The organism is Martelella mangrovi (assembly GCF_040545495.1).
Lineage (GTDB): Bacteria > Pseudomonadota > Alphaproteobacteria > Rhizobiales > Rhizobiaceae > Martelella > Martelella mangrovi.
The window spans coordinates 1-56,632 of the sequence record NZ_JBEPLY010000019.1 but is presented as its reverse complement, the minus strand read 5'-3'; the positions used below and the strand labels follow the sequence as shown (position 1 = coordinate 56,632).

Below are 56,632 nucleotides of genomic sequence, written 5' to 3'. Positions count from 1 at the left end.
CAACAGGGGCGCAAGCTGCCGGGCCGGCAGGTCATCCAGAGTGCCTGCACCCATACCTACCGGCGCTTTGATCCGGAGACCGGCACGTTCGATTATTCGAAAGCAACATGCCCTTATGCCGGTTCGGCCTGTTTCGATGCAAAGGGCAACAGCGTGGCGCGGTCGGAGGACCGTTGCAGCAAGCTTTTGCAATCGGGCTGTGTGAAGCGTTTCGGCCATGGCGATCTGCCGACGCGGGCGTTTCCCGGTGTCGGGCGAGCCAATACCTGAGAAGGCAGCAATCATGTTTGACGATGATGTCGTGCGGGATGCCCGTGCGCATGCGCTCGAGGTCTGGCCGCAAGAAGCCTGCGGCGTGGTGTCCGGTGGCCAGTATAAACGGATACCGAACATTGCCGGGGATCCGGAAAACAGCTTTGAAATGCCTGCCGAGACCTGGCTGAACTATCAGCCGGAGGCGGTGATCCACAGCCACAATGCAAAGCTTCACCCGCATTGCCCTTCAAGGGCTGATATGGAAATCCAGATTGTTGCCGGCATTCCGTTCGGTATCGTCAGCTGTGACGGTGAGGTGACCACGCCGGTTTTGTGGTGGGGCGATCATTGCCTTGACGCGCCGCTTCTGGGACGGTCATTCGTGCCGGGTGTCTTTGACTGTTACGGGCTTGTGCGCAGCTGGTATTGGCAGGAACGCGGTATCCGTCTGCCGGACTTTGCGCGCTCGAAGGTCTGGTGGGAAGAGGGTGAAAGCCTTCTGGCCGATCATTTTGAAGAGGCGGGCTTTCGGCAGATCGATGTCGGTGAAGCCCGCCCCGGTGATGTGTTCTTCATGCAGCTTGTTTCAAAGGTGCCGTGTCATTCCGGTATTCTGCTGGAAAACAGCCTTTGCCTGCATCACCTCGACGGCAGGCTGTCACGGCGTGAGCCGGTCGGGCCGTGGCTGAAGCGGGTTACGCATTGGCTACGGTATCGAAGTGCAGTCAACCAGCGATTTCACGACGCGCCAGATCGGCCAGAAATGCCGAGCGGGTCAGGCCATGAGACTTGGCATACTGATCCACGGCAGCCAAAAGGCCGGCATCCATGGTGATGTTGGCTTTCGTGGTCCGGCCACTCAACTGAACCAAAGGAACGGCCAGAAGAAACGCGCCCTCGGCAAGGTCATGGGCGACTTCATCATCGGCGCGAACAGCATCGAGCGAACGTGCATCTGGAAGGGCTTCCCCTTCCAGATGGAGCGTCAGTGCCTCACTGGCATTGGCCAGAAGGTCGTCCATATGGTCGGCGGCTGAAAAGCAACCGGGAACATCCGGGAAGTGTACGCCAAAAGCGCTGTCACCTTCCTGATGAACAACTGCAATGTAGTAACGCATGGCGCTTTCCTTTCCTTACAGCCAACCGGCCTGTTTATAGATGTTCCGCACAGTACCGATTGGCAAGTCCTTCTTGGGGTGAGGCACCGTAACGGTCTTGTCACCCTTTTTGAACTTGTGGTGGGAACCTGTGACTTTCACCAGTTCGAAGCCATCGTTTTCCAAGTGCTTAATGATCTTGCGGCTGTTGGTGTCCATCAATTCAATCCCTTTTATGCGTATATATATACGCCTATGCGAACTAACTTGCAAGGCTTTATGCGCATAAAAATACGTATTGGGTAGATAATGAAAAGAACCATCCACCTTCACGGTGCACTCGCGCGGGAATTTGCCCCGACCTATCGCCTTGATGTTTCCAGCGCGGGCGAGGCCGGTGAGGCACTGGCCGCTGTGGTGCCGGGGTTTCGGGACTATGTCACCGACCGGAACTTTCGTGTCCTGCGTGGCGATCCGGAAACGGGCATGGCGCTCGGCCCGGATGAGCTGGGCTTTCAGCTGGGCAGCGCAGATCTGCATATCGTGCCGGTGGTGGCTGGCGCCGGCAATCGCGGGCTGGGCAAGGTCATTGCCGGCGTTTTCCTGATCGGGGCGGCATTCTTCATGCCTGCCTCGCTGACAGGGGTGGGCGTTCTCGGCACGACGGTCGGCGGTGCAATGAAGGGGCTGGGCATTGCCATGGCAATGGGCGGCCTCGGCCAGATGCTGTCACCGGCTCCGAAGATGGCCGGGAACGCGGAAGACCAGTCGTCCTACCTGTTCAACGGCGGTGCCAACGTGACCACGGAAGGCGGTCCCGTGCCGCTTGTCTACGGCCAAAAATTCCGGGTTTCGCCGGTGTTGATCGCCGCCGGGCTTTCCACCGAAGACGTGGCACTCTGATCTATCGGGAATACATCATGCAACATATGCGAATTTCCGGCCAGGGCGGCGGGAAGGGCGGCAAAGGTGGCGGCTCGGGCGGTTATAACGAGGCCCCGAACACACTGCGCTCGAAACAGACCATGCGGCTTTTGTTTCTGGTCAGCGAGGGCGTGACCGGCGGGCTGAAGGATGGCGCAAAGTCGATCTATTTCGATGATGTGCCGGTGCAAAACAGCGATGACACCTTCAACTTCGAAGGCGGTACGTTCGAGACCCGCAATGGCTTTCCCGATCAGGCGGCCCTGTCCGGATTTCCGGCTGTCGAGAACGAGCAGGGCGTCGGCGTCGAGATCAAACAGGATCTTTCGGCAACGCGTGCGATCACCAATCTGTCGGCAACGGCCGTGCGTGTCTCCATTCAGGTGCCGCAGCTGATCTATACCGATCCCGATAACGGCAATGTCAAAGAGAATTCGGTCGATATTGCCATCGATCGGCGCACAGAGGATGGCACTTGGCAGGAGGCGCGCACCGATACGATCTCGGGCAAGTGCACCTCGCCCTATGTCCGGGCCTACCGGGTCCCGCTGGACGGGGCAGGGCCGTGGTATATCCGCGTGCGCCGGCTTTCCGAGGACGCCAACGGCACCACGTCGAACAACCAGACCTACTGGTCGTCCTATACGGTCATCGAAGACTACCGGCTGACCTATCCCGATAGCGCCATTCTCGGCGTCACGCTGGATGCGGCCGAATTCGGCGGCAGCGCGATCCCGACCGTCTCGGTGGATTGGTCCGGTATCGAAATCGCCGTGCCATCGAACTACGACCCGGAAACGCGGTCCTATGCCGGTGTCTGGGATGGCACCTTCAAACGCGCTGTCTCGGATAACCCGGCATGGATCTTCTATGACCTCGTGGTCAATGACCGCTATGGCCTTGGCCAGTATGTCGATGTCGGGCAGGTGTCGAAGTGGGCGCTCTACGAGATTGCGCAATATTGCGACCAGCCGGTCGATGATGGCTTTGGCGGGCAGGAACCGCGCTACACTTTCAATGGTGCGATCACCTCGCGCGATGAGGCGATCAATGTCCTGACGGCCTTTGCCGGTGTGTTCCGGGGCATGGTCTATTGGGGCACCGGTGCGGTGACGGCCGTCTGCGACAAGCCGGCCGATCCGGTCAAGCTGGTATCGCAGGCCAATGTGGTGGACGGCACATTCAGTTATCAGGGATCGGCGCTTTCGGCTCGCCACACGCAGGTGCTGGTCCGCTGGTTCGATCCTGAGAACAACTACAAGCCGGCGATCGAAGTGGTCGAGGATCCGGATGCGGTTGCACGCTATGGATCGCGGCAGACAGAGATCCAGGCCATCGGCTGTTGCTCGCGCGGGCAGGCACATCGCTATGGCGCATGGCTGCTGGATACAGAGCAAAACTCGACCGAAGTGGTGACCTATCGCGCCGGACTGGATCATGCCGACGTTGCGCCCGGCGATATCGTGCTGGTGGCCGATCCGTCCTATGCCGGCGTGCGCTATGGCGGGCGGATCAAGGCCGTCTCCGATGATCTGACGGCGATAACGGTCGATGCCCCGGTGATGCTGAATGATGGCGAGGCCTACACGCTGACGGCCGTCATGCCGGATGGTTCGCTGGCTGACAGGGCGGTTACGACCGGGGAAGGGGAAAGCGATGTTCTGGCGCTGGCGGCAGCTCTGCCGGATAGACCGGTCGCCGGTGCGATGTGGATCCTGACCGGCTCGGATGCGGCACCACGGCCATTCCGGGTTCTGTCGATCACGGAAAACGACAAGCACCAGTTCGATGTCTCGGCCCTGATCTATGACGAAACCAAATGGGATCGCGTCGAGAAAGGACTGCAGCTCGAACCGCCATCGTTCTCGACCTATCCGACCGGGCCGCTTCTGGCGCCGTCGCATATCAATGTTGCGGAATATCTTTACCTGGCTGGCGGCGTTTCCGTGCGCGGGGCCGTCACCATCGGCTGGTCGGCGCCGGATGATACGCGGGCCACGCTCTATGAGGTCGAATATCGTGAGCAGGGCGGGATCTGGCTGCCGGTCGGTTCAACGACCAGTGTCTCGATCGATCTGCAGGACCTCGACCCCGGTGTTTACAGCTTCCGGGTTCGTTCCGTCTTTTCCTCGCTCAATCAGCGATCAAAATGGACGGTGCTTGAAGCGATCTATCTGTCGAGTGTTCTGTCGCCACCGGGCAATGTCGCGCGCTTCAACATTGCTGTGATCGGGGATATGGCGACACTGACATGGTCGCCGGTCGATGCACTCAACCTGTCGCATTATGTGATCCGCTATTCGCCGGAGATGACGGGCGTGACGTGGCGCTCGTCCGGTGCCCAGCTTGGTCATGTCGACGCCACCAGTGTGCAGATCCCGACACGGCCGGGAACCTACCTGATCAAGGCGGTAACCCGGCAGGGGATCGAAAGCCCGTCTGCCACCTTCATTCAGACCACGGTCGGGGCAACGCCGACGAATGCGATTGAGCGCTTTGTCGAGCAACCGACATGGTCCGGGACACTGGATAATTGCTTTGCCGGTGAACCGGGCCTGCGGCTGGCAAATGCCGGAGATGATATCTACGCCGTGGTCCAGGCCGGAACCTATGTCTCGGCCCGCACCATTGATCTTGGCTCTGTCTATACATCGCGGATCACGCCGGTTCTGTCTGTCTATGGGCAGGAACTGGATGAGACGATGGATAAATGGCCGCTGCTGATCAACCTCGATGGCATGGTCGGGGCGGATCCGTCGAAGTGGAATGCCGTAATGGAGATCCGCACCACGGATGATGATCCGGACGCCTCTGATGCAGTCTGGACAGACTGGCATGAGGCGGCGACCGGCGATGTGGCCGCACGGGCCTATCAGATGCGGCTTCAGCTATCATCGGCGGATGAGAACATCACGCCAATTGTTGCGCGGGCTGCACTGACGGTCGATATGCCCGACCGGATACTGAGCGGCAACAATATCATCGTGCCTGTTGCCGGAAAGCGGATTGATTTTGATCCGCCTTATTACGGGCTGACCGGTGTTTCGATCTCGGCGCAGGGCCTTCGCTTCGGCGACTTTTACGAAATCGCAAACAAGGATGAGAGCGGGTTTGACCTCGTGTTCAAGGATCAGTCCGGCGCGTCGGTTCAACGCTCGTTTGACTATGTGGCCGTTGGCTACGGAAAGGTGCATTCATGACGCAATATGAGAATGTGACGATTGATCCGACCGTCACCAACGGTTCGCAGTTGGCGGCCAATATCAACAGCTGGCGCAAGGCCGCATTGACATTGCACAGTGGTGTCGAGCGGCCATCCTATGCCAGTGCCGGAACCATGTGGATCAGCACAGCGTCCAGCCCGTGGAAGCTTTGCGTCTATGACGGCACGGATGATGTCGTGATCGGGGAGCTGAAGCCTGACGCCCATGATTTCGTCAGTGCCGGTGGCACAGACTACACCAATGATCTGATGACCGCAGGCGATGCAGCAGAGGCCCGCAACAAGCTGGAGGCGGTGGCAAAGTCGGGTGACACCGTGACCGGTGAGATCAAGGCCAGTAACGATCGAAACTTCCGAATGATGAACGGTGACCGGGGTGTGTTCTGGCACCTGAATTCAACTGACATTTATCTGATGATCACAAATTCTGGCGATCAGAATGGGGCATGGAATGACACGCGAGCGATCCGGGTGCGCCTTTCGGACGGTTTTGTCTGGTTCAACAGAGCGAGATGTAACACGAACTTTGAAGTCGGTGCTGCGCGTTTCGAGACAAACGGCAATGCAGTGGGTTCGGTTTGGAATAATTGGGGTGCTGGAGATGCCTACACCGCTATCGGTAAACGCATCGAAGACCGGGTAAACGGCCGGGCCACCGCCGGTGCCCGTGTCCAGCATGATAGTGGCACCTATGAAATCGGTACAGTGACGACCTCCGGTAACACAGTTGACTGTTCGGGAGGGATGTTCGTTACAGGGCTACGTTGTCAGAACTGGGACTGGGCTGTCAGAGAAATTTATGTTCGTGCCAAATATGCGAGGAATCAATAATGGCGACAACAATCACGCCCGACAGCGCCAATGCGCTCAATCCGGACCTTGATCACGATACGCTCGGCTTTCTACTGACACTTGCCTATCCTGGCTCTGAGCCAGGTCGGGATTTCCGCACCGGTCATATCGTTGATGATGATACCGGCGGGCGTCTCGGCTCGGCAGTGATCCTCGAATGGAACGTTGATGCGGATTTCCCATCGCCGGATGATCTGCATGCCATGCTTAATCAGCACCGGGATGCCGTCGCGGCGTTTGTTGAACGCCGAGAAAATCGCATGTTGCGCAACGCCGTGGATGCCGAACGTGACCGGCGCATTGCAGATGGCTTCCGGTTCGGCGGTGTCGTCTACCAATCCCGCCCCGGCGATATCGACAAGATCTCGCGTTGGGCAGCATCTGCCCGATCTGCAACAGAGGCAGGCGCGGTTGCCGGTGACTATCGCTGGCACGGTCAGGACTATGACTTTGCATGGATCGCGGCAGACAACACCACACACAAGCTTGATGCACCTGCCATGGTCGCGCTCGGTGAGGCCGTTCTGGCACATGAACAGGCGCATGTGCTGGCAGCCCGGCAGATCAAGGATATGGATCCGGTCCCTGCCGATTACGAAAACGACAGCTACTGGCCGGACTGACCGGCACTAACTCTTCTCAAAGGACAATCGAACATGGAAATCACCACGGTATCCAGCCGTGGGCGCGCTTTCGTGCGCCTTCATGAAGGCAATCCGCTGACCGCCTATCTCGATCCGACCGGCACGCCGACGATCGGGACCGGATTCACCATGAATTCTGCCTATTGCAGACGCGAATTCGCAAAGCTCGGGATTACAAAACTCATTCCCGGCAGGACGAAAATCACCGCCGAACAGTCCGACCGGATCCTGCGCACGGTCATCGACAACGGCTATGGCAAAGAGGTTGTTGCCAACTCGCCTGCCGATCGGACGCAATACCAGATGGATGCTGCGACCTCGGCCGCTTTCAATCTCGGTGGCCGCATTGTCAGCAAATGGCGCTTCGGAAAGCTTTGGCGTGCTGGCAGGCTGAAGGCAGCGGCCGACTATCTTGGCAGCCACTACAACACCTCCAAGGGCAAGCGCCTGCCCGGCCTCGTGCGCCGGCGCAAGGAAGAGGCGCTGCTGTTTGAACAGGGCATCTATACCGGCGTCGACACCGTTGTGAGCGCACCGGAAGGCGTGCCGCGTCAGGCAACCGACACAGCACCGGAAACGGGCGATCCTGTGGTGCGCGATGTGCAGGGAATGCTGAAGAAACGCGGCTTCGATCCCGGCACGATTGACGGCTGGTTCGGTGAAAACACCCGCAAAGCTGTTCTGTCTTACCAGATGGCCCACCCGCATCTGATCAATGACGGCATCATCGGCCCGGCCACCATCGCCCAGCTGCGCCGCGATATGAAGGCGCTGAGGGATGCGGCACAGAAATCCGGTGCCTCGGCCGCCGCCTCCGGCGCCATCGCATGGGCTTCCGGTCTGCCGGTGGGCTGGATCGTCACCAGTGTTGTCATCATCGCGGTTGGCTGGTTTGCCTGGCGCTACCGCGATGTGATCACGCGCCGGATCAATACGCTGACGGGCCATGAGGTGGAGGTATGATTCCGACCATAATCACATGGCTGGTCAAGCTTGGCGCGGGCGGCATTGTCGAGCGCGCCATCACGCTCATCGACAAGCGGGCCGAACGTGAAAACGACCGTGAGAGGATCCAGGCCGAACTGACGGCGGAATATCTGCGGCAGGTGGTCGAGGAAACCCGCATCATGGCGGATTACAACAAGGCCAAGCTGTCATTTCCGCTCTTCTGGGTTCTGGTGTTCGCCGTCGCCGGCCCGCTGATCCTTTGGGAAATGGCTGTTGTCATCGACAGTATCCCGTATCTCAGGGGGGTATTCGGGGATCAGCAGGTCTTTGACCTGCCGACCGGTGCATTGCAGGACGCCTATGCCGCGATGGTCAAGTGGGTGTTCTACATCGGCTCGGGCGTCGCCGGCTTCAAAGCAGTTATCAAGTAAACGGGGCAGGGTATGACGGTCGAGATCGCGCGTCAGCTGGGAGAGGTTCAGGGCAAGCTCGATGCCCTGATCCGCAAGGTGGACGAAAACCGCAGCGGCCACGAGGAAATCCACGACCGGCTGAACCATGTTGAGTATCAGAACGAACGCCTGCTCGAACAAAACAAGGCGCTGTCAGAGCGCCTCGGAGAAACCGAGGCGTTCGTTGCCGAATACCAGAAGATCAAGCAGATCGGCCGGGGCTATATCCTCGGCGCGGCCATGGCCGGGACCGGGTTCGGCGTGTGGCTTTCCGATGGGCTGATGCAGGTGCTGAAGGCATTGAAGGGCGGGTGAAGCATATTGGGTTCAACAGCGCTGTTTCTAGGCGGCAATATGAATGACTGAATTGCGCGCCCATTTCTGTCGTTGGTGGATTCTCGAGCCTTTTCCGTACACGAGATTGAGGCCTCGCCTCGGAGCGCGAAATCGCGGTTTCACATTTTTTAGCTTGCATGCATCCTCGCACAGACGAAGGTCTACTGCTCTCTCTTTGCTTTGCCATCCATCGTGTCGTATCCGTTGTGCATGTCGCCTCCTATGTCGGGCGTATGCGCGAAAAGGACAATTGAGACGGCGGTGGAGATCGTTCAGTGATGCTCAAGAAGGCGAGCGATCTCGGCCGCATTGGCTCGAATCCACGCTAGAAGGTCTCGGGTCGCGATGAGGCCCTCCTCGACCTTGTCTTCCTCCTGCTCGAAGGGGCGCATAGGATCTACGCCGGGCGTCTTGGCGCGAATGGAGAGGCTCCGCCCCGCGGTTTCCACCTGATAAGGCGTCCCCCTAAGGAGCCCGCTTGAACGTACCACCCCAACCTGGCTTGCCCGATGCGGGAACTGGGCATTGGTGTACTTACTTGCGACTTGGTTTCCGAATTCGTGCCTCAGCTTCATGTTGGGAAGCGCCGGGATGAGCATCCCATCGAAGATGCGCGTGATCGCCTGGGGTCCATTCGTCGAAGGCCGCACCTTCACGTCGGGCAGGATTTTCGAGGCCAATTGCTCGTAGGCGATCGCAAAGTTGCTCTTCTCTGCCACGGGGCTCGCGACCCAGCCACCCGACGTCCGTTTCCCGGCCAGGGCTTCAAGAAGCTCGATACGCACCGACAGCCGCCGCGACAGTTCCCCTTCTTGGATATCCACTAAGCGGCTCTCTAAGAAGGTGATGATCTCTTCGATCGTCACATCCGCCGCGAACGCCCCGTTGTGCTGTAAGCTTGCCATCTTGCCGGCCGGTGCCACGAGCACGGCGGCCGCCCTCTTGGGTCCTAGTTTGCGAAGCTGCGCCTGGACTTCGCCGAGATAGGACTCAGCCTGGCCGGTCTGGAACTCGGCGGTGACCTTGCTCTCCAGTAGCACACAGGCCTGCTGATCGCCGCCGGAGAACCAGCCCAACTCGACATCGGTCTGTCGGCCGTCGAGGCTGGCGCGGACAGGGCTTTTGCGCACGCGGATATCACCGGTTTCCGGCGGCACAAAAGCGGCCGTGATGCGGCTGAGAAGCCAATCGCGAAAATCGTCGGAGGACGAAAGCTCTTCGACGAGAAAGTTGTCAAGGTCCCTCTCTCGAACGCTGTCTCGATATGCATTTTCGCTCAACATATAACGTCACCTATTCCCCTGAATGGAATGAGGTTTGCTCGGCCTGGTCATCTTGTCAAACGCCGCGGCACCTTCGATCTCTTCTTCGAACATCTGGCATCACTTTCCTCGACGGCCGGTCTGGCTCAGATGTTCGATTCTAAAATCGTCCGCGCTCATGTTTCGGCTGCTGGCGCAAAAGGCGGCAGAAAGGTCAGGCACTCGGCCGGCCACGCAGCGGTTTCACGACCAGAATCTATCTGAAGACGGATTTCGACGGGTTGCTAATTGCGTTCGATCTGACTGGAGGCAAAAAAGGCGATGCTCCGCATCTCTGGATCCTGCTAGACCTCGGTCCTGATGCAACACATCGCGCGGCTGTCGTGGACAAGGCTATGCTAGCAAGGCTAACTGCAACACAGCCCGTTCTCGTGGCCTCATTCCAGTGATCCCGCATAAAACCAACGAGAAAGACAAATCCACCCGCTTTGCCAAGGCCATCTACCGAGGCCGCGCCCGCATCAAGCAGGCTGTCGGGAAACTTAAACGCAACCTTTCAGCCACCGTTTCAATCGCCGCAGCATTCAACCCCATCATATCCGTCCACACAGCCTAGCCAAAGATTGTCTGAGCGATTGAGGTGCGGCTTGTTGGTCCTGCAACCGCTGAGACTTTGCGGGGTATGGCACCAAGTGCAGAGAAGCGTTCACCAACTGATCCGAGTTGGTGTGGTAAACTATTTTTTTGACTTTAATGACGCGAGTTCGCGCTCGAGCGCAGCGATCTTTTCATCTTTATCTTCTTCATGAGCTTTTGACCTCATGCGCCATGCAATGATGTATGTAGCGAGGAAGGCAATAGCTGCGATCACCAAGCCGATAATTGTTTCTACTTCGGACGGCGAGCCAACAAGCGACATAAACCCGATGAAAACTAGAACAGCGACTACAACTGAAATGATCAACATTTTTGCTTCGTTCCCCTAAAGTTAGGGCTTAATCGTGCGCCTGTCGGCACATTTCAATGATCTATGGCGCGGCAACTTGCAGCTTGTCAAACTCGATATGAAGTGATTCAGCTTGTTTTAACAGGTCAAGATATAGCTCCGAAAGCAACTACGCGCCACCAAATGCGAATGTCCACTTTCTTGTTCGCGGAGGTGGATAGCCGACCGTCAGCAATCGGCTTCCATTTAGTCGTAGCTATGAACTCATAGCGCAAGACAGCATTTCGCATTTCTAGAAATTGAATAGGCCGGTGAAGCGAACACTTTACCGGCCTTTCTCTCTGCCCGGGTCCCGGGTGGCCTGCAGCCCGCCAAGGCTGCAAGCGACGGGTCACAGTCGCCAAACGTAGCCCCGTCCGGTAAGCACACAGAATCCTCACCGCACCCGGTTGCCTGCGCAGGCGACGCGGTGTGTGGCAGATTCGGACATATCCCACAATGCAAGGAATGATCTCGGTGCGGCCCGTGTCGCCGCCGGCCGCCTATCTTGGCGGCAAAAAACGTCTCGCCAAGCGCGTTTCCTCCATCATCGAACAGACCCCGCACGACCTCTACGCCGAGCCTTTTGTCGGCATGGGCGGCGTGTTCTTCCGTCGTTCTCTCGCTGCCCGCTGCGAGGTCATCAATGACTATTCCGGCGACGTGATCACGCTCTTTCGGATACTGCAGCGGCATTATCCGCAATTTCTGGAAGTGATGAAATTCCAGCTCACCTCCAGGCGGGAGTTCGAACGGCTGACCGCGACGGACCCGGCAACGCTCACTGACCTCGAGCGCTCCGCCCGCTTTCTCTATCTCCAGCGCCTTGCCTTCGGCGGCAAGATCATGGGCCGCAGTTTCGGCGTTGATCGCCATGGGCCGGCCCGCTTCGATCTGACGCGTCTGGGACCTATCCTCGAAGAAATTCATGAACGTCTATCCAGTGTTGTCATCGAGAACCTGGACTGGCGCGCCTTCATCGATCGCTATGACAGGGAAGGGGCCTTGTTCTACCTCGATCCGCCCTATTATGGCTGCGAGACCGACTACAGCAGGGACAGCTTCAAGCGCGCCGATTTTGCCGAAATGGCGGAACGGCTGGCCGATATCAAGGGACGGTTTATTCTTTCGCTGAATGATCGGCCGGAAGTGCGGGAAATCTTCTCGGCTTTCGAGTTTGCAGATGTGAAGCTCGACTATACGGTCGGCAGCGGTGGGCAAAAGGCAGTGGGCGAGGTGATCATTGTCGATCGCGCCGATGATACGCAGGAACGGAATTACCCTTTGTTCTGACGTGTGAGCAGGATAGGGGAATTCTGGCCAATTTGGTTTACACGACCTACAAAAAGTTCAATGTTTCTGTGAAGGGCGGTTTACAGCTAGATTGTCCAAAGCCCCTGCGCTCAAGGGGATTCATCGTGGCCTTCTAAGCCGACGGTCGCAGGTTCGAATCCTGCAGGGGTCGCCAAGTTTTTCAGGTGGTTAGGCTTATTGCGCTGCACAAATGGTAGCCGGTTTACGGGCTGGTTTACAATTTCCGTAATCAGGTACCGCCTTATAGCACGGCTCATGCAACAATCCTATTTGCCTGTGTATCTCCTGCGTTCCCTGAGAACCGCCTGATAGTTCGAGAGCAGGATTATTGCACCGCCGAGGAAAACCCAAAGGTCGATGGCTTCGCCATAGGCGTAGTAACCAACAATGGCCGCCAGGGGCACGCGCAGAAAATCGATGGGTATCACGACCGATGCTTCGAGCCTTTTGAGGGCCTGCGCCTGGCAGAAGTGGGCACTGAGGGCGCCAATGCCGGCGACCAGCATCCACGGCACATCGGTCCAGCTGACCGGCTGCCAGTCCGTGAGGGCGAAAACAAAACCCAAGGGTAGCTGGATCAGGATCATCCAGACAACAATCACACCGGGCGAACACTCGCGTGTCAGCTCTTTCACGCAGATCAGAGCCAGGGCGTAAAACGCAGCGGCCAGCAGGACGAGGCTCGCCGCCGGATCAATCATTCCAAGGCCCGGGCGTGCAATGACCAATACACCGAGGAACCCGCCAAGGGTGGCCAGAATGCGTGGACGGGTCAGCTTCTCCTTGAGGAAAAGCCAGGCGAAGAACGCGACCCAGATTGGCATTGTGAATTCCAGCGCGAAAACCGATGCCAGCGGCAGGAGGACGACGCCGATTGTCCAGAAATACTGCCCGGTAAAGTGGACGACATTCCGGATAATGTGCAGGCGGACCATTTTTGCCTGCCTTATCTCGGGCAGGAATTGTCTTGCCAGGACGATAATGATGCCCAAGCCGACCAGTGCGCGGAAGAACAGGACCTGCCTGATGGATAATGACGTGGCGAGTTCGCGGGAGCCAACGGACATCCCGATAAAAGCGGCCATGCTCAGTGCGACCCATATCAGGCCTTGTGAAAATTCTGCCCGGCTGCGGGGCTGATCCAGCTTGAGGTTAGCAGACATTGTGTTTCTGTTCTCGCTCGAAAGAGCGTCTGGAGACTGAGGCTTTGCGGGCTGATCGTTCACGGCGGATGAACAGCCCATTGCCCTTCAGGGGCAACAAACCGGATAGCGTGTTCAAAGAGGGCAGGGCCTAAAGCTCGGCCGGGTCCTGCGGCTGGTTGACCGATTCCACCGTCAGGCGGCAGACCCGGCCGTCTCGTGTCGTCCAGTCGATTGAATGCCCGGCTTTCAGACCGATCAACGCTGCGCCGATGGGCGTCAGAACGGAAATCTTGCCTTCAGCGATATCGGCCTTTCCGGGATAAACCAGCGTTACCTGTCGGTCTTCGCCGAGATCGGTCGTGAAATGAACAGACGAGCCCATACGCACCACATCAGTAGCAATGCGTTCGTCTTCAACGATACGAGCGCGTTCGAGTTCGCTGAGAAGAAAATCGGCGATCTCTGCATTCTGATCGGCAAAGCGTTCGGCAAGAAGCAGAAGGCGCTTGTGGTCGGTTTGCGTCAGAACAATTGCAGGTTTGCGCAGTTTCTTTTGGTTTGAAGGCATAGTCCATCTCCTTGCTGAGATCATCAGCAAAATGAACGCCGCGAGCGCGGGCGTTATCTCTGCTATTTAGGGATTTGTGTCGCTTGACAGGCGCTGTTTCGAGCGCCCGGTGGCAAAATGCCTGTGCCCCGCGACCGGGGCGCGACGCGACCAGGCCGGGGGCTATTTGCCTACGATGAGGCGAACCCGTTGAGAGCGGAGATGGAAACGCGTGTTGTTCATGAGCCAAGGTGTGGCTTTGAACTGACCTTGAGTCAACCCGGCATCTTTGTGCGAAGGTGCGTCGAAGTGTCTGGGAATGATTTCATCGAGGGGCCGCTTGTGTCAAAGCCGGCGGCCAATGAGCCGAAATGCCAGTGCTATTGTGTTGTCTGATGCCGTTGTTGTCGTCCGGGCGAGAAACTCGCAACGGAGCGCGGCGGGACATGCCGGACTACGGTATCAGCTTGGTTTTCGACCCGGCGCCGAATTCGGGCTGTGGCCTATCTGCCGCAGACAACCAGCCGTAGCGATCCAGACCTTCGATCATGCTTTCCTTGCCTTACGGGCAATCGCGGTCTTCAAGCACCGGCTTCGAAGCGACGGCGCTGGCGGGAGAAGCGCGGCCCTGAAAAGGCCGCGCAGCAGGACGGCGGATTTAGCCGTCATATTCTTCATCGGTAACATGCGCGCCCCAGTCAACGGCCGAGCCATCGACGGCTTTCTGAATGGCGTAATGGGTTACCGAAGTCGTATCGGTCGCGCCATGCCAGTGCTCGACATCCGGCGGGCACCAGACAACGTCGCCGGCGCTCATGATCTGCTTTTCCTGGCCGCGTTCCTGCACCCATCCGGTGCCGGAGGTCACGACCAGGATCTGGCCGGCCGGGTGTGTGTGCCATGCGGAGCGGGCGCCCGGAAGGAAGGTAACCTCACCGGCATTGACGTCGCCCATTACCGGCGGGAAAACCGGCGCCACATAGGCGGTTCCGGTAAAGACCTCGGCATCGCCGATTTGTCCGGCACGCTCCGCGTGGCGGCTGATTTCCATTGATTGTGCGAAGGCCGTCGGGGCGGCGGCGAGAAGGACAGCAAGTGTGAGTAGGGTTCGTTTCATTTCCGGTCGTCTCCTGTTCGTGAACACTGGGGCGGCCTGATGGCGCAACCTTGAGGGTTGGAATTCCAACCACGATCCGAACATGGCTCCCGGGATTTTCAGAATAATGCTTCAGATTCACAAGTCGGTCATGTGCTGGATTCATGAAAGCCCGACAGGCCCTGAACTCCAGGCATCACGCGCTCCTGTGACGAACTCGCCGACCCTATGCGGACCGATAACAAATTCGTGAATCGATGAAGAACTGTCCGCAGAATTGATGACCTTCCTTCATAAGGACGGCAGTCGGTGCCGGCTAGGGAACCGTTTTCTTGATAAAAATCAGGGAGCTATGCTGTGACGTCATAGTGTGCATGCCATCTCTTCAATTTTAACCGGGCAGCCGGGGTTCTATATCATGTGTGTGAAAGGACCGCGTAATGGCATTGCTCACCCCCGCGCCGCAAACAAACCCGGCGTCATTTCATAAGACGTCCGTGATTTTCCGGCGCAAACTGCGCCAGAGCCTGGTTGCTCAGATGGCTGCGCTTTTCTGCATCTGGATTGCCGGTGAAGTGATTTCGCGCGGTCTTGGCCTGCCCATCCCCGGCAGCGTGGTCGGCATGATGTTCCTGCTTATGGCCTTGATCTCCGGCGCTGTGCAGCCCGCCAGCATCCGGCGCGGTGCCCGCTGGTTCATTGCCGAACTTCTGCTCTTCTTCGTACCCGCTGTTCTGGCCGTGCTGGATCATCCCGAATTTCTGGGCATTGATGGCCTGAAAATCATGGCGGTCATTTTGTGCGGCGTTGTCTGTGTGATGGTTACGACCGCGCTTTCCGTCGATCTCGGTTTCCGGCTGATGGCAAGGCTGAATTCGGACAACACGTGATGCCCTTCCTCGGAATGCTTACGGCAACGGTTTTCTGGTCGTTGCTGACCATTGCCTTTTACATTGTCTCCAAGAAGCTCAATCGCCGCTTTGCCTCACCGCTGACGGCGCCACTGGTGTTGACGCCGGCGCTGTTGATTGTCGTCGCCCTGATCCTGCGTCAGAGCTATTCCGGCTATATTCATGCCACCCACTGGCTGGTGATGATGCTTGGCCCGGCAACGGTGGCCTTTGCGCTGCCGATCTTCGAACAGAGAGACATGATCAGGCGTTACTGGCCCCTGCTTTTGATCGGCGTGGTGGCCGGCAGCGGCACGGCCATGCTTTCGGCCTGGGGCATGGCCGATCTGTTGGGCCTCAACGAAAGCCTGCGATTGAGCCTCATGCCGCGTTCGTTCAGCACGCCTTTCGCCATGACCGTCTCGGAAGATATCGGCGGTATTCCCGATCTCACTGCCGTCTTCGTGGTTATCACCGGCGTTGCCGGTGCGCTGATCGGCGAGGTTCTGCTGCATGTTCTGCCGCTGCGTTCTGCGCTGGCGCGCGGCGCCCTGTTCGGCATGGGGGCCCATGGCGCGGGCGTGGCCAAGGCTACGGAGATTGGCAAGGAAGAAAGCTCGGTCGCCGGCCTGATGATGGTCCTCGTGGGCGTCGTGAACGTGCTGGGCGCGCCATTCCTGCATATGCTTTTGCAATAGAGAATTTATGCGGGCGCCATCGACTTAGGTAGTACCGGCGGATTTGATGAAGTTGAATGCCATTGCGATTGAAGCGATGGCATGAAAATCATGCCGCCCTCCACATCAGTCGACGCCTTATGAACGAGACAAAGCGCTGCCGGGGATTCCATTCCTTAAAATTATGGCTATCGACCCACACGTTAAAGTATGTGTCTTGTAATAAATCTCTCAATTCGCGAGTAAAATAAAATTTATTCATAACGGAACATATCTACACTTTATGCATTGTAACCATAATTCGACTAAAATTTGTCGCATTTATGCGTCTTTAACTAATTTAGACGATCGTGATAAGATCATTACCCAACGCGTTTGAACGCGTTCTTTGAAAGAGGGGGCAGATATGCGTAAAATTGCTTTGATTACGTTGGCTTCTTTGATGAGCGGCGTCTCGGCCAATGCGGCCGATATCATTATGACTCCCGTGCCACAGCAAGAGGTGCCTCCGATGAGGGATGTGCCCACCGCTTTCAACTGGCAGGGGTTTTATGTCGGTGGAGTCGGCGGCTGGGTGTGGACCGAAGCGGAACCCAACACATTCAGGATACGTCAGTCGAGCCTTGATTCAAACAATGGGTTGATCGGCGGTTTTGTCGGTTACAATTACCAGTTCGAAAATAATTTCGTGCTGGGTGTTGAAGGTGAGCTCGATTATAATTTTGGCGCAGATGATCAAAACCTGGACGTTCTTTTGAACGGTTCCTATCAGCCAATGAATGGCAAGCTTGATCTCCAGTGGGGTGGATCGATCCGTGCCCGCGCGGGCTACGCCTTTGATCAGGCACTCATCTATGCCACAGGCGGCTGGGAAGTTGTCGGCGCTCGCCTGAAGGCTTCGGGGCCCGGTGGAAGCATCGATACAGACGACCAGGCATTCAACGGTTGGACCATCGGTGCCGGTGCTGAATACGCCTTTACAAAGAACCTGTTCGGCCGTGTTGAATATCGATACTCGCATTTCCCGAAGGTCGATCATCCCTTTGGTTTCGACAACAGTTTCAGCGTGAAGTCCCATCAAAACCGCGTGCAGATCGGTTTGGGCTACAGCTTCTAGAATACTTTAGATCGGGATTGGTTACGGGGCGGGTTAAGCTTTAATCCGCCCTTTTCGGCGCTTCCATTCTGGGCGGCCATCTATTTCGCGCTTCTCCTCTCACGTGATGTCGGGATTGTCGTGCTGTCCAACGCGACCCCGGTGCGAGCGGTCGAATCGATCGGCGCGAGCTTTACCGACATGGTGCAGACCGGCATTGTGACGCGTGACTGGTTTGCAGGCTTTTAAACCTCACGGAGCGGGGCGGCCGGAAATCTGTGGCCGCAGCGCCGTCTCCCGCAAGCTATTGCACCGGACGCTATCGAGAAATGCTCCATCGACTATGACCATGTGGTTGCCGCCGCTTCGACGGCGGCGTCCGCCTGAGGTCGGTTGCCTGAAAAATCGATGTTTTCCTGACTTGTCTTCAAGGCTCTGGAACCGGTCACCGTCCAGCGACGTTCTTTCAAAACGGTTTTCGCGCGTCTGGCCTGCTTCGGTTTGGTCCATCAGAAGGCATTGCCGGCGGTTGTGCGCAGCCGGGCCGTTTTCTCGCTGTCGAGATTGTGACAATCTGAACGCGAGGAAATCAATATCAGCATTTGCGTCCAAACCGGACAGCAGAACGGAAAGTCATGATCGCGTTCATCGGTGTTTCCCCCGCCATTGTGGCACTGGTGCTTCTGGCGCTTCTCTTCGCAGCCTTCACGATCGAAAAATATCCGCCCGATGTCACTGCCGTCATCGGTGCGGCGCTGTTCATCGTCCTTGGCCTGGTGTCTGCGGATGATGTGATGAGTGTCTTTTCCAGCTCCGCCCCGATTACCATCGGAGCGATGTTCGTGGTGTCGGGGGCTTTGCTGCGGACAGGCGTTCTGGATGCACTTGCCGATTTCATCGTGGGACGGGCCAAATCCCACCCTGTTTTTGCGATCATGATCTTTATCGTTATCGCAGCATCCGCTTCCGCCTTCATGAACAGTACGCCGGTTGTCCTTGTCCTCATACCGGTGGTGGTGCGTCTTGCCGCAAGCCTGAGCATGGCGCCCACGCGATTGCTGATACCGCTTTCCTACACCGCCATTCTGGGCGGAACCTGCACATTGATCGGCACGTCGACCAATCTTCTGGTGGCGGGGGTGGCGCAACAGAATGGTCTGGAGCCGTTCTCGATATTCGAGATTGCGCCTGTCGGCATCATCTCGGCGGTTGTGGGCGGCATTTCCGTCTTTGCGCTCGGCAGGTTTCTGCTGCCGCACCGGGAAACCGGCGAGAATGTCGGCGATGAAGAGACGCCGTTCCTGTCCGAGGTCACGGTTCTGTCCGACTATGCGGGTATTGGCAAAACGCTTGCGGAAATCAGCGACTTCCAGCGGTCCGGCATTCGGGTGACAGGCATTCGGCACGGGAGTGAGATCGAACGAAGCGGTTTGCCAGAACACGTTCTCAAGCAGGGTGACGCAGTGATCCTGATCGCCCCGACATCCGAACTTCTGACCTTTGAAGAACAGGCCGGTCTGCAGGTCGGCTTGCAGCGCTCGGTCTTGCTGGAACCGGACGCCGAAGTCCGGGTGGCCGAGGTCATCGTGTCGCCATCGCGCAGAAGTTCCGGCACGACAATAGCGAACCTGGCGCTCGGGCGGCGCGCAGGCATGCGCGTGCTGGGGGCCTATCGCGCCAGTCATGTGGCAGGGCCGGACCTGCCCAATGTTCAATTGCGTCCGGCCGACAAACTGCTTCTTGAAGGCACGTCGGAAGGGTTCAGCGATCTGTCGAGGGTTGGCGATGTGGTTTCCGTGACAGAGCCCGGCGGCCGCGCCTTTCGTCGTCGTCAGGCACCGATCGCCGTCTTGACCCTGATCGGCATTGTCACCCTTGCTGCATTCAATGTCTTGCCAATCGGCATCCTTGCTCTTCTGGGCGTTGCCGTCATTCTCGCGCTTCGCTGCATTGACAGCGATGAAGCCTGGAAGACCATCGACGGGTCCATTCTTGTTCTGATCTTCGCGATGCTGATCGTGGGCTCCGGCCTGGAAAACAGCGGCGCCGTGGAGCTGGTCGTGAACATGCTGAAGCCATGGCTGGAAAACCTGTCACCGATGCTGATGCTGCTGGCGGTCTATTTTGTCGGCTCCATCCTGACGGAGACCGTTACCAACAATGCCGTTGCGGTTGTCTACACGCCCGTCGTCATCGCGCTTGCCACCCAGCTCGGCCTTGATCCCCGACCGTTTGTCGTTGCCGTGATGTTTTCAGCCAGTGCGAGCTTTGCCACACCGATCGGTTACCAGACCAACACGCTCGTTTATGGCGCTGGCAACTACCGGTTCGGCGATTTCCTGAAAATGGGAATCCCGATGAACATCATCGTCGGCTTGACGTCGGTTTTCGCGATCGGCCTTTTCTTCCCGATGTGAGGACCAACGCTGTATCGATGGCGCTACAAACCGGCGGCTACATCGGGGCCAGGAGTGACTTTCGGTTTTTGGGCGAGCGCGTCATAGCCTGCCGCTCCGGGATGGGCATTCCCTTGGCTTTATAATTGTCGCGTATCGATGAAACAGGCATCCTGCCGCAAAACAAGTTCCGAAATCTCAATTCGATTTCCGGGACAAAATTAGTGCCAGCGCCGATGACGTCGCGCCGAACACGCATGTCCCGGTCCAGCCCCAGGCGGCATATGCTGCACCGGCGAGACCGGCACCAGCAGCGCCTCCTGCGAGCATGGTCGCCATGAACACCGTGTTCAGTCGGCTGCGTGCAGTCGGATCAAGCGCATAGACGCGTGCCTGGTTGGCAACCTGCGAGGACTGTACCGCAAGGTCCAGGACCAGAATGCCTACAATCAAACCGGTGATGGAACCGCGCCAAAGACCGAAAATGAGAAAGGCCAGCACCACGAGCGCCGCGCCGAACGAGACCACAACAGCCGGCCCCTGACGGTCCGCAAAGCCGCCGGCAATGGGAGCCGCAAGCGCGCCTGCGACGCCGACAAGCGCCAAGAGACCGACCGCCGTGCCACCGAGTTGATAGGGCGGTTCAAACAACAACAATGCGAGATTTGACCAAAAACCGATGAAGGCTGCAAAGATCAGGAATTGCACCATGACCGCCCTCCGGAGAGCAGCATGCGCCCGTATCAGTGTCCAAAGAGACCCAAGCAGGCGCGGATAACTCAAGTGGGTCGTCGGCGGCACGCGCGGTAACCAGATTGCCAATGCGACAGCGACCGCCGTCATCAGGACGGCAGCAAACCAGAATACGTATGTCCAGCCCCAAAGGTCCGAAATTGCACCGCTGATGGTGCGGGCAAGCAGTATGCCGATGAGGATGCCGCCTGTCACTTTGCCGAGAATGCGCCCGCGTTCCGAAGGCGGAGCCAGATGCACGGCGAGAGGAACGATCTGTTGTGCAACGGTGGCAAACAGGCCAACCGCAAGGCTTGCGATTGCAAGCCATATGAAGCCTGGCGAGATGGCCGCGCCGATCAACGCTGCCACCAGAGTTCCAATGGTCGCGAGGATGAGAGACTTGCGTTCCAGTCGATCCCCGAGCGGAGCGAGAAAAAGCACGCCGAGCGCGTTTCCGGCTTGCGTCAACACCGGCACAATGGCGGCGATCCCGGATGCCAGGCCGAAATCCGTCGTCAGATGGCCGAGAAACGCCTGATTGTAGTAGCTGTTGGCAACGGAGGCGCCAGCCCCCACCGCCAAAAGACGAACAAGAGCGGCCGGCAGGTGATCAGGTTGATGAGGATGAGTTTGCATGAATGCAGACATACATTTCGGCACCAGTCGGACAAATCATTTCTATTGTCGGATGATTTAGTTCAGCTAAACTCTGCCTTATGACACTACCTGTTTCTTTCAGCGCGCTACGCGCCTTCATCGAAGTCGGGCAGCAAGGCAGCATTAAACGCGCCGCGTTGGAATTGAATGTCACTCCGGGGGCTGTGAGCCAGCAGGTCAAGTCGCTGGAAACAAGGTTTGGCGTCAAACTGCTTCAGCGCGGCAATCGTGAAGTGAAGCTGTCGGCACATGGCCTCAGGCTGTTCAACATGGTTGCGCCGGGATTTGAGCAGATCGATGCCGCGGTTCAGGTATTCGAAGATCGTCGTGCGAAGCCACGTTCTCTCGTCGTCAGCACGACGCCGTCTTTTGCCGCCTGTTGGCTTGCGCCCCGCCTCGGTGGTTTCACCGCACAACATCCCGAGATAGAGGTGCGGGTTGAAACATCAGTCCAGCTTGCTGACATGAAGAACGGCATGGTTGACGTTGCGATACGGCACGGTTCCGGCGAATATTCCGGTCTTGACGCCACCGTGCTGTTCGAACCGCGTCTCATCGCGATCGCAAGTCCTTCACTCCTGCTTGATGGCCCCCTGACCGATCCGGTCGATTGCCTGCGTTATCCGCTGTTGCAGGATCGCGACCGGGTCGAATGGGCGACCTGGTTTCGCGCGCTTGGCGTCAAGGCCGGCCGCAACGCATCGAAAGGGCCGAGTTATGCCGACGACGCCATGTTAATCCAAGGCGCCAGTGCCGGACAGGGCCTTGCCGTCGTGCGGGATGTTTATGCTGCCGGCGCTCTGAAAACCGGAAGCGTGGTTCTCGCAATCGACGCGCCTGTTCCAACGAAGGAAAGTTATTTCGTGGTCGTCCACCCAAACAAGCTGACCGTTCCCAAGATCGCGGCTTTCCGGCGCTGGATCAAACGAGAGGCCGGCGCTGTATGAACCCGTCTTTTGAAACCGTCAAAACCATTTGATTTTATCTGCACTCCTACGCTTCATTGGCGCCCTGTCTCAGCCAGGAACGCGTCGTCGCATTGACGAGCGACTGCACTGCGGCCGAGCTCAGCGAGCGGCAGGCGATGGAGAGGTCAAGCGGGTTTGGGCCATCCACCAGCGGCCGCATGGTGAGCGAGGAGGGCATGACCCGCTCTGCATATTCCGGCATCAGCGTCAGCGTATCGGTCACCAGCATCAGGGAAAAGGCTGCCGCTATGTCGGCAGCGCTGTGCGTGGGTTCGAGAATGACATTGTTTTCCTCGCACCAGATGTCGATTGTCCGCCGCAGGGCAGGCCCGACGCGTTCGTTGATGGCGACCAGCGCGTGACCGGCAATGTCGTCGATGGAAAGCGCATCGCGGGCGGCGAGGGGGTGGTCCGCCCGCATGAAAGCGGCGATGCGGTGTCTGTCGATCGAATTGGAGCGCACGCCCCGCAGGGACGTCGCGCCCCGGACGAAGGCGAAATCCAGATTGCCGTCATGCACCGCCTGCAAGAGCGCGACGGACGACCGGCTGGTCACGACGATTTCCAGATCGTCTGCCTCCTTTTTGAGAATTCCGCGCAACCGCGGCAGAATGTCGGCTTCAAGGCCGGAAATGATCCCAACCCGCAACAGCAGCGACGATGCCTTGAGGCGTGAGACGGAACTGTCGACCTGTCTGAGGATCTGCCGGGCATGGCCGAGGAAGATCTGCCCCTCGCGGGTCAGGCGCATCCCGCGCGTCTCGCGCGCAAACAGCATCACGCCAAGCTCTGCTTCCAGATCGCGCAACTGCCGGCTCAGCGAAGGCTGTGCCGTGTGAAGCGTCGAGCGCGCGGCCTCGCTGACGCTGCCTTCATCCGCCACCGCGACGAAATACCGTAAATGCCGAAGTTCCATTCTGCCCATACCTCGCAAGCATGGGCGATAGCACTAGCAAGTCTTTGTATCGATTTAAAGCCGGGAGTAGCTATGGGCGCGACGTCTGGCGGAGCCTGCCTTTTTGCCCGGTTCTCCGCCGCCTTTCGGAGTGACAGGAGACAACAATGAAACAAGAACATGAAATTCTGTTCGAACCGATGAAGATCGGCTCTGTGGAAATCAAGAACCGGTATGTGATGGAACCGATCGGGCCGGTCGGCTTCTGCGATGCCGATGGCGCCTATAACCAGCGCGGCGTCGAATATTATGTGGAGCGCGCCAAGGGCGGCGCGGGCCTGATCATGACCGGCGTGACGATGGTGGAAAACGAGATTGAACAATGCGTCATGCCATCGGCGCCCTGTCCGACGCTGAACCCGCACAGCTTCATCCGGACCGGCAAGGTCATGAGCGAGCGTATTCACGCCTATGACGCCAAACTGTTCCTGCAGCTTTCGGCCGGCTTCGGCCGCGTCGGCGTTCCTTCCGTCATCGGAACGGTCGCCATTGCGCCGTCGCCGATCCCGCATCGCTGGATGGATGGCGTTATCTGTCGGGCGCTGACGGTCGAGGAAATCAGGACTTATGTGCGCAAGTTCGCCGACAGCGCCGAAATCGCCCAGCAGGCGGGTTTCGACGGCATCGAGATCCACGCCGTTCATGAGGGCTATCTGCTCGACCAGTTCGCCATTTCGATGTTCAACCAGCGCACCGACGAATATGGCGGCAGCCTTGAAAACCGGCTGCGGTTTGCGGTTGAAATCGTGCAGGCGATCAAGGAACGTTGTGGCAACGATTATCCGGTATCGCTGCGTTATTCGATCAAGAGCTTCATCAAGGGCTGGAAACAAGGCGGCCTGCCGGGCGAGGATTTCGCCGAAATGGGCCGTGATATCCCTGAGGGCATCGAGGCTGCAAAGCTTCTCGAAGCCGCCGGTTACGACGCCTTCAACGGCGATGTCGGTTCCTATGACAGCTGGTACTGGAGCCATCCGCCGATGTATCAGGCCAAGGGGCTCTACACGCCTTACAATGAAATACTGAAAAAGGCGGTCAGCGTGCCGGTGATCACCGCCGGCCGCATGGACGATCCCGACCGCGCGGTCAACGCGATCCACAACAGGCAGGCCGACTTTATCGGTCTGGCCCGGCCGCTGCTGGCCGACCCGCAGCTTCCCAACAAGGTGCGGGCGGAGAAATTCGAAAAGGTCCGTCCCTGCATTTCCTGTCAGGAAGGCTGTCTTGGCAGGCTGGCGGCCTATACCCAGGTTTCCTGCGCGGTGAACCCGGCCTGCGGACGGGAAGCGGAATATGGCCTGACCCCGGCATTGGAGAAGAAATCGGTGATGATCGTCGGCGGCGGCATTGCCGGCATGGAGGCGGCCCGCGTTGCGGCGCTGCGCGGCCATGTGGTGACGCTTTACGAGAAGACGGACCGCCTCGGCGGGGTCGTCATTCCCGGCGGCGTGCCGGATTTCAAGGAGGACGATCACGGTCTGATCAACTGGTATGAACGGGCGCTGCGCGACCTGAAGGTGCCGGTGGTCTTCAACAGGGACGTCACGCCGGCGGCCGTCGAAAAGGCTGATCCCGATGTGCTGATCGTCGCCACCGGTGCACGGCCGAAACGCCTGAAGATCGGCGACGCCGAAAATGTCCTGACCGCCGAAGACGTGCTGAACGGCGTGAAAGACCCCGGCGACAGCGCCATCGTCATCGGCGCGGGCCTTGTCGGCTGCGAAACGGCGATGTGGCTGCATGACAAGGGCAAGAAGGTCACCATCGTCGAAATGGCTGATGACATTCTGGCGCTGACCGGGCCGCTCTGTCACGCCAATCACGACATGCTGCACGATCTGATGCATTTCAAGAAGATCGGCGTCATGACCTCAAGCCGGGTCACGGCCCCGGCGCCGGGTGGCTTCAAGGTTGTAACCGGCGATGCGGAAACCCTGGTGGAAGCCGACAGCGCAATCCTGGCCGTCGGCTACAGCTCGAACCGCGATCTCTACAACGAGGTCCGCAACATGGTGCCGGAAGTCTATACCTTCGGCGATGCGCGGCATGTGTCCAACATCATGTACGCGATCTGGGACGCCTATGAGGTCGCGCGGTCGATCTGATCGGAGCTGAACAGCTGAAAATCCGTCGCCATGTGCTGGTGCATATGGCGACGGCTTTATATGACCGTGTTGAAATATACCCTGTCAGGGGGATGGTGATCGGATTTAGCGGTCATGCGATGGAGGAGGGCAAGCGCCAATGCGCCCTGAAGCTCGGTGATATGCTCCCAAACCTGATGAGCGTTCTGCAGCCTCGTGTTGGTATTGCAACTCCCTTCCGAAAGGAAAGGAGCGCGCTGTTTGTTTACCGACATTTGAAAAGTTTCTTGAAGTTCGCGCAGTGAAAAAGCGTCACGGAAAATATAAGATATTGTTATTTAATTGTTTTTAATTGTATAGGAAAACTTTCCAGGAGAGGGGATGCCCCACGGACTGCACGAAAAAATTTCCGTTTCGCGCAGTCTTGTGCTTCATTGGCAACTTCAGAAACAAGCATCAAACCACTGAAGAAGATTCTGTTTCTCTTGCGTGGAACGATGCAGCGAGCCTATGGTTCGATGGAATTTCTGGTCAGTCTATGATGACGTTAGATACTGTTCCTGAGCATTCTCATTGCGCCATAAAATCCACAAACATGGGAGTCCGTCCGGATGAAAAAGACCCTTCTGCTTTCCTCCTGCCTTGCGCTTTTACTGGCCGCGCCGGCCTATGCCGCGAACCCTGAGCCGGATGAAACGCTGGCTGACGATCAGAGCCTTAGTTACTGGCTGCTTGATTCCATCAAGACCAAGGATCCGCAGCTCAACAGCACGATCCAGGGTTCGCATGTGGCCCGCCAGCTGTTTGAAGGGCTTTATAGTCAGGACAATGCGGGCGATCTCGTTCCCGGCGTGGCGACCGATTACGATGTCTCCGACGACCAGACCGTCTACACCTTTCATCTTCGCCCCGACGCAAAATGGTCCAACGGCGATCCGGTGACAGCCGGCGATTTTGTCTTTGCATGGCAGCGCCTTGCCGATCCCGCGACCGGTTCGACATACGCATGGTATGAAGAGCTGATGAATGTGAAGAACGCAGCGTCCATTATTGCGGGCGATACCGATCCTTCGGAACTGGGCGTCAAGGCTGTTGATGACCACACGCTGGAAGTCACGCTTGAAAGCCCGATCCCGTTCTTCGTCAAGATGCTGACCCACACATCGACCTTCCCGGTCAACCAGGCCGTGGTCGAAGAATATGGCGACCAGTGGACCCTGCCGGAAAACATGGTCGGCAATGGCGCCTACAAGCTGGTTGAAGACAAGCTCGGTCAAGATCTCACGCTTGAGCGCAACGAGAACTACTGGGACAACGACAATACCGTCATCGACAGCATTCATTTCCAGGCGATCAACGACAAGAACGCAGCGTTGACGCGCTATCTGGCCGGTGAACTGGACTATATCGAGCTGCCGTCCGGCCAGTTCCCGCGCCTGAAGGAAGAATATCCGGAGCAGACGCATGCCGTGCCGCGTTCGTGCACCTATGCCTATCTGTTCAACCTTTCCGACAAGGGACCGGAAGCGCTGAAGGATGTGCGTGTGCGCAAGGCGCTCTCCTATGCGCTCAACCGCGACATCATCGTCAACAACATCACCCGCAGTGGCGAAAAGCCGGCCTATAGCTGGACCTATTACGCCACTGCCGATTTCGAGCCGCCGGTCACCGATTATTCTGAGTGGTCGCAGCAAGAGCGCAATGAGAAAGCAGTCGAGCTTCTCAAGGAAGCCGGATACGACAAGAGCAATCCGCTGGAACTGACGCTTTCCTACAACACCTCCGACGACCACAAGAAGATCGCCATTGCCGCCCAGCAGTTCTGGAAGGCCATCGGCGTCAATGTCACGCTCAACAACACCGAGTGGAAGGTCTATCTCGACAACCTCAAGAATTACAATTTCGATATCGGCCGTTACGCCTGGTGCGGCGACTATGACGAAGCGTCCACCTATCTCGATTATTTCCGCTCCGGCGGCATGAACTATGGTGGTTTTGACGACCCCGATTATGATGCCGTGATGAAGGCATCGCTGACGGCGGAAGATCCGTCGGCCGATTACGACAAGGCCGAGCAGATCCTGGCCGAGGAAATGCCGCTGGCGCCGATCTATTTCTATTCGACGCCGGTTATGGTGCCTGCCGACCTGAAGGGACTTCCGGTCGAAAACGTGCTTCAGAACTGGTACGCGAAAGACCTTTATCGCGTCGCCAATTAAGGATATGAAACCGGCCTCGCGGGTGCGGCGGCAGTTGCCGTTGCCCCGCGGGGCCGCATCGTCCGTATTGTCCGAACCTGACGAGCCTTTTTTGTTTGAGGCATGAGGGGAGGGCTGGAGCACAAGACCGAGCCAAGCCGAATATGACCGGTTACATCATCAAGCGCCTGTTTGTGGCGATCCCGACAATCCTGCTGCTGATTGTCTTTTCCTTCTTCCTGATGCACGCCGCTCCGGGCGGCCCGTTTTCCTCCGAGCGCGCTTTGCCGCCGCAGGTCCTTGCCAATATCAATGCAAAATACGGTCTCGACCAGCCGTTGTGGCAGCAGCTCGTCGATTATATCTGGGGCATTGTTTCGCGGTTCGATTTCGGCCCGTCATTCGTTTATCCGGATCAGACGGTCAACTCGATTATCGCGCAGGGCTTTCCGGTGACGCTGACCTACGGCCTGTTGTCGGCCATCGTCGCCGTGCTTGTCGGGGTCACGCTGGGCGTGGTTGCCGCTGTGCGGCACAATACCTGGCTCGACAGTCTGGCCGTCGGCATTTCGGTCGGTGCTCAGGTTCTGCCGAATTTCGTGATGGCACCGATCCTGGTGTTGATCTTCACGCTATGGCTGCGTTGGCTGCCCGGCGGCGGCTGGGAAGGGCTCGGCCATCCGGCCTACATGATCATGCCGGTGATTGCCCTTTCGACCTCCTACATGGCGTCGCTTGCCCGCATCACCCGTTCATCCATGCTGGAGGTGCTGAACTCCAACCATATTCGTACGGCCAAGGCCAAGGGGCTGCCGATGCGTCGCGTGGTGATGAAACATGCGCTCAAACCGTCGCTTCTGCCGGTGATTTCCTATCTCGGCCCGGCCTTTGTCGGCATGATCACCGGTTCGGTGGTGATCGACATGTATTTCTCGACCGGCGGCATTGGCAAGTTCTTCGTCGAATCCGCGCTCAACCGCGACTACGCCGTAATGATGGGCATCACCATTCTGCTCGGATCGCTGACCATCGCCTTCAATCTCTTCGTCGATATCCTTTACGCCTGGATCGACCCGAAAATCAGGTACTGAGCCATGCTGATCGAAAGAGAGAAAATTCAAAGCCTGTCCGAGGCCATGGCCGATGAAGCGGAGAAGGGGCGCTCGCCCTGGGCGGATGCCCGTATACGATTCTTCAAGAACAGGCAGGCCGTGGTCGGGCTCTGTCTGCTGATCTTCGTGATGGCCTTTGCGGCCTTCGGTCCGTGGATTGCGCGCTGGTCGATCGACGAGATCGATTTCATGGTCATGGGCGACATCGTGCGCGAAGGCGCGCCGTCGCTGGCAAACGGCCATTATTTCGGAACCGATGATCTCGGTCGCGATCTGTTCGCGCGAACGGTGCTCGGCACGCAGATTTCGCTGGCCGTCGGTCTTATCGGTGCTTCGATCGCGGTGATCGTCGGCACGATCTATGGCGCTGCGGCGGGCTTTCTCGGCGGGCGGGTCGACAACCTGATGATGCGCACCGTCGATATCCTGCTTGCCATCCCCTACATGTTCGTGCTGATCCTGTTGCTGGTGATGTTCGGCCGTTCGATCGTGCTGCTGTTTGTCGGCATCGGGCTGTTGTCCTGGCTCGACATGAGCCGCATCGTGCGCGGCCAGACGCTCTCGCTGAAAGGCCGTGAATATGTCGAGGCGGCGCGGGCGACGGGGGTTGCCTCCGGCACCATCATTCGCCGCCATATCGTTCCCAATCTGCTGGGCGTCGTCATTGTCTACGCGACATTGCTGGTACCGGGCATGATCCTGTCGGAAAGCTTCATCTCCTTCCTCGGCCTCGGGGTGCAGGAGCCGCTGACCAGTCTCGGCGCGCTGATCTCGCAAGGCGCGGCCACGATGAATTACGGCACGCTCTGGCAGCTGATCTTCCCGCTCTTCTTCTTCATCGTCACGTTGTTTTCCTTCTTCTTTCTGGGAGACGGGCTGCGCGACGCACTAGACCCGAAGGATCGCTGACATGGCGCTTCTCGATGTTTCCAATCTGGATATCCGGTTCACCACCAATTCCGGTCCCGTCTTTGCCGTGCGCGGTGTCGATTTCAAGCTCGATCGCGGCGAGACATTGGCAATCGTCGGCGAAAGCGGATCGGGCAAAAGCCAGACCGTTTTCGCGATGATGGGCCTGCTTGCCGCCAACGGCACGGCCTCCGGCTCGGTGCGGTTCGATGGAACCGAGATCCTCAATGCGTCGCCAAGGGTGATCAACCCCATCCGTGCCAACCGCATGGCGATCATCTTTCAGGACCCGATGACCTCGCTGAACCCCTATATGCGGGTTGCAGAACAGATGGCGGAAGTGCTGCAGCTCCACAAGGGCATGTCGAAACGCTCCGCCATTGCCGAAAGCGTGCGCATGCTGGATGCCGTGCGCATTCCCGATGCGAAATCGCGCGTCAGCCTTTATCCGCACGAGTTTTCCGGCGGTATGCGCCAGCGCGTGATGATCGCCATGGCACTGCTCTGTCGCCCCGAAGTGCTGATCGCCGACGAGCCGACGACAGCGCTCGACGTGACGGTTCAGGCGCAGATCATGCATCTTCTTTCCGACCTCCAGCGCGATTTCGGCATGGCCCTCATTCTCATCACCCATGATCTGGGCGTGGTTGCCGGTGCCGCCGAGCGGGCGATGGTGATGTATGGCGGGCAGGTCATGGAAAAGGGCCCGGTCGATGCGTTGTTCAAGAATGCGACGCATCCCTATACGCGCGGGCTTATCGGTTCCATTCCGCGCGTTGACCGCAGCGACGACATGCTCCGTTCCATCCCCGGCAATCCCCCCAATATGGCGCGTCTGCAGCAGGGCTGTCCGTTCGCGCCGCGCTGCGATTTCGCCGATGAGGACTGTCTGGACCATCTCGACCCGCTGACGGAGTTTGCGCCCGGGCGGCTGCGCGCCTGCAACCGGCCGATTGCCGTGGTGACCAGTGGCGACGCCGAAGCCAGGGGAGATGTGCAATGACAAGTGATGTTCTGCTGAAGGCGGAAGATGTCCGCGTCACGTTCGATATCCATCGTTCAAACAGTATGCCCTGGCAGAAGCCTCTGTCGCTGCATGCCGTCAACGGTGTCAGCTTCGAACTGCGCCCCGGGGAAACCCTGGGAATTGTCGGGGAATCCGGCTGTGGCAAGTCGACACTGGCGCGAGCGATGATCCGCATGGTTCCGGCAACGGGATCGGCGCTGTGGAACGGCGAGACCAACCTGCTGGAGCTTTCGCCGCGCGAGATGCTCAAATACCGTAGCGATATCCAGATGATCTTCCAGGACCCTCTGGCAAGCCTCAACCCGCGCATGAAGGTCGGCGATATCATCGCTGAGCCGCTCATTACCCACCAGAAGGGGATAGGCAAGGAAGAGGTGCGCGAACGGGTGCAGGAGATGATGAGCCGTGTCGGTCTTCTGCCCAACCAGATCAACCGCTATCCGCATGAATTCTCCGGCGGTCAGTGCCAGCGTATCGGCATTGCCCGCGCGCTGATCGTCCGTCCGAAGCTGATTATCTGTGATGAGCCGGTATCCGCGCTCGATGTTTCAATTCAGGCGCAGGTCATCAACCTGTTGATGGAGTTGCAGCGCGAGCTGGGCCTTGCGCTGATGTTCATCGCCCATGACCTGTCGGTGGTGAAGCATATTTCGACGCGGGTCATGGTGCTCTATCTCGGGCGGGTGATGGAGGTGGCGCCGAGCGATGAACTTTATGCCGCACCGCAGCACCCCTATACCCAGGCCCTGCTTTCCGCTGTGCCGATCCCCGATCCCGAAATCGAGCGCAACAAGACGGCGCTGCCGCTTGAAGGCGACCTGCCGAGCCCGCTCAATCCGCCATCGGGCTGTGTTTTCCGCACCCGCTGCCCGCGCGCGACGGCCATATGCGCCGAACAAACGCCCCCGCTGCGCACAGACCCGGATAAAGGCTCTCAGCACAGTTTTGCCTGCCATCATCCGGGGCCGGAGACAGAGGCGTTGACTGCGTGATTCACTGCGCGGAGCGATGAAGCCGACGGCCTTTCAGCCATTCACCACGCGATAATCGGCGGGCCGGCTTTTTGCGAGGACGAGACGCATATTCGGCAGGTCGTTGCCCTCCATCTTGCGCTCACGGTTTTCGGGGCTCAAATGTGCCCACCGCGCCGTCAGCCGCTCGTGCAGCGTCTTTTCCGGCACGTCGATGAAGACCGTCCTGTCGAACATCGCCGTGACCGGCTGCCAGCGGATATCGTCCAGAAGCAGATAATTGCCTTCGACGATGATCAGTCGTGCCTCAGGGCCGATGATGCGGGCCCCTGCGCGCGCGATTTCAATGCTGCGGTCAAACACCGGAACGGCGATTTCCGCACCGTCATCCGCTCGTATGCGCTGGAGGGCCGAGAGGAGGCCGCCGACATCAAATGTGTGCGGTGCGCCTTTACGCGCCAGATCCCCGCGCGCCTCAAGCACCATGTCGTCAAAGTGAAACCCGTCCATGGGAAGGATCTGAACCTTCCCGGGCATTTTGTTGTTAATCAAGGAAAAAAGCACATCGGAAACATGACTTTTCCCCGCACCCGGAGCACCCGCCAGAGCAATAAGCTGACGACGGCTGCCGGCCGCAAGCTCTTGCAACTCCAAAGCAAGCTCTTCCAGCCCGATTTTCGTGTCCATTCGTCTCCTCCCGGTCAAAGCGGCATTTTTTTGAAAGTGGCTATCCGTATTCGGGCCCAGGGTCATCGATGATCAGTCGCGGCGGCACGACAGAAACCTCGCCGGCGCGCTCTTCCTCGCTGGAAAGTTTTACCGCCACCTTAGTTCAGAACCGGCGTGAATTCTCAAGCTGCCAAACGGGAAAACGCCTTGGCGAGGACAATATACACCACGTTGAGCATTCCATCTTCCTGTAGCCATAAACGCCTCCTGTTTCGGGGAGTATCGATCGGTTGAATCTTTCTTGCACGCGTCGGCCCAAGTTATGACTGCGGCCGACGCTCACGCAGAGCCAGAATTTCGGAACCGTAAGTCACGCAATAGTGGTGCTTAGCATGCTCGACGGTGGTTTGACATGATATGGCGTGGAGGAGGAAGGCCGAAAAGCGCGAGCGAGAATGGCGGAGGAGGTGGGATTCGAACCCACGGTACGCTTTCACGCACGCCGGTTTTCAAGACCGGTGCCTTAAACCGCTCGGCCACTCCTCCGCAAAGGGCTGCGATCCCGGCTACCGGTGTTGATCAGCCGTTTTCGGTGCAGCGAACGGGCTTTATCATCGCTGTCTTGTGGCGGTCAATGCCGTATTCGCGCGGATATGCCGATATCGCCATGCGGAGATGATGCCCGGAACCGGATGGAATATCGATTGCAGTTATGGGTTGAATCGGCCGGGCGAATTTGATACCCGCCTTAAAGCAGCCACTAAGTCTCGCCATAGGGGACGATATTCAGATTTCAAGATGGTGGTTTCCGGCAGGTTTCAGCGGCTGGCCGATCAGGACAAATGAAAGAATTGCTGGCATGAGAGAATTTCGGTTATCTGCTTCGGTCGCCATGCTGGCCGTGACTGCATTGCTGAGCGCTTGCGCAACCACGGGCGATACATCCGAAACGAGCAAGGATGAGGCCGCCGAAACGGCCAAGACGTCCGCGGAAAAGACGGCGACGTCCAAGAGCCTCGGTTATCAGAAGATCGGAAAACCCTATCAGGTGAAGGGCAAGTGGTACACGCCGAAAAGCGTTGATAAATATTCCAAGGAAGGCCTCGCCTCCTGGTACGGTCCGAATTTCAATGGCGGGCGCACGGCCAATGGCGAAATTTACGACATGAACCACCTGTCGGCGGCACACAAGACCCTGCCTTTGCCGAGTTATGTTCGCGTCACCAATCTGAAAAACGACAGTTCCGTTATCGTGCGCGTCAATGACCGTGGTCCCTTTGTCTCCGGGCGGATCATCGATCTTTCGAAAAAGGCCGCGGAAATGCTCGATATGACCGGCGCCGGCGTTGCCGATGTGCGGGTCGATTATGTCGGGCCGGCATCCCGCTCAGCTGACGATATGGACTACCTGCTGGCCTCATACCAGAAGCAGGCTGTTCCCCCGGGTGTCGATCCTGAACGCTTTGGCGATGCTTCGGTTCAGGTTGCCCAGGCCGAAATCAAGACAGAGCCGGCCGGGTCGGAGACCTTGCTGGGGCTGATCGAGAAGAAGAAATCGGTGAGCGATGCGGCCACAGCCTCAAACAAGGCCGTTGCCGCCGAGGCGAAAGTGGCAGAGGAGGCAAGTGCGCTTGCTCTTGTCGACAGCCAGTCCGACGAGCCGGGCAATCCGGCGAGCAAAGCCGCGGAATCGATCCTTGTCGAGGATGCCAGCCTCCCGGCCGCGGCCCCGATCCCCTTTAAAAAGCAGGACTAGCCGGCCACAGGGCTTTTTCCCTCGCCTGAATTCCTCTAAACCGGCTGAAGTTCGAGATGTGAAGGACGGCTGGTTCCGTGCGACAGGGCATTTTCATCAGTTTCGAGGGCGGGGAAGGCGTCGGCAAGTCGACGCAGATCCGCATTCTCGCCCAACGGCTTGCCGACCTTGGTCATGCCGTCGTGACGACGCGTGAGCCCGGCGGTTCGGCCGGTGCGGAAGCCGTTCGGCATGTGCTTCTTTCAGGGGTGGCCGAGCCCTTCGGCGTGGGCATGGAAGTGTTGCTGTTTGCCGCTGCCCGCAATGACCATGTCGAAGAGGTCATTCGACCTGCCCTGAACAAGGGGCAGATTGTGCTTTGCGACCGTTTCATGGATTCCTCGCGGGTCTATCAAGGGGTCTCGGGGGCGCTGTCGCCGGAATTCGTGACCACGGTCGAACGGATTGCGGTCAACGGTCTGACGCCCGATCTGACGCTGATTTTCGATCTGGATGCGCCCGAGGGGCTGAAACGCGTCCGCCAGCGCCTGCCGGAGACGGCATTGGCCGGTGTGCCCGACCGTTTCGAGAAGGAGGCGCTTGCGGTTCATGCCGCGCGACGCCAGGCCTTTTTGAAGATTGCCGAAGACGAGCCGGATCGTTGCACCGTTGTCGATGCTGCGGGCGCTCCCGAAACTGTGGCAGAGGATGTCTGGCGGGCCGTTTCGGCATTGCTGGATGCGCGGAACTCAGGAGGCGACGGCAATGACTGATGAACAACTTCTGGACGGCGCAATCGAGCCTCAGCGCAACAGGCGGCTTTTCGGGCACCGGGAGGCGGAAACCTATCTGGCGCGTTCCTATAACAGCGGCAAGGGGCATCATGCCATCCTGCTGGAAGGGGCGGCCGGCATTGGCAAGGCGACGCTTGCCTTCCGCTTTGCAAATCATATCCTGCATTTTCCCCATGCCGGCGATGCGCCGGACCATCTGATCGAACCCGATCACGATGCGCCGCTGACACGGCAGATCATCGCCGGTGCATCGCATGACCTTCTGCATCTGAAACGCCCGATCGACCAGAAGACCGGCAAGCTCAGAACCGCGATCACCGTTGAGGAGGTGCGCAGGGCAGGGCATTTCCTGTCGCAAACGTCGGGTACGGGAAACTGGCGGATCGTGATCGTCGATTCGGCCGATGACCTCAATCGCAGTGCCGCCAATGCGATCCTCAAAATTCTCGAGGAACCGCCGAAAAACGCGATGTTCCTGCTGATCTCGCATACCCCCGGCAGGCTTCTGCCGACAATCCGGTCGCGCTGTCTGCCGCTTCGGCTGCGGCCGCTGGCACCCGATGACCTGATCGCGGCATTGTCCGCGCTCGGTCTTTCGGTCGAAGGACAGGATATGGAAAGGGTGACGGCGCTGGCCGGCGGAAGCGTTGCCGAGGCGCTGAAACTTCTCAATTATGGCGGGCTGGACATCATCGATGCCTATGACCAGGCGTTGCAGTCCTCCTCTGCCGAAGCGCGGCTTGTCATGCACAAGCTTGCCGACACGCTTTCCAAGCGCGAAAACGAAACGATCTTCGCGTTTCTGATCGGCCATGTCGATGGCGATATCAAGCTGCGCGCGCGCAATGCCGCGCTTTCGGGTGACCTCGATCTTGCCGAGCGGCTGGCCGGGCTTTCCTCGCGCATTGCGTCTGATACCGCGGAAGCCGATGCCTATAATCTGGATCGCAGGCAACTCGTCCTCGACCTGCTGTCGCGCCTCAGATCGACGCTGCAGCCGCAGCCGCACACCGCCTGAAGCAGGTTTGACTTGATGCGCCCATTGAGGGGCGTTAAGACCGGTCTGATTTCAGATGCCGGAACCGGGCACCAGCGAAACCCGGCCTGCCTGCACATCACGAACGCCCCTGGAGCAACCCGGCTCCGCGACAGCCATGCATACGGACAGTGGAATGAGCGACAACAACAAGTTTTACATCACAACGCCGATCTTCTATCCCAATGGCGCGCCGCATATCGGCCATGCCTATACCATGATCGCCAGTGACGCTCTGGCCCGCTTTAACAGGCTGGAGGGCAAGGATGTCCGTTTCCTGTCGGGCACGGACGAGCACGGGCAGAAAATGCAGCAGACGGCCGAAAAGGAAGGGATCACGCCGTTGGCGCTTGCCGATCGCAACTCGGCCGTCTTCCGTGGTCTTCTCGCGCAGCTCAATTGCTCCAATGATGATTTTATCCGCACGACGGAAGATCGTCATCGCAAGTCCGTGCAGGCGCTCTGGCGGCGTATGCAGGAAAACGGCGATATCTATCTCGGCAAATATGGCGGCTGGTATTCGGTGCGTCAGGAAGCCTATTTCGACGAGGGCGAGACGACTGTCGGCGAAGACGGCGTGCGGCGCGAGCCGCTTGGCTCTCCGGTCGAATGGGTGGAAGAGGAAAGCTATTTCTTCAAACTGTCGGCTTATGGCGACAAGCTGCTCGAATATTATGACAATCATCCCGAATTCATCGGCCCGGCCGAGCGCCGCAATGAGGTCGTTTCCTTCGTGAAATCGGGCCTCAAGGATCTGTCGATCTCGCGCACCACCTTCGACTGGGGCGTGCCGGTTCCCGATGATCCCGATCATGTCATGTATGTCTGGGTGGATGCGCTGACGAACTATATCACGGCGCTCGGCTTTCCCGACGAGGAGAACGCGCTGTGGTCGTACTGGCCCGGTGTGCACATCATCGGCAAGGATATCATCCGTTTCCACGCCGTCTACTGGCCGGCCTTCCTGATATCGGCCGGTCTGCCGCTGCCGCAGCGGGTCTATGCCCACGGCTTTCTTCTCAACAAGGGTGAGAAGATGTCGAAATCCGTCGGCAACGTCGTCGATCCTTTCAATCTTGTCGAACATTTCGGCCTCGACCAGATTCGCTATTTCCTGCTGCGCGAAGTCTCCTTCGGCCAGGACGGCAGTTACAGCGACGAGGCTATCGGCACGCGCATCAATTCCGATCTTGCCAATGGTATCGGCAATCTGGCCAGCCGTTCATTGTCGATGATCGCCAGGAACTGCGATGGTCAGATCCCGGAATGCGGCCCGCTGACGGCGGAAGACGAGGCGATGCTGGCGGCTGCCGACGGCGTCATCGAGACGGTGCGCGAGGCCATGGAGAAATTCGCAATCCACCGGGCGATGGCGGCGATTATCGGGCTTGTCTCGGAGGCTGACCGCTATTTTGCCGGACAGGAACCCTGGGCCCTGCGTAAAACCGATCCCGAGCGCATGGCGACCGTGCTGTATGTGACGGCGGAAGTGGTGCGTCAGGTCGCGATCCTGCTTCAGCCGGCCATGCCGACGTCTGCGGGAAAACTGCTCGACCTGATTTCAATACCGCAAACACAACGCGATTTCGCGCATCTGGGCCAGGCCGGCCGTTTGAAGGCGGGCACGCCGCTTGAAAAACCGGCGCCGGTCTTTCCGCGCTATGTCGCGCCCGAGGAATGAGACATCATGCTGATCGATAGCCATTGCCATCTCGATTTTCCCGATTTCGAGGCCGAACGTGACGACCTCGTCGCACGCGCCAAAGAGGCCGGTGTCGCGCAGATGGTGACGATTTCAACGCGAGTGAAGAAATTCAATCAAATTATTGAAATTGCAGAAAAATATGAAAATGTTTTCTGCTCCGTCGGAACCCATCCCGGCAATGCCGATGAAGAACTCGACATCGGAACGGATGACCTCGTTCGCCTGACCGAACATCCCAAAGTGGTGGCGATCGGCGAGGCGGGGCTCGACTATCACTATCAGCCCGAAAAGGCCGAAGCGCAGAAGACCGGACTTCGGCGCCATATTGCCGCTGCCCGGCAGACCGGTCTGCCGCTGGTCATCCACAGCCGCGACGCCGATGATGACATGGCGGCAATCCTGCGGCAGGAGACGGGCGAGGGCGCGTTTCCCTTCATCCTGCATTGTTTCTCGTCGGGTGCGGATCTGGCAAAGACCGGGGTCGAACTTGGCGGCTATGTGTCCTTTTCCGGCATTCTGTCCTTCAAGAAATCCGACGAGCTGCGGGCGATTGCCGCCGATGTTCCGATGGACCGGCTGCTGGTCGAAACCGATGCGCCCTATCTGGCGCCGACGCCTTATCGCGGCAAGCGCAACGAACCGTCCTATGTGGTCAATACCGCACGCGTTCTGGCCGAGGTGAAGGGCGTGAGCGAGGCCGAAATCGCGGATATCACCACCGAAAACGCATTCCGCTGCTTTTCCAAGATGACGCGGGTCTGACATTGGTCTATCGCCGTCGTTTCACCATTCTCGGCTGTTCGTCGTCGCCCGGTGTGCCGCGCATCAACGGGGACTGGGGCGCGTGCGATCCGCAAAACCCGAAGAACCGGCGTTCGCGCACGGCGTTTCTCGTGGAGCAGATCGCGCCGGATGGCGGCGTGACGACGGTGGTGATCGATACCGGCCCGGATTTCCGCGAACAGATGGTGCGCGCCGGGGTTTCCCGCATCGATGCCGTGCTGTTCACCCACGCGCATGCGGACCACATCCACGGTATCGATGACATTCGCGGTTATTTCCATGCACAGCACAGGCGCATCCCCGTTTACGCCGATGAGCGGACCATGGAGCGGATCCTGGAGGGGTTTGCCTACTGTCTCGAGACACCGAAGGGCAGTGCATATCCGCCGATTGCGCATGCCAATGTCATTACCGATTTCGACCGGCCCGTCACCATTGACGGGCCCGGCGGAAAGATGCGGTTCATGCCGCACCGCCAGCAGCATGGCGAGATCATTTCGCTTGGCTACCGGCTGGGCGATGTGGCCTATTGCACCGATGTCAGCGATTTTCCGGCCGATTCTGTGGAAAAACTGCGCAATCTCGACCTTCTGGTGATCGATTCGCTGCAATACCGCCCGCATCCAAGCCATCTTTCGCTGGATCAGGCGTTGTCATGGGTGGACTATTTGGGCGCGCGCCGTGCAATCCTCACCCATATGCATATTCCGCTCGACTATGAAACGGTGCTGCACGAGACGCCCGATCATGTCGAACCCGCCTATGACGGGTTGAGCGTTGAATTTTCTGTCACCGAAGACGCGCTCTGAACGGCTTTTTCCGGCTTGAATAGCGTCTGCGCGCCAGGCTTGTGTCATTTCCCTATGTGCTTGTTTTTCACTCGAAATACGTGTTTTTGCGAAGAATTTTGAGTACGACGAAAGTCTGTCAACCCCATAAAACGGCAAATCGCTGTTGAAATTGCGGTCGATTTCTGCCCATTCTTTGTCCGTTCTTTGAATTTGAGGTTGAATTAGGCAAAACGAATTGCACTATAAAACCGGACTGCTTGAGAAGGCGCGCACGACGATGCGGCCCGCAAGATCCGCTATAACAAGGGGACAAAATGGCTGAAAACCGGGGTGCTTCGGTTAAATACGACAGTGTTCAAAAAAGTTATGATGGCGAAACCCTCGTCGTTAAAAAGTTAAATCTGGATATTCCGCCGGGCGAATTTCTGACCATGCTCGGCCCGTCGGGTTCGGGCAAAACCACCTGTCTGATGATGCTGGCCGGGTTCGAACCCGCCACATACGGTGAGATTTATCTCAACGAAAAGCCCATCAACAACGTGCCGCCGCACAAGCGCGGCATCGGCATGGTGTTCCAGAATTACGCGCTGTTTCCGCATATGTCGGTGGCTGAAAATCTCGCTTTTCCGCTGCAGTTGCGCAAGATGGGCAAGGCCGAGCAGGAGGAAAAGGTCAAGCGGGCGCTCGACATGGTCCAGCTTGGCAATTTCGGAAACCGCCGTCCCGCACAGCTTTCCGGCGGCCAGCAGCAACGCGTGGCGGTGGCCCGTGCGCTGGTGTTCGATCCCGAACTTGTGCTGATGGACGAGCCGCTCGGCGCGCTCGACAAGCAGCTGCGCGAGCAGATGCAGTACGAGATCAAGCATATTCATGAAAGGCTCGGGGTCACGGTCGTTTATGTGACGCATGACCAGACCGAGGCGTTGACCATGTCGGACCGGGTTGCCGTGTTCAACGACGGCGTGGTGCAGCAGCTTTCCGAACCGTCGATGCTTTACGAGGATCCGAAAAATTCGTTCGTCGCCCAGTTCATCGGCGAGAACAACAAGCTCAGCGGCACGGTGACCGAAATCCGCGGCAGCGAATGCTCCGTCAAGCTCGATGACGGCACCATCATCATCGCCGACAAGGTGAATGTCGATAATGTCGGCGACCGCACAACAATCTCGCTCCGTCCGGAGCGTGTCGAAATCGTTCCCACCGATGATCACGCCAACACCATTACCGGCACGATCGAGGAACTGATCTATCTTGGCGACCATATCCGCGTGCGCATGAATGTGTGCGGAAACGACGAATTCGTCGTCAAGGTTCGAAATCGCGGCGAACGCTGGGATCTGCACGAAGGCAAACAGCAGACGATCGGCTTTGCCGCCGGCGACTGCAAGGCGCTTGATCCCGTCGCGTAACAGCAGCTTCCGGTCGCTTGAGACCGGCGGTTTCACAATGCGGGCTTCAAGGCCCGGCCAATCATCTCGAAGAAGGGGAAGAAAGACTATGAAATCCAAGTCTATTATTCTTGCACTGGCGGCATCGCTCGCCACGTCCACGGCAGCTTATGCCGAACAGATGACCATCGTTTCGTGGGGCGGTGCCTACCAGGATTCGCAGAAGAATGCCTATACGGATCCCTATATGGAGGAAAATCCGGATATCGAGATCGTCTGGGACGAATCCTCGAATGAGGCAGTTGCCAAGCTGCGCGCCATGAACGAAGCCGGCAACATCACCTGGGACCTCGTCGATGTGGTTGCCGCAGACGCCATGCGTCTTTGCGACGAAGGCCTGGCCATGGAATACGATCCAGACGAGTTTCTCGCACCTGCCCCCGATGGCACGCCTGCTTCGGAAGACTTCGGTGATCTGATCGTCTCCGACTGCTTCATTCCGGAAATCGTATATTCCACCACCGCCGCCTACCGCCCGGACCTTCTGCCGGAAGGTGCGCCGGAGCCGGAAACAATCTGCGCCATGTTCGATACGGAAACCTATCCGGGCAAGCGTTCGCTCGAAAAGCGTCCGATCAACAATATGGAATGGGCGCTGATCTGCGACGGCGTTGCCAAGGAAGACGTCTATGACGTGCTCGAGACGGAAGAAGGCCAGGATCGCGCCTTCGCCAAGCTCGACACCATCAAGGACGACGTGATCTGGTGGTCGGCTGCCGCCGAGCCGCCGCAGCTTCTGGCCGACGGCGAAATCGTGATGGGCTCGTCCTATAACGGCCGCTGGTTCTCCGCGATCGAGGAGGAAGACCAGCCCTTCGAGATGCTCTGGGACGCGCAGGTGTTCGACCTTGACGGCTGGATCATCCCGGAAGGTCTTCCCGAAGACCGTCTGGCCATGGTCAAGGATTTTGTCCGCTACGCCACCGACACCCAGCGTCTGGCTGACCAGGCTGCCTACATCTCCTACGGTCCGGCCCGCAACTCCTCGGCGCCGCTCGTCGGCGAGCATGCCACGCTCGGCGTTGACATGGGGCCGCACATGCCGACCGCGCCGGAAAACTCCAAGAACGTGTTCGTCTATAACTACGAATGGTGGGCTGACTACCGCGACGATCTGGACGCCAAGTTCCAGTCCTGGCTGGTACAGTAAGCGCCGTTCGCTTTGATGAAAGCGCGGAAGGGCCGGCGGCCCTTCCGCACCTGAAATGACGAAAGGCCGCATCAGACGGCCGGACAGACGGCCGCGGGCCGAACCAGCAAAGAAGCGGGGAACATGAGCGACACGACCTCCAATACGGCGGAGAAGCTGACGACCTCCGACGGCAAGCCGCTGAAAGCCAGCCTGGCAAAAGCGCTGAGACGCCAGAAGATGCGCGCGCTGCTTCTGATTGCGCCGCTCCTGCTGTTTGTATTGATTTCCTTTGCCGCGCCGATCATCGACATGCTGTTCCGCTCGGTGCAGAACGAGATCGTTCCCGAAACGCTGCCGCGCACGGTGACCGCACTTGAAAGCTGGGACCCCGCTTCCGGTGAACTGCCCGACAATTTCGTGTTTGCCGCGCTGCGCGATGACCTGGTCATCGCCTCCGAGCGCAAGCAGCACACCCGGCTGGGTTCACGGCTGAACTACGAAATGACCGGCATGTCGAGCCTGTTCCGCAAGACGGGACGGAGGGTCGACGATTTCGGCGAGATTTTTACCGAACAGTTTGAAGACCTGAACGAAGCCTGGGTCGAACCGGCCACCTGGGTCTCGCTGATGGCGACAGAAGACTGGATCACGGCGCAGGCCGAATGGGCCGCTGAAGACGATGATTCCGTTTCCGAACCCGCTTTCGAGATTTCCGAAACGGCGAAGGAAGCGCTTCCGCGCACGGCTGAAATCTATGCCGGCTTTGCCGATGTCATTCAAACGGAAGATCAAGACAGCCCGACGGAAGAAGAGCCGTGGAACCCGGTCTATGCCGCGCTTTATGATGATCTGATCGAAAACCCGGACGCCGCGTCCTTCTATTCCGGCGCAACCGCAGAACTGCTGGCGTCTGCTGCCGCCGCTGTTCCCGATTTCGAGGCGACCACCGCGCGCGAGGAATTCATCGACGCCGACGAGGACTGGGGCTCGCTTGACGTCTGGCAGACGCTTGATCGTTTCAAGGGACGTTACACCGCCGGCTACTATCTTGCCGCGCTCGATGCCAAGCGCACCGCCGATGGCATCGAAATGGTGCCCGAGGAGCAGCGCATCTATCTGCTGCTGTTCATGCGCACGCTGATCCTGAGCGTGGTCATCACCTTCTCCTGCCTGCTGCTTGGCTACCCGATCGCCTTCCTGCTTTCGCACCTGCCGCTGCGTTCCGCCAACCTTTTGATGATCCTGGTGCTGCTGCCGTTCTGGACATCGCTTCTGGTGCGCACTTCGGCGTGGAAGGTGCTGTTGCAGCAACAAGGCGTCATCAACGACATACTGGTGTTCATCGGCCTTGTCTCCGATGACGGGCGACTTGCGCTGATCAACAATGCGACGGGCACGGTCATCGCCATGACCCATATTCTGCTGCCGTTCATGATCCTGCCGCTCTATTCGGTGATGAAGACGATTTCGCCATCCTATGTGCGCGCGGCCAAGAGCCTAGGCGCGACCGACTGGACGGCCTTCTGGCGGATCTATTTCCCGCAGACCGTGCCCGGCATCGGCGCCGGCGCCGTTCTCGTCTTCATCCTGTCGATCGGCTACTACATCACACCTGAACTGGTTGGCGGCACCTCCGGTATCTTCATCTCCAACCGGATTGCCTACCACATTTCGAGTTCACTGAACTGGGGCCTTGCCGCTGCGCTCGGCACGCTGCTTCTGGTCGTGGTGCTGCTCTGCTTCGTCATCTATGACAAGCTCGTCGGCATCGACAATGTGAAACTCGGATAGGAGAGGGACCATGGCCAAACTGCCTCCATACATGACCACCGGCCAGCGCGTCTGGCATTATGGCTTCCGGGTGATCTGCGGACTGATCTTCTTCTTCCTGATCTTTCCGATCCTGGTGATCATTCCGCTGAGCTTCAACGCCACGGACTTCTTCACCTTCACGCCCGAAATGCTGTCGTTCGATCCCGCCGGCTATTCGTTCAAGCACTATCAGGATTTCTTCACCAATCCCGACTGGCAGCAGGCGCTCAGGAATTCCGTGATGATCGCCCCGGCGGCAACGCTTCTGGCGACCGGTTTCGGAACGTTGGCCGCCATCGGCCTGTCGCAAAGCCACGTGCCCTATCGCGGCGCCATCATGGCAATCCTGATTTCGCCGATGATCGTGCCTCTGATCATCTCGGCTGCCGGCATGTATTTCTTCTATTCGCGCCTCGGCATTCAGGGCACCTATTGGGGCGTGGTGCTGGCCCATGCGGTGCTCGGCACGCCGTTTGTGATCATCACCGTGACGGCGACGCTGGTCGGCTTTGACCGCGCTCTGGAGCGGGCGGCGGCAAGCCTCGGGGCCAATCCGGTTACCACCTTCTTCAAGGTGCAGATGCCGCTGATCCTGCCCGGGGTGATTTCCGGCGCACTGTTTGCCTTCATCACCTCGTTCGATGAGGTGGTCGTGGTGCTGTTCGTCGGCTCGGCCTCGCAGAAGACGCTGCCCTGGCAGATGTTCACCGGGCTGCGCGAGCAGATTTCGCCGACGATCCTGGCGGTCGCCTCGATCCTGGTGACGATTTCGATCGTCCTGCTGACCGTGCTCGAACTGCTGCGCCGCCGTTCGGAAAGACAGCGCGGCCTTTCACCGGGCTGACAGCCTGAAACGCTTTAAAAAAAGCAATCCGCTCTTCGTCGCCCTTCGTAGAGATGTGCAAACCGCATCTTTACGGAGGGTGAAATGTCTGTGGCGCTGCTGATCTTCGTTTTCATCGGGCTCTGCCTTGGCATGGCCGGAGCATGGGCCGTTCAAAGAGCAACCGGCAACAGCGGCTGGATCGATACGATCTGGGCCGCGGTGACGGGGCTTGGCGGGCTTGCCGTCATCATCTTCTCCGTCGATGGAAACCCGGCCCGAAAATGGCTCGCCGGCATTCTGGTCGGCCTCTGGGCGCTCAGGCTTGCAGGTCATATCGCCACCCGCAGCGCCGGCAAGAAGGATGATCCGCGCTACGCTGCGCTGATTGAGGAATGGGGAAGCAATGCCGGGCCGCGGCTGCTGTGGTTTTTGCAGATCCAGGCGTTTGCGGCTTTCATTCTGGCGCTTTCGATCTACGCCGCCATTCTCAACCCCGCACCGTTTCCGGGCATTCTTGACGGGCTCGCCCTTGTCATCGCCGTCGTTGCGATTGCGGGCGAGGGGATGACCGATTGGCAGCTTTCGCAGTTCAAGCGCAGAAGCCCGGAAGGCAAGACGGTCTGCGATATCGGCCTATGGGGCTATTCACGTCATCCCAATTACTTCTTCGAATGGCTGTGGTGGTGTGCCTGGCCGCTGCTGGCGCTGTCCGGCTTTCAGACGATCTTCTCCTTCATCCCGTCGCTGCTGGCGCCGCTGATGATGTATTGGCTGCTCAACCACGTCTCCGGAATTCCCTATCTGGAAAAGCACATGGAAGCCTCGCGCGGTGACGCTTTCAAGGCGTACCAGAAACGTGTCAGCGCGTTTTTCCCGTGGTTTCCGGGACGAGATAAATAAAGCATGGTCAATAAGTTAAAGCGTACGAATGATGTCAATTCTCAAACGAGATCAAGGTGGGGTTCCGCGTGCAGACCCGCTCGGCGATGCGGCGGGAACGACAGCCCTGGTCCTGGCGCTCAACAAGCCGGTCTATCCGGTCTATGTCTGGTTTCTGGCCGAAAGCGCCTTTCAGCTGTCGCTGCTGACGGCATTGTCGATGCCGCTCTATCTTGTCGTCTGGTATGTCTCGCGGATCGGAAACAGCCGCGCGGCGCGTTTGGGCCTCGTGATTGTCGGCGTTCTCGATACGCTTGCGATTGCCTTGATCTTCGGCCGGGAGAGCGAAACGCTCGCCTTTCTCTTTGCCTGCCTCGTGCTTTCCGGGTTTGCCTTCTATCGCTGCGAGGTGTGGCTGTCGCGCGGGCTCGTTGCGGCGATCTTCTTCCTGTTCGTTCTGGCGGAAAGCCTGATCGGCGGGCCGTTGACGCCGATAACGGCCGGCGACATGCAAAACCTCGCCTATCTCAATATCACCGGCGCGGCAGCGCTCGTCGCCTTCATCGCGCTGCGTTTCCCACGGCAGGAGCGGATGGGCTGAGGCTCAGACGGCCGGCTTCATCAGATGAAACTGCGCGACGTCGATACGCCCGGCGTTGAAGCCGGAGGCGCAGTAATTGAGGTAATAGCACCACATTCGCCGGAAGCGTTCGTCAAAACCGAGCGGCCGGATTGCGTCCCACTCCGCCAGAAAACGTTCCTCCCATTCCTTGAGCGTGCGGGCATAATCCTTGCCGAACGCAAACAGCTCCTTCACCGCCAGCCCGGCACTTGAAGCGCCTTTGCGGAAGGTCTCCACAGACGGCAGCATGCCGCCGGGGAAGATGAAATGCTGGATGAAGTCCGGGTTGTCGCGGTAATCGTCGAGGCGATGATGTTCGATGGCAATCGACTGGATCACCGCGGTTCCGCCGGGGGTAAGGCGCGCATTCACCGTATCGAAGAACACCGGCCAGTTTTCCTCGCCGACGGCTTCGAACATTTCGATGGAGACGATCTTGTCAAATGTACCGCTGCAATCGCGATAATCCTGAAGCCGGATATCGGTGCGTCCGGAAAGGCCCTTGTCGGCAAGCCGCCGGCGGGCAAACCTGGCCTGTTCTTCCGAAAGCGTCAGGCCGGTGACATGGCATCCCGTGGTCGCCGCGGCATGTTCGGCAAAACCGCCCCAGCCACAGCCGATTTCCAGTATCCGGTCTTCCGGCCCGACCTGCAGGCTGGCCAGGATACGGTCATATTTGGCGGTCTGCGCTTCCGGCAGGGAGCGTTCACGCCCTTCGTAAAGCGCGCTTGAATAGGTCATGGTCTCGTCAAGCCACAGCTTGTAGAAGGCGTTGCCGAGGTCGTAATGGAAGGCGATATTGCGCTTGCTGCCGGTTTTGGTATTGGCGCGCATGCGGTGGCGCAGGCGGCTTATCTGCGTAAACAGATAGGACGAGGACAGCGCTTTCGACAGTTCCTCCTCATTGACGATGGCCAGGTCAATCACGGCGCCGAGATCCGGCGTATCCCAGTCGCCATCGATATAGGCCCGGGCAAAGCCAAGGTCGCCTTCGCTCAGCAGCCGGTAAAGCGGGCGCGCATTGTGGAGCATGATTTCGGCCGCAGGGCCCGGTCTGGCGCCTGTCACCGTTTTACTGCGCCCATCGCGAAAACGCAGCGTCAGGGAGCCGGCCGTAATCCGGCCGGCGATGTTGGCAATCGGCCTTTGCCAGAGTTTCAGGCTTTTATGCGGGGTGTGTCCGTCATGCGTCTGCTTCATCGGCTCTGTCTCTTCGCGGCGGGCCGCCCGCGACGACGCTTTGAACACGCGATGCGGATGGCCGGTGTTTGAATACCGGTATTCCCTTCAACAGTAATCGTATCGCCTCAAGATGAATACCCGCAATGATTTTTACCGTCATCAGCGGATAGGCGAAGAAGGCGGACAGGAAAGCGCGGTCGCTGATTGCGTGGCGCTTGCCGTTGAAGGCGGCAAACAGCAGCGGACCTTCACTGTCTTTCTCGTTGATCCGCACCGACACGGTTTCGCCCGGCGGGGCGATGGAAAAATGATATTCGCACCCCATCGGGATGAAGGGCGAGACATAAAGCTGCTTTTGCGCGCGCTGCCGCACGGGGCGGGTGTCGTCTGTAACGGGGATGATATAGGTCAGCCGTTCCTTGAAGGTGTTGCAGACTTCGTAGAGGATTGCGGCAAGCGCGCCATCGCCACGGTAGCAGAAATAAACCGTCAGCGGATTGAAGACATAACCGAGGATGCGCGGATAGCACAGCATTTCCACCCGCGCGATCGTGTCATCGATGCCGGCCTTTGCGAGTTCATCGATCGCCCAGGATTTCAGATTGCCGCCATCAAGCTTTCCGTGATCGCGATCATGAACGCTGAAAAGCGCAAAACGGTTATGGCCGAAAAGCTTCAGCCGGTTGCCGAGGCGGGGGAGTTCATCGAGATCGACCAGCAGCGAAAACACCCGGTAATGCAGCCGGTGGGCTTTCGGCCGGTGGCGCCGGTGGATCACGTCGCCCCTGTATATGGCGGAGCCGGATGTCATTCGATGGCCACCGGCGCTGGAGCGAGGTGGATACGGCCGGATTCGTTTTCGACGGACCACGGCCGCCTGACCCCGCCAATTGCTTCCGCCACGGCAAGGCCCGACTGCAGCCCGTCTTCATGGAAGCCGCTGCCGAAATGCGCACCGCAATACCAGACATTGCCATGCCCCTGGATCTGCCAGAGATCGCGCTGCGCGTCGATTGCGTTGCGGTCGAAGAGGGGGTGGGTATAGGTATAGTGCGCGTGAACCCTGTCCGGCCGGATCGGCTCAGCCGGATTGAGCGTGACGAACAGCGGAAAGCGCTCGTCGATATTCTGCAGCCGGTTCATCCAGTAGGTCACACTCAGCGAAATGTCAGCGGCCCCTTTGTGTTCCAGATAGTTCCAGCTCGACCACACCTTGCGGCGCTTCGGCATCTGGCTCTCGTCACTGTGCAGATACGCCTCGTTGACGGTGTAGCGGAATGCGGAGAGAAGCCTTTGTTCATTGTCGCTGGCATCCGCCAGCATCGCAAGGGCCTGATCCCCATGGGTGGCCACGACCACGGCATCGAAATCCTGTTCCTCGCCATGATCGAGGATGAGACGGACGCCATTTTTGCGGCGATAGATCTGTCTGACGGGCGTTGACAGCCGCACCGGGCCGTTCACCGCCTCCAGTAGACGCGTGACATAGGAGCGGCTGCCGCCGGAAACCGTGCGCCATTGCGGCCGGTCGACAAGCGTCAAAAGCCCGTGGCTTTCGAAGAAGCGGGTAAAAGCGGCCAGGGGATAGGCGCGCATCTGCTCGGCGGTGGTCGACCAGATCGCCGCCCCCATGGGCAGGATGTGATCCTCGACGAAGCGCCTGGAATAGCCCTTGTTGTCCAGATAGTCGCCAAGCGTCAGATCAACGGCCGTCGCGTCGCGCGCGGCGACGGGGGCCTCGCGGTAAAACCGGAAGATATCGTAGACCATCCGCCAGAAACTGGCGCGCAGGATATTGGATTTCTGGGCGAACATGGTGGCGATATTGCTGCCGCCATATTCAAACGCGCCATTGTTCAGCGAGGCCGAAAACGACATCTCGGATTTTTCGGTCTCCACATCGAGATGTGAAAACAGCGCGGTGAGATTGGGGTAGTTGCGTTCGTTGTAGACAATGAAGCCGGTATCGACGGAGATATGCTTGCCGTTGATGACGGTATCGGCCGTATTGGAATGGCCGCCCGGGCGCTGGTCCGCCTCAAACAGCGTGACCCTGGAGGACTGGCTCAAAAGCCATGCGGCCGACAGGCCGGAAATGCCCGAACCGATGACGGCAACCTTTCTCACGCCAGGAATTCTCCTGTGGGCCTTGTCCAGCTTGTGATCCATGTGCGGATTCCTCTTGATCTGTTATTTGATCTACGCACCGGACCGTTCGACGGATTGAAATCGGAACAAAATTGTTGGAACCTTCAATCTGGATGGGGCGTCGTGCCGTAGAAGAGGTCATGTCAGATGTTTCACACTACAGGCCGACTTCCGGCACGGTGCCCAGACCAGCCCGCTTCAGGGGGATCCCCGCTGTTGCGGCGGGGAGGGTGACAACGTCGGAAGGCTCGGTTGTGGAGGAATTGACGACGGAAGATATGACGCTTTGCCTGGTGCGCACCGGCCGGTCGCATGACGTCGCGTCCTTTGAACGGTTGTTCCTTCACTTCGGGCCGCAGATCCGCAGCTATATGCTGAAACGTTCGCTTGACGGGCAACAGGCCGAGGAACTGATGCAGGAGACCATGATGATGGTCTGGCGCAAGGCATCCCTGTTCGATCCGCAGCGCGGAAATGCCGCCGCCTGGGTGTTTACACTTGCCCGCAATGTGATGATCGACAGCCTGCGCAAGGCCAGGCGGCCAGAATTCGATCCGACCGACCCCGCCTTTGTGCCCGAGGCCCCGGAAGCGCCCGACAGCTATTACGAACAGGATGAAAGTGCCGCGCGCATGCGCCGCGCCATTTCCACGCTGCCGGAGGAACAGGCGGAATTGTTGCGCATGTCGTTTTTCGAGGACATTTCCCACAGTATGATTGCCGAGAAGACCAATTTGCCCCTGGGCACCGTCAAATCCCGTATCCGGGCTGCCTTTTCCAGATTGAGGGTGGCGCTGGGAGAAGAACGATGACCGCGATCCATCACCATATTTCAGATGCGCTGTTGCTGGAATATACCGCCGGAACGCTGGCGGAAGGCTGGAGCATTGCGGTGGCCACACATCTCGCGCTGTGCCCGGCCTGCCGCAAACGCCTTGATCTGATGGAGGCAACAGGCGGTGCGCTGATGGACGCAATCGAGCCGGATACCGCACCCGAGCGCGACAGGGCCAGCTGGGAAACGATGCTGCAGCGGATGAAGGCCGAGCCGGTCGAGGAGCCCGCGCCCGAACACCCCGAAAACGACAGGATCGAGACCGGAAGGATCGAAACCGTCCCGGATCATGCCGTGCCCCAGCCGCTGCGTTCCTATATCGGTGCCGCTTCGCTTGATCAGGTCGGCTGGCGCCGCCTTGGCATCGGTGCTGCGCAGTTCAAGGTGCTGGCAGAAGGCGATATCAATGTGCGCTTGTTGCGCGTCGGCCCCGGGCGGCCCTTGCCCGAGCACGGCCATGGCGGGCGTGAGCTGACGCTGGTTTTGAAGGGGCGCCTGCGTTGTGATGACGAAACCTTCGGCCCGGGCGACTTTACCGAAGAGGACGAAGACACCGTTCATGAACCGGTGGTGACGCCGGAGGGTGAATGTATCTGCCTGATCGTGACCGACGCACCGCTGAAGTTTCGAAGCCGGATCATGCGGGTCGTCCAACCGCTGCTTGGTATATGATGCGATGCCTATGAGCCGTTTTGCAACAGCATTTCTTGTCATGGCCGTCTGCTTTTCCCTTCTGGATTTCATCTGGCTGGGAACGGTTGCCTTCAGCTTCTACGAAGCGGAAATCGGTTCGCTCCTGCTGGCTTCTCCGAATTGGTACGCAGGATTAACGTTTTATGGCATGTACCTGATCGGAATATATTATTTTTCCGTCTATCCCGGCGTGAAGGCGGGCTCATGGCGAAAAGGGCTTGTCAACGGAGCGGTGTTCGGCCTGATGGCCTACGGCACCTATGACCTGACCAATATGGCCACGTTGAAGGACTGGTCCTGGGCCGTTGTCGGTGTGGATATGGCCTGGGGCATGTTTGCCACCGGGCTGACGGGGCTGGTCAGCTGCCTTGTGACCGGGTGGATTACTGGGCGCCGTATCTGACCTGGCTTGACTCCGGCGGGCCGGTGCCGTTCAAACGGCTGACCGTTCCACCATGCCGAAGCCCATGTTCAAGCTCATCAGACCCGCTACCAGCGAACGCGAAATCAAGAAAAGCCGGTTTGCGACCATTGCCGCGCCTGTTACCGATGAAGAGGCGGCGAAGGCCTTTGTCGCGGAGAACAGCTTTGCCGATGCCAGCCATAATTGCTGGGCTTGGCGGATCGGCGCCGACTATCGCTTTTCCGATGACGGGGAGCCGGGCGGGACGGCAGGCAAGCCGATCCTGCAGGCAATCGAGGGGCAGGAGGTCGATGGCGTTGTGGTCGTGGTCTCGCGCTGGTTCGGCGGTGTGAAGCTGGGCACGGGCGGCCTTGCCCGCGCCTATGGCGGCAGCGCTGCCGAATGTCTGCGGCTTGCCGACAAACAGCCGATTATTGCCACCACACAGCTTTCCGTCGCCGTGGCCTTCACCGATCTGGCGCTTGTCGAGGCGCGTCTGGAAACCTTTGACGACATCGCGGTGACGGCGCGCGATTTTGACGAAAACGGCGCGGTGTTCCGGCTTGATGTGCCCGACAGCCGGCTTTTGGCGCTGGCTGAATTGCTGCGCGACCTGACAAGCGGACGGGCAAGCCTTGATCCCGATATTCTGGCCGATCCGCCGGCTGACCCATAAAAAAGCGGGGCCGGGCGCTTTCCACTGACCCCGGCTGACCTAATTAGATTATAACATTTGCGAATATGTTTGTTCCGATCCGTTTTCCAGACCCGACCGAGGTGGTTTCATGCGCATACCTGTCACAATTCTCGCCCTTTCCCTGCTTGCTGCCGGCTGCACGCAGCGTGCCGATAGCATCGGCGCCATGCCGGTTTCGCCAAGCCAGTATGCCGGTGCCAGCTGCCAGCAGCTGAGCGATCAGATGGAGACGGAAAACAACAGGCTGAAGGAGCTGGCGCGCCTGCAGGATGAGGAAATCGTCGGCGATTTCCGGGTCATGGGCGCCGATCTGGGCAGCGTTGCCGCCGAAGGCGCGGGCAATCAGCAGGCGGCGATTGCCTATAGCAAGGGCAAGATCAACGCGATCGACATCGCCATGCGCCGCCAGGGCTGCGCGATGTGATCGTCCCATGTTGGCGGATTGTTCCGCGCTGTGTAAAACAGGCCTGACGCAGCGCGAAGGGCAGACAGAGTGATGGAAGCGGCAGGAGAACCGGAGGAGCAGAACCCGCAGGCCAGCGGTTCTTCGGGCAAGGCGCGCGCAGGCGCGCTCAGGCTCTGGTCCGCGCTGATTGCCGCATCCGCCGCTCTTGTCGTCGTGCTTTCGCTGGCCGGGCTTCCGGCAGCCCTTCTCCTGGGGCCGATGCTGACGGCCATCCTGTTTTCCTTCTTCGGTCAGCGCATTGTTGTGCCGGTGGCGCCTTTCAGCCTGGCACAGGGCATGGTCGGCCTGCTGATCGCGCGGACCATGACTTGGCCGATCGTGCAGGAAATTGGCAGGGACTGGCCGATTTTCGTCGCCGGTGTGCTGGCGGTGGTGTTTGCCGCCGTGGCGCTCGGCTGGCTTCTGGCGCGGCTTCAGGTTCTGCCCGGAACGACGGCGATCTGGGGCGCGTTTCCGGGGGCGGCCACGGTGATGACGCTGATGTCCGGCGCGTTCGGGGCGGATATGCGGCTGGTCGCCTTCATGCAATATACCCGCGTGGTGATCGTCACCATCGTGGCCGCGACCATTGCAAGGGTCTGGACCGGAATGGGCGGCGAGGGCGCGCCTGCACCCGTTTTATGGCTTGCCGAGCCGCGCTGGTGGCCGCTTGGCCAGACCCTCATTCTGGTGATCATCGGCGTTGTCATCGGCAAGCGCTCGCCGATACCGGCTGGTGCGATGATCGTGCCGGTGATCCTCGGCTCGGCGCTCAATATCGCAGGCCTGGTGGATATCGAACTGCCGCAGCCGCTGCTCGCCGTCTCCTATGCGCTGGTCGGCTGGGCAATCGGCGCGCGGTTCGATCGCGAGGTCATCCGCCATGCCAGCCGGGCGCTGCCGCGCGTGCTGGCCTCGATCCTGGCGCTTGTGGCGGTCTGTTCGGTGTTTGCGGCGCTGCTGGTGGTGTTTGCCGGGATCGACCCGTTGAGCGCCTATCTCGCCACCAGTCCCGGCGGCGCGGATGCGGTCGCCATCATCTCCGCTTCCACCGATGTTAACGTCGCTTTCGTGATGTCGATGCAGATCGCGCGGTTCTTCTTCGTTATGGCGCTCGGGCCGATGCTGGCGCGGTTCGTGGCAAAGCGGAGCCATTTTTAGGATAAAGCGTAAACCGCATTGTTGAACGTCACGGAACGGGTTAGCCTCAGCCAACCATAACAAGGGTCAGGCGGAGGAAATCCCATGTGCACGCGCATTTTCTATGAAACCGGAACCGGCAGCTTCATCACCGGGCGCTCGATGGACTGGCGCGATGTGACGATGCAATCCGATCTCTGGGTGTTTCCCCGCGGCATGTCCCGCAATGGCGGCGTCGGCGAGGGCTCGGCCACATGGACTTCGAAATACGGCTCGGTCGTCGTCGCGATCTACAATCTCGCCACGGCCGACGGCATGAACGAGGCGGGTCTTGCCGGCAACATGCTCTATCTGGTGGAATCGGCCTACGGCGATCCGGACGCGCGCGCAAAACCGCTGATCTCGGTCGGCGCATGGCTGCAATATATGCTCGACAATTTTGCAAGCGTCGCCGAAGCCGTCGCCGCCATGACCGATGATCCGCTGACGGTGATCACCGGCGAGGCGCCGAACGGCGCGCCGGCAACCGTGCATCTGGCGCTTTCCGATGCCTCCGGCGACAGCGCGATCTTCGAATTCGTCGGCGGAAAGCTCACCATCCATCACGGCCGCGAATACAGGGTGATGACCAATTCGCCGACCTATGACCAGCAGCTTGCCATCAACGGCTACTGGGACCTTGTCGGTGGCAAGAGCTTTCTGCCCGGCACGGTCAACGCCGCCGACCGCTTCGCCCGCGCCAGCTACAACCTCAAATCGGCCACGCCGCTGAAGGACCGCCGCGCAGCCCTTGCCTCCGTGTTCTCGCAGGTGCGCGCCATCTCCACCCCGCTCGGCATGACCGACCCCGAAAAACCCAACATCGCCTCCACCCTCTGGCGCACCGTCGCCGAACACGAACACCGCCGCTACTATTTCGACTCGGTCATCAATCCGTCGGTGTTCTGGGTGGATCTGGATGATTTTGATCTTGGTGAGGGCGCCGCGGTGAAGAAGCTGGCGCTGAATGACCCGGAGGTGCCGGGTGGGGATGTAGCGGGGCTGCTGGAGGCGGCGGCGCCGTTTGAGTTTCTGGTGCCGTGAGTATAATATCGCGGTTTGACATGAATGCTCAGCAATCAAAATGACAGCTTCAATATCTTCCATCCAGCTTAAGCCCGCTGAGCTGTAAGTCGTTCTACGGAGAAAAATATGGGGACACTGATAAATCGGGTCCGCCTGCGAAATTATAAGAGTATTGGTAGTTGCGATGTTCGTCTCAATGAACTCTCTGTGCTTGTAGGTTTAAATGGATCAGGAAAGTCGAACTTTCTGGACTCGTTCTCTTTCATTTCTGATGCGTGCAATAGTACCCTAGACACCGCAATGCGGAATCGGGGTGGCCTTGCCGCTGTGCGCCGCAAATCGAGCGGTCATCCTACCAACTTTGGCATGTCGTTTTTTATGAATCTTGCCGAAGGCAGGAACGCCTTCTTCGCATTCGAAGTTGCTGCATCAACGGGCGAGCGGTTTGAAGTGCGAAAAGAAACGGCCTCAATTTCGGATCCAGACCCCAGAAAGAGTTTTAACTATACAGTAGAGCGGGGAGAAATTACGAAATTTCCTGAGGTTGGTGTCTTGCCTGATATTCGAGCTGACCGGCTGTTTTTGACGAGTGTAGCGGGGCTGAAACCGTTCGATGCTCTGTTCGATGCTCTTTCCAGTCTGTCAGTTTACGACATTAATCCTGACGAGTTTCGCCTTCCCCAACCACATGAGTCTGGTAACCGCCTCAAGCCCTCTGGCCAAAATCTTGCATCTACACTCAGATATGTACGTGACAGTTCCCCCAATTCGTATAGTCGAGTTTGTGAGTATTTACGAAGAATCGTACGTGGTGTCGAAAGCATAGAAACCAAATCACTGGGGCCCACCGAAACGATTCAATTTATTCAAAATGTGCAGGGTGCTAGTGCTCCTTGGAGATTTGATGCTCTAAATATGTCTAATGGGACGCTTCGTTCACTTGGGGTATTGTTGGCTTTGTTTCATCAGAATTCTGACAAAAGCGGGAGGGTGCCTTTCGTCGGAATTGAGGAGCCGGAAGGTACAATTCACCCGGGCGCGGCTGCAATATTGATGGATGCTATCATTGAAGCATCTCATGGTAGTCAGATCATTTTAACTACCCATAGTCCGGAGTTGTTGGACCATAAAAAGGTGGCTGAAAACCACCTTCTCGTTGTCACAAGCGACAAGAACGAAACGCGAATTGGGATGGCTGATGAGGCGTCCCGTCGAGCGATGCGGGAAAACCTACTGACCGCGGGAGAGTTGCTGCGGGCTAATCAACTTAGTTCTGACGTTGAGTCCGCCCCAGCTCTTAAGCAATCAGAGCTATTTTCGGTCACAAAATGAGTACTATTTTTCCTATCGTCGAAGGGCATGGCGAAGTGGAGGCGGTTCCTCTTCTGTTGAGAAAGATCCTTCATGAAAGGCTAAACCTCTTCGACATCAAAATAGCTCAGCCATATCGAATGCCGCGATCAAAGATTTCAAAGTTTGGACCTGATCTTCTTAAGGCTATAAAGTTGGGACATCTTAAGCTATCTGCCGAAGACACAAATGGCATGATCCTGATTCTCGCCGATGCTGATGATGATTGCCCGTCCGATATGCATGAGAAGTTCACTCAATTCTTAGGTTTGAACGAATTTGGCCATTTGGTTTCATTCGTGTTGGCCAATAGAGAGTACGAGGCTTGGCTGATTGCTTGCGGCGAAAGCATGCGTGGTCACCAATCCGTGCGTCCCGACGCACCGTCTCATCCTAATCCGGAAAGTATTAGAGGCGCCAAGGAGTACTTTGAGAAGGAAATATTATTGGAGAATACTTCTTATTCAGAGACTGTTGATCAAGTTAAGTTTTCAGCTCAAATTCATCTAGAAATAGTCTATGAAAAGTGTCGATCGTTTCGGAAACTGGTATCTGAGCTGGAGAAAATAATTTGAAAAACGTTTTTTGCGATTGACCTGAGACCCGACTTCCCTCCATTTTTCGGGAGAGTCTTGGGTTTTTAATCTGGCCTCAAGCGGCCTGTTTTTCCAGTGCCATTTTCATTGC

Annotated in this window: 55 protein-coding genes and 1 tRNA gene (1 of these 56 cut by a window edge); 42 read left to right on the top strand and 14 right to left on the bottom strand. The window is 58.5% G+C overall.

Annotation, left to right across the window (positions count from 1 at the left end):
* Together ABID12_RS19835 and ABID12_RS19830 are read left to right on the top strand one after the other, a co-directional pair.
* Positions 1-270, top strand: the final stretch of a protein-coding gene (locus tag ABID12_RS19835; protein WP_354435793.1) for a phage minor tail protein L. 441 nt of this gene lie to the left of the window's left edge; 270 of the gene's 711 nt are visible here — the last part of the coding sequence; its start codon lies beyond the left edge, outside the window; its stop codon occupies positions 268-270.
* A gap of 13 nt (positions 271-283) precedes the next feature.
* Complete coding sequence (locus tag ABID12_RS19830) at positions 284-1,090, top strand: NlpC/P60 family protein (protein WP_354435792.1); 807 nt, start codon at positions 284-286, stop codon at positions 1,088-1,090.
* On the opposite strand, the gene ABID12_RS19825 is transcribed toward ABID12_RS19830, so the two are convergent.
* Positions 981-1,373, bottom strand: coding sequence for a type II toxin-antitoxin system HicB family antitoxin (locus tag ABID12_RS19825; protein WP_354435791.1), 393 nt, complete (start codon positions 1,371-1,373; stop codon positions 981-983). The two genes, ABID12_RS19830 and ABID12_RS19825, sit on opposite strands and share 110 nt — an antisense overlap.
* A gap of 15 nt (positions 1,374-1,388) precedes the next feature.
* Entirely contained in the window at positions 1,389-1,571 is a 183-nt protein-coding gene (locus tag ABID12_RS19820) for a type II toxin-antitoxin system HicA family toxin (RefSeq protein WP_106306088.1), read from the bottom strand.
* Between the two features lie 90 nt (positions 1,572-1,661).
* On the opposite strand from ABID12_RS19820, the gene ABID12_RS19815 reads away from it, so the two are divergent.
* From ABID12_RS19815 to ABID12_RS19785, 7 genes are read left to right on the top strand one after another with little or no spacing between them, the layout of a single operon-like run.
* Positions 1,662-2,255, top strand: coding sequence for a tail assembly protein (locus tag ABID12_RS19815; protein WP_354435790.1), 594 nt, complete (start codon positions 1,662-1,664; stop codon positions 2,253-2,255).
* Between the two features lie 17 nt (positions 2,256-2,272).
* Entirely contained in the window at positions 2,273-5,476 is a 3,204-nt protein-coding gene (locus tag ABID12_RS19810) for a TipJ family phage tail tip protein (RefSeq protein ID WP_354435789.1), read from the top strand.
* Entirely contained in the window at positions 5,473-6,330 is an 858-nt protein-coding gene (locus ABID12_RS19805) for a phage tail fiber protein (RefSeq protein ID WP_354435788.1), read from the top strand. The genes ABID12_RS19810 and ABID12_RS19805 overlap by 4 nt, the downstream gene beginning before the upstream one ends.
* The gene (locus ABID12_RS19800; RefSeq protein ID WP_354435787.1) at positions 6,330-6,974 is read left to right on the top strand and encodes an XkdW family protein; all 645 of its coding nucleotides are present in this window, start codon (positions 6,330-6,332) and stop codon (positions 6,972-6,974) included. Before ABID12_RS19805 ends, ABID12_RS19800 begins: the two co-directional genes overlap by 1 nt.
* A 33-nt stretch (positions 6,975-7,007) precedes the next feature.
* Positions 7,008-7,958 carry a glycoside hydrolase family protein gene (locus ABID12_RS19795; RefSeq protein WP_354435786.1) on the top strand — a complete coding sequence of 317 codons (951 nt, stop codon included), beginning with the start codon at positions 7,008-7,010 and terminating at the stop codon, positions 7,956-7,958.
* Positions 7,955-8,374 carry a hypothetical protein gene (locus tag ABID12_RS19790; protein WP_354435785.1) on the top strand — a complete coding sequence of 140 codons (420 nt, stop codon included), beginning with the start codon at positions 7,955-7,957 and terminating at the stop codon, positions 8,372-8,374. Before ABID12_RS19795 ends, ABID12_RS19790 begins: the two co-directional genes overlap by 4 nt.
* 12 nt (positions 8,375-8,386) lie before the next feature.
* The gene (locus ABID12_RS19785; RefSeq protein ID WP_354435784.1) at positions 8,387-8,710 is read left to right on the top strand and encodes a hypothetical protein; all 324 of its coding nucleotides are present in this window, start codon (positions 8,387-8,389) and stop codon (positions 8,708-8,710) included.
* A gap of 293 nt (positions 8,711-9,003) precedes the next feature.
* On the opposite strand, the gene ABID12_RS19780 is transcribed toward ABID12_RS19785, so the two are convergent.
* Both ABID12_RS19780 and ABID12_RS19770 read right to left on the bottom strand, forming a co-directional pair.
* Positions 9,004-10,014 (bottom strand): hypothetical protein, encoded by a 1,011-nt coding sequence (locus tag ABID12_RS19780; protein WP_354435783.1) that lies wholly within the window; start codon positions 10,012-10,014, stop codon positions 9,004-9,006.
* Positions 10,015-10,729: 715 nt separating this feature from the next.
* On the bottom strand, positions 10,730-10,960 hold the full coding sequence (locus tag ABID12_RS19770; RefSeq protein ID WP_354435782.1) for a hypothetical protein: 231 nt from the start codon (positions 10,958-10,960) through the stop codon (positions 10,730-10,732).
* Positions 10,961-11,446: 486 nt separating this feature from the next.
* Between ABID12_RS19770 and ABID12_RS19765 the strand changes: the two genes are divergently transcribed.
* Entirely contained in the window at positions 11,447-12,271 is an 825-nt protein-coding gene (locus ABID12_RS19765; RefSeq protein ID WP_354435809.1) for a DNA adenine methylase, read from the top strand.
* Between the two features lie 287 nt (positions 12,272-12,558).
* Here ABID12_RS19765 and ABID12_RS19760 read toward each other — a convergent pair whose 3' ends face one another.
* The 3 genes from ABID12_RS19760 to ABID12_RS19750 all read right to left on the bottom strand — a co-directional run bounded on the left by ABID12_RS19760 (position 12,559) and on the right by ABID12_RS19750 (position 15,101).
* Positions 12,559-13,455, bottom strand: a complete 897-nt coding sequence (locus ABID12_RS19760; protein ID WP_354435781.1) for a DMT family transporter — start codon at positions 13,453-13,455, stop codon at positions 12,559-12,561.
* Between the two features lie 130 nt (positions 13,456-13,585).
* Positions 13,586-14,005 carry a nucleoside diphosphate kinase regulator gene (gene rnk, locus ABID12_RS19755; RefSeq protein WP_354435780.1) on the bottom strand — a complete coding sequence of 140 codons (420 nt, stop codon included), beginning with the start codon at positions 14,003-14,005 and terminating at the stop codon, positions 13,586-13,588.
* A 637-nt stretch (positions 14,006-14,642) separates the two neighbouring features.
* A complete protein-coding gene (locus tag ABID12_RS19750) occupies positions 14,643-15,101 on the bottom strand; it encodes a (R)-mandelonitrile lyase (protein ID WP_354435779.1) in 459 nt (152 codons plus the stop codon).
* A 518-nt stretch (positions 15,102-15,619) separates the two neighbouring features.
* On the opposite strand from ABID12_RS19750, the gene ABID12_RS19745 reads away from it, so the two are divergent.
* From ABID12_RS19745 to ABID12_RS19730, 4 genes are all read left to right on the top strand, one after another.
* Positions 15,620-15,970: a CidA/LrgA family protein gene (locus ABID12_RS19745; protein WP_354435778.1), complete on the top strand. Its 351-nt coding sequence runs from the start codon at positions 15,620-15,622 to the stop codon at positions 15,968-15,970.
* On the top strand, positions 15,970-16,668 hold the full coding sequence (locus tag ABID12_RS19740; RefSeq protein ID WP_106308935.1) for an LrgB family protein: 699 nt from the start codon (positions 15,970-15,972) through the stop codon (positions 16,666-16,668). The genes ABID12_RS19745 and ABID12_RS19740 overlap by 1 nt, the downstream gene beginning before the upstream one ends.
* A 385-nt stretch (positions 16,669-17,053) precedes the next feature.
* On the top strand, positions 17,054-17,764 hold the full coding sequence (locus ABID12_RS19735) for an outer membrane protein (protein WP_354435777.1): 711 nt from the start codon (positions 17,054-17,056) through the stop codon (positions 17,762-17,764).
* Between the two features lie 614 nt (positions 17,765-18,378).
* Positions 18,379-20,160, top strand: coding sequence for an SLC13 family permease (locus tag ABID12_RS19730; protein ID WP_354435776.1), 1,782 nt, complete (start codon positions 18,379-18,381; stop codon positions 20,158-20,160).
* A gap of 177 nt (positions 20,161-20,337) precedes the next feature.
* Here ABID12_RS19730 and ABID12_RS19725 read toward each other — a convergent pair whose 3' ends face one another.
* Positions 20,338-21,510: an MFS transporter gene (locus tag ABID12_RS19725; RefSeq protein WP_354435775.1), complete on the bottom strand. Its 1,173-nt coding sequence runs from the start codon at positions 21,508-21,510 to the stop codon at positions 20,338-20,340.
* Between the two features lie 80 nt (positions 21,511-21,590).
* Here ABID12_RS19725 and ABID12_RS19720 point away from each other — a divergent pair, with 80 nt between their 5' ends.
* On the top strand, positions 21,591-22,478 hold the full coding sequence (locus ABID12_RS19720; RefSeq protein WP_354435774.1) for a LysR substrate-binding domain-containing protein: 888 nt from the start codon (positions 21,591-21,593) through the stop codon (positions 22,476-22,478).
* 46 nt (positions 22,479-22,524) lie between these two features.
* Here ABID12_RS19720 and ABID12_RS19715 read toward each other — a convergent pair whose 3' ends face one another.
* Positions 22,525-23,415 (bottom strand): LysR family transcriptional regulator, encoded by an 891-nt coding sequence (locus ABID12_RS19715; RefSeq protein WP_354435773.1) that lies wholly within the window; start codon positions 23,413-23,415, stop codon positions 22,525-22,527.
* A gap of 146 nt (positions 23,416-23,561) precedes the next feature.
* Here ABID12_RS19715 and ABID12_RS19710 point away from each other — a divergent pair, with 146 nt between their 5' ends.
* From ABID12_RS19710 to ABID12_RS19685, 6 genes are all read left to right on the top strand, one after another.
* Entirely contained in the window at positions 23,562-25,559 is a 1,998-nt protein-coding gene (locus tag ABID12_RS19710; RefSeq protein ID WP_354435772.1) for an oxidoreductase, read from the top strand.
* A 590-nt stretch (positions 25,560-26,149) separates the two neighbouring features.
* Positions 26,150-27,757: a peptide ABC transporter substrate-binding protein gene (locus ABID12_RS19705; RefSeq protein ID WP_354435771.1), complete on the top strand. Its 1,608-nt coding sequence runs from the start codon at positions 26,150-26,152 to the stop codon at positions 27,755-27,757.
* A 143-nt stretch (positions 27,758-27,900) separates the two neighbouring features.
* A complete protein-coding gene (gene oppB / locus ABID12_RS19700) occupies positions 27,901-28,827 on the top strand; it encodes an oligopeptide ABC transporter permease OppB (protein WP_106308944.1) in 927 nt (308 codons plus the stop codon).
* A gap of 3 nt (positions 28,828-28,830) precedes the next feature.
* On the top strand, positions 28,831-29,757 hold the full coding sequence (locus ABID12_RS19695) for an ABC transporter permease subunit (RefSeq protein WP_354435770.1): 927 nt from the start codon (positions 28,831-28,833) through the stop codon (positions 29,755-29,757).
* Between the two features lies 1 nt (position 29,758).
* Positions 29,759-30,760 (top strand): oligopeptide/dipeptide ABC transporter ATP-binding protein, encoded by a 1,002-nt coding sequence (locus ABID12_RS19690; protein ID WP_354435769.1) that lies wholly within the window; start codon positions 29,759-29,761, stop codon positions 30,758-30,760.
* Complete coding sequence (locus ABID12_RS19685) at positions 30,757-31,776, top strand: oligopeptide/dipeptide ABC transporter ATP-binding protein (RefSeq protein WP_354435768.1); 1,020 nt, start codon at positions 30,757-30,759, stop codon at positions 31,774-31,776. The genes ABID12_RS19690 and ABID12_RS19685 overlap by 4 nt, the downstream gene beginning before the upstream one ends.
* A 33-nt stretch (positions 31,777-31,809) precedes the next feature.
* Here the strand turns inward: ABID12_RS19685 and ABID12_RS19680 are convergent, their stop codons facing one another.
* Complete coding sequence (locus ABID12_RS19680) at positions 31,810-32,508, bottom strand: nucleoside/nucleotide kinase family protein (protein WP_435528268.1); 699 nt, start codon at positions 32,506-32,508, stop codon at positions 31,810-31,812.
* A 372-nt stretch (positions 32,509-32,880) separates the two neighbouring features.
* A tRNA-Ser gene (locus ABID12_RS19675) sits at positions 32,881-32,970 on the bottom strand.
* Between the two features lie 313 nt (positions 32,971-33,283).
* Between ABID12_RS19675 and ABID12_RS19670 the strand changes: the two genes are divergently transcribed.
* The 12 genes from ABID12_RS19670 (at position 33,284) to ABID12_RS19615 (ending at position 45,966) form a co-directional block, all read left to right on the top strand.
* Positions 33,284-34,180 (top strand): septal ring lytic transglycosylase RlpA family protein, encoded by an 897-nt coding sequence (locus ABID12_RS19670; protein WP_354435767.1) that lies wholly within the window; start codon positions 33,284-33,286, stop codon positions 34,178-34,180.
* A gap of 77 nt (positions 34,181-34,257) precedes the next feature.
* On the top strand, positions 34,258-34,932 hold the full coding sequence (tmk, locus tag ABID12_RS19665; RefSeq protein WP_354435766.1) for a dTMP kinase: 675 nt from the start codon (positions 34,258-34,260) through the stop codon (positions 34,930-34,932).
* Positions 34,925-35,971 (top strand): DNA polymerase III subunit delta', encoded by a 1,047-nt coding sequence (locus ABID12_RS19660; protein WP_354435765.1) that lies wholly within the window; start codon positions 34,925-34,927, stop codon positions 35,969-35,971. Before tmk ends, ABID12_RS19660 begins: the two co-directional genes overlap by 8 nt.
* 154 nt (positions 35,972-36,125) lie before the next feature.
* Positions 36,126-37,670 carry a methionine--tRNA ligase gene (metG, locus tag ABID12_RS19655; RefSeq protein WP_354435764.1) on the top strand — a complete coding sequence of 515 codons (1,545 nt, stop codon included), beginning with the start codon at positions 36,126-36,128 and terminating at the stop codon, positions 37,668-37,670.
* A 6-nt stretch (positions 37,671-37,676) separates the two neighbouring features.
* Complete coding sequence (locus ABID12_RS19650) at positions 37,677-38,456, top strand: TatD family hydrolase (RefSeq protein WP_354435763.1); 780 nt, start codon at positions 37,677-37,679, stop codon at positions 38,454-38,456.
* 2 nt (positions 38,457-38,458) lie between these two features.
* Positions 38,459-39,286: an MBL fold metallo-hydrolase gene (locus tag ABID12_RS19645; protein WP_354435762.1), complete on the top strand. Its 828-nt coding sequence runs from the start codon at positions 38,459-38,461 to the stop codon at positions 39,284-39,286.
* 296 nt (positions 39,287-39,582) lie between these two features.
* Complete coding sequence (locus tag ABID12_RS19640; protein ID WP_106312588.1) at positions 39,583-40,677, top strand: ABC transporter ATP-binding protein; 1,095 nt, start codon at positions 39,583-39,585, stop codon at positions 40,675-40,677.
* A gap of 88 nt (positions 40,678-40,765) precedes the next feature.
* Positions 40,766-41,866: an extracellular solute-binding protein gene (locus ABID12_RS19635; RefSeq protein ID WP_354435761.1), complete on the top strand. Its 1,101-nt coding sequence runs from the start codon at positions 40,766-40,768 to the stop codon at positions 41,864-41,866.
* Positions 41,867-41,989: 123 nt separating this feature from the next.
* On the top strand, positions 41,990-43,639 hold the full coding sequence (locus ABID12_RS19630) for an ABC transporter permease (RefSeq protein ID WP_354435760.1): 1,650 nt from the start codon (positions 41,990-41,992) through the stop codon (positions 43,637-43,639).
* 10 nt (positions 43,640-43,649) lie between these two features.
* Positions 43,650-44,504: an ABC transporter permease gene (locus tag ABID12_RS19625; protein ID WP_319519916.1), complete on the top strand. Its 855-nt coding sequence runs from the start codon at positions 43,650-43,652 to the stop codon at positions 44,502-44,504.
* 84 nt (positions 44,505-44,588) lie between these two features.
* Complete coding sequence (locus tag ABID12_RS19620) at positions 44,589-45,386, top strand: DUF1295 domain-containing protein (RefSeq protein ID WP_354435759.1); 798 nt, start codon at positions 44,589-44,591, stop codon at positions 45,384-45,386.
* A 28-nt stretch (positions 45,387-45,414) separates the two neighbouring features.
* The gene (locus ABID12_RS19615; protein WP_354435758.1) at positions 45,415-45,966 is read left to right on the top strand and encodes a hypothetical protein; all 552 of its coding nucleotides are present in this window, start codon (positions 45,415-45,417) and stop codon (positions 45,964-45,966) included.
* Between the two features lie 3 nt (positions 45,967-45,969).
* Here the strand turns inward: ABID12_RS19615 and ABID12_RS19610 are convergent, their stop codons facing one another.
* Genes ABID12_RS19610 through ABID12_RS19600 form a run of 3 tightly spaced genes read right to left on the bottom strand, consistent with a single transcriptional unit; the run spans position 45,970 to position 49,296 of the window.
* Entirely contained in the window at positions 45,970-47,187 is a 1,218-nt protein-coding gene (locus ABID12_RS19610; protein ID WP_354435757.1) for a class I SAM-dependent methyltransferase, read from the bottom strand.
* Complete coding sequence (locus ABID12_RS19605) at positions 47,171-47,980, bottom strand: DUF1365 domain-containing protein (protein WP_354435756.1); 810 nt, start codon at positions 47,978-47,980, stop codon at positions 47,171-47,173. Before ABID12_RS19605 ends, ABID12_RS19610 begins: the two co-directional genes overlap by 17 nt.
* The gene (locus ABID12_RS19600; RefSeq protein ID WP_354435755.1) at positions 47,977-49,296 is read right to left on the bottom strand and encodes an NAD(P)/FAD-dependent oxidoreductase; all 1,320 of its coding nucleotides are present in this window, start codon (positions 49,294-49,296) and stop codon (positions 47,977-47,979) included. Before ABID12_RS19600 ends, ABID12_RS19605 begins: the two co-directional genes overlap by 4 nt.
* Before the next feature lie 161 nt (positions 49,297-49,457).
* Between ABID12_RS19600 and ABID12_RS19595 the strand changes: the two genes are divergently transcribed.
* The 9 genes from ABID12_RS19595 to ABID12_RS19555 all read left to right on the top strand — a co-directional run bounded on the left by ABID12_RS19595 (position 49,458) and on the right by ABID12_RS19555 (position 56,520).
* Positions 49,458-50,129: a sigma-70 family RNA polymerase sigma factor gene (locus ABID12_RS19595; protein ID WP_354435754.1), complete on the top strand. Its 672-nt coding sequence runs from the start codon at positions 49,458-49,460 to the stop codon at positions 50,127-50,129.
* Positions 50,126-50,824: a ChrR family anti-sigma-E factor gene (locus ABID12_RS19590; protein WP_354435753.1), complete on the top strand. Its 699-nt coding sequence runs from the start codon at positions 50,126-50,128 to the stop codon at positions 50,822-50,824. The genes ABID12_RS19595 and ABID12_RS19590 overlap by 4 nt, the downstream gene beginning before the upstream one ends.
* Before the next feature lie 10 nt (positions 50,825-50,834).
* Complete coding sequence (locus ABID12_RS19585; RefSeq protein ID WP_354435752.1) at positions 50,835-51,248, top strand: DUF2177 family protein; 414 nt, start codon at positions 50,835-50,837, stop codon at positions 51,246-51,248.
* A 64-nt stretch (positions 51,249-51,312) separates the two neighbouring features.
* Positions 51,313-51,924 carry an IMPACT family protein gene (locus tag ABID12_RS19580; RefSeq protein ID WP_354435751.1) on the top strand — a complete coding sequence of 204 codons (612 nt, stop codon included), beginning with the start codon at positions 51,313-51,315 and terminating at the stop codon, positions 51,922-51,924.
* A 109-nt stretch (positions 51,925-52,033) separates the two neighbouring features.
* Positions 52,034-52,369 (top strand): hypothetical protein, encoded by a 336-nt coding sequence (locus ABID12_RS19575; protein ID WP_106312621.1) that lies wholly within the window; start codon positions 52,034-52,036, stop codon positions 52,367-52,369.
* A gap of 72 nt (positions 52,370-52,441) precedes the next feature.
* On the top strand, positions 52,442-53,551 hold the full coding sequence (locus tag ABID12_RS19570; protein WP_354435750.1) for an AbrB family transcriptional regulator: 1,110 nt from the start codon (positions 52,442-52,444) through the stop codon (positions 53,549-53,551).
* A gap of 84 nt (positions 53,552-53,635) precedes the next feature.
* Positions 53,636-54,613 carry a linear amide C-N hydrolase gene (locus ABID12_RS19565; protein WP_354435749.1) on the top strand — a complete coding sequence of 326 codons (978 nt, stop codon included), beginning with the start codon at positions 53,636-53,638 and terminating at the stop codon, positions 54,611-54,613.
* A gap of 108 nt (positions 54,614-54,721) precedes the next feature.
* A complete protein-coding gene (locus ABID12_RS19560) occupies positions 54,722-55,927 on the top strand; it encodes an AAA family ATPase (protein WP_354435748.1) in 1,206 nt (401 codons plus the stop codon).
* On the top strand, positions 55,924-56,520 hold the full coding sequence (locus ABID12_RS19555; RefSeq protein WP_354435747.1) for a DUF4276 family protein: 597 nt from the start codon (positions 55,924-55,926) through the stop codon (positions 56,518-56,520). Before ABID12_RS19560 ends, ABID12_RS19555 begins: the two co-directional genes overlap by 4 nt.
* Positions 56,521-56,632: the final 112 nt, after the last annotated feature.

Coding starts and splice junctions, on each gene's coding strand:
- ABID12_RS19630 (WP_354435760.1), top strand. CDS start 41,990: ATGAGCGACACGACCTCCAATACGGCGGAGAAGCTGACGACCTCCGAC.
- oppB (WP_106308944.1), top strand. CDS start 27,901: ATGACCGGTTACATCATCAAGCGCCTGTTTGTGGCGATCCCGACAATC.
- ABID12_RS19725 (WP_354435775.1), bottom strand. CDS start 21,510: ATGCAAACTCATCCTCATCAACCTGATCACCTGCCGGCCGCTCTTGTT.
- ABID12_RS19730 (WP_354435776.1), top strand. CDS start 18,379: ATGATCGCGTTCATCGGTGTTTCCCCCGCCATTGTGGCACTGGTGCTT.
- ABID12_RS19770 (WP_354435782.1), bottom strand. CDS start 10,960: ATGTTGATCATTTCAGTTGTAGTCGCTGTTCTAGTTTTCATCGGGTTT.
- ABID12_RS19740 (WP_106308935.1), top strand. CDS start 15,970: ATGCCCTTCCTCGGAATGCTTACGGCAACGGTTTTCTGGTCGTTGCTG.
- ABID12_RS19620 (WP_354435759.1), top strand. CDS start 44,589: ATGTCTGTGGCGCTGCTGATCTTCGTTTTCATCGGGCTCTGCCTTGGC.
- ABID12_RS19560 (WP_354435748.1), top strand. CDS start 54,722: ATGGGGACACTGATAAATCGGGTCCGCCTGCGAAATTATAAGAGTATT.
- ABID12_RS19805 (WP_354435788.1), top strand. CDS start 5,473: ATGACGCAATATGAGAATGTGACGATTGATCCGACCGTCACCAACGGT.
- metG (WP_354435764.1), top strand. CDS start 36,126: ATGAGCGACAACAACAAGTTTTACATCACAACGCCGATCTTCTATCCC.
- ABID12_RS19760 (WP_354435781.1), bottom strand. CDS start 13,455: ATGTCTGCTAACCTCAAGCTGGATCAGCCCCGCAGCCGGGCAGAATTT.
- ABID12_RS19625 (WP_319519916.1), top strand. CDS start 43,650: ATGGCCAAACTGCCTCCATACATGACCACCGGCCAGCGCGTCTGGCAT.
- ABID12_RS19595 (WP_354435754.1), top strand. CDS start 49,458: ATGTCAGATGTTTCACACTACAGGCCGACTTCCGGCACGGTGCCCAGA.
- ABID12_RS19695 (WP_354435770.1), top strand. CDS start 28,831: ATGCTGATCGAAAGAGAGAAAATTCAAAGCCTGTCCGAGGCCATGGCC.
- ABID12_RS19565 (WP_354435749.1), top strand. CDS start 53,636: ATGTGCACGCGCATTTTCTATGAAACCGGAACCGGCAGCTTCATCACC.
- ABID12_RS19820 (WP_106306088.1), bottom strand. CDS start 1,571: ATGGACACCAACAGCCGCAAGATCATTAAGCACTTGGAAAACGATGGC.
- ABID12_RS19785 (WP_354435784.1), top strand. CDS start 8,387: ATGACGGTCGAGATCGCGCGTCAGCTGGGAGAGGTTCAGGGCAAGCTC.
- ABID12_RS19815 (WP_354435790.1), top strand. CDS start 1,662: ATGAAAAGAACCATCCACCTTCACGGTGCACTCGCGCGGGAATTTGCC.
- ABID12_RS19660 (WP_354435765.1), top strand. CDS start 34,925: ATGACTGATGAACAACTTCTGGACGGCGCAATCGAGCCTCAGCGCAAC.
- ABID12_RS19680 (WP_435528268.1), bottom strand. CDS start 32,508: ATGACCCTGGGCCCGAATACGGATAGCCACTTTCAAAAAAATGCCGCT.
- ABID12_RS19710 (WP_354435772.1), top strand. CDS start 23,562: ATGAAACAAGAACATGAAATTCTGTTCGAACCGATGAAGATCGGCTCT.
- ABID12_RS19800 (WP_354435787.1), top strand. CDS start 6,330: ATGGCGACAACAATCACGCCCGACAGCGCCAATGCGCTCAATCCGGAC.
- ABID12_RS19555 (WP_354435747.1), top strand. CDS start 55,924: ATGAGTACTATTTTTCCTATCGTCGAAGGGCATGGCGAAGTGGAGGCG.
- ABID12_RS19795 (WP_354435786.1), top strand. CDS start 7,008: ATGGAAATCACCACGGTATCCAGCCGTGGGCGCGCTTTCGTGCGCCTT.
- ABID12_RS19575 (WP_106312621.1), top strand. CDS start 52,034: ATGCGCATACCTGTCACAATTCTCGCCCTTTCCCTGCTTGCTGCCGGC.
- ABID12_RS19825 (WP_354435791.1), bottom strand. CDS start 1,373: ATGCGTTACTACATTGCAGTTGTTCATCAGGAAGGTGACAGCGCTTTT.
- ABID12_RS19685 (WP_354435768.1), top strand. CDS start 30,757: ATGACAAGTGATGTTCTGCTGAAGGCGGAAGATGTCCGCGTCACGTTC.
- ABID12_RS19765 (WP_354435809.1), top strand. CDS start 11,447: ATGATCTCGGTGCGGCCCGTGTCGCCGCCGGCCGCCTATCTTGGCGGC.
- ABID12_RS19605 (WP_354435756.1), bottom strand. CDS start 47,980: ATGACATCCGGCTCCGCCATATACAGGGGCGACGTGATCCACCGGCGC.
- rnk (WP_354435780.1), bottom strand. CDS start 14,005: ATGCCTTCAAACCAAAAGAAACTGCGCAAACCTGCAATTGTTCTGACG.
- ABID12_RS19570 (WP_354435750.1), top strand. CDS start 52,442: ATGGAAGCGGCAGGAGAACCGGAGGAGCAGAACCCGCAGGCCAGCGGT.
- ABID12_RS19650 (WP_354435763.1), top strand. CDS start 37,677: ATGCTGATCGATAGCCATTGCCATCTCGATTTTCCCGATTTCGAGGCC.
- ABID12_RS19590 (WP_354435753.1), top strand. CDS start 50,126: ATGACCGCGATCCATCACCATATTTCAGATGCGCTGTTGCTGGAATAT.
- ABID12_RS19640 (WP_106312588.1), top strand. CDS start 39,583: ATGGCTGAAAACCGGGGTGCTTCGGTTAAATACGACAGTGTTCAAAAA.
- ABID12_RS19830 (WP_354435792.1), top strand. CDS start 284: ATGTTTGACGATGATGTCGTGCGGGATGCCCGTGCGCATGCGCTCGAG.
- ABID12_RS19790 (WP_354435785.1), top strand. CDS start 7,955: ATGATTCCGACCATAATCACATGGCTGGTCAAGCTTGGCGCGGGCGGC.
- ABID12_RS19735 (WP_354435777.1), top strand. CDS start 17,054: ATGCGTAAAATTGCTTTGATTACGTTGGCTTCTTTGATGAGCGGCGTC.
- ABID12_RS19690 (WP_354435769.1), top strand. CDS start 29,759: ATGGCGCTTCTCGATGTTTCCAATCTGGATATCCGGTTCACCACCAAT.
- ABID12_RS19715 (WP_354435773.1), bottom strand. CDS start 23,415: ATGGAACTTCGGCATTTACGGTATTTCGTCGCGGTGGCGGATGAAGGC.
- ABID12_RS19750 (WP_354435779.1), bottom strand. CDS start 15,101: ATGAAACGAACCCTACTCACACTTGCTGTCCTTCTCGCCGCCGCCCCG.
- ABID12_RS19705 (WP_354435771.1), top strand. CDS start 26,150: ATGAAAAAGACCCTTCTGCTTTCCTCCTGCCTTGCGCTTTTACTGGCC.
- ABID12_RS19670 (WP_354435767.1), top strand. CDS start 33,284: ATGAGAGAATTTCGGTTATCTGCTTCGGTCGCCATGCTGGCCGTGACT.
- ABID12_RS19585 (WP_354435752.1), top strand. CDS start 50,835: ATGAGCCGTTTTGCAACAGCATTTCTTGTCATGGCCGTCTGCTTTTCC.
- ABID12_RS19745 (WP_354435778.1), top strand. CDS start 15,620: ATGGCTGCGCTTTTCTGCATCTGGATTGCCGGTGAAGTGATTTCGCGC.
- ABID12_RS19720 (WP_354435774.1), top strand. CDS start 21,591: ATGACACTACCTGTTTCTTTCAGCGCGCTACGCGCCTTCATCGAAGTC.
- ABID12_RS19615 (WP_354435758.1), top strand. CDS start 45,415: ATGATGTCAATTCTCAAACGAGATCAAGGTGGGGTTCCGCGTGCAGAC.
- ABID12_RS19580 (WP_354435751.1), top strand. CDS start 51,313: ATGTTCAAGCTCATCAGACCCGCTACCAGCGAACGCGAAATCAAGAAA.
- ABID12_RS19635 (WP_354435761.1), top strand. CDS start 40,766: ATGAAATCCAAGTCTATTATTCTTGCACTGGCGGCATCGCTCGCCACG.
- ABID12_RS19610 (WP_354435757.1), bottom strand. CDS start 47,187: ATGAAGCAGACGCATGACGGACACACCCCGCATAAAAGCCTGAAACTC.
- ABID12_RS19810 (WP_354435789.1), top strand. CDS start 2,273: ATGCAACATATGCGAATTTCCGGCCAGGGCGGCGGGAAGGGCGGCAAA.
- ABID12_RS19780 (WP_354435783.1), bottom strand. CDS start 10,014: ATGTTGAGCGAAAATGCATATCGAGACAGCGTTCGAGAGAGGGACCTT.